This window comes from Streptomyces alanosinicus (genome assembly GCF_014650595.1).
GTDB classification, from domain to species: domain Bacteria; phylum Actinomycetota; class Actinomycetes; order Streptomycetales; family Streptomycetaceae; genus Streptomyces; species Streptomyces alanosinicus.
This window is the reverse complement of sequence record NZ_BMVG01000054.1, coordinates 1-43135: the sequence shown is the minus strand read 5'-3', so window position 1 is coordinate 43135 and position 43135 is coordinate 1. Positions and strand designations below refer to the sequence as shown.

Below are 43135 nucleotides of genomic sequence, written 5' to 3'. Positions count from 1 at the left end.
ACGGAACATGCGATCAAACGGACACGCCACCGGCGAGTGAACCTGACCAGGCCCTACTAGTAGTCCGAAGCGATGCTCTCCCACGCCGCGATCATGCTTATGCCTCGCAAGCTCATCCGGCCGTCTGTCCACCCAATGGCTGCAACTCCTCGCCCAGCTCCCGCAGTACAGTCCGCTTGATTACGCAGTGCCTGTCCGCGGTCACTGGATCAGTCGAGGGCGCTGCCGAGGCTGGCCAGCAGCACGCGCTCACACGCTCCCTGCCCGTCGACCCGGTCCACGAAATCGGCGATGAGCGCGAGTGCGCACGTCATCGTGCGGGACTCGCTGTCGGGGACCGGCCCGGCCAGGTCCCGCCAGGCCACCGGGTCGCGCCCCTCGAAAGCGTCCTTCACGACTTGGCGCACCATCGGAAAGTCGGTCGGCTCCACGAGCCCGGCCCACTTGCTGACTTTGTCCCACAGCGTCTGGGTGAACCGCTCGGCGAATTGCTCATTCCCGGGACGGCTGGCACCGATCTGGTGGAGGGCGCCATCGATCAGGAATACCGTCCCGCGCAGGAGTTCGACTCTGCCATAGAGTGCCGTGGCTGCCGCGATGCGCTCACTCAGGACAGGCCACGCCTTCTGGTCGTCCCCCGAGCGCAGGATGGTCGCCTGGTCCCACGCCGCCTGAACTGCGCCGATCTTGACCTTCGCACCAGGCTTCGTCATGACGGTCGAGCGTAGTCGGGCAGTCCGATCCAGCGGATGGCGATTACGCGATCAGACCCGAAAGGGGCGCGGCACAGGACAGCCCCCCGACAGGATTCAAGAGCCTGCCACGTTCAGCGACTCCGCAGCACTGTTGCAGACAGTGACCTTGTCTAATGACGCCGCGGCGACGACGGGCGCTGGCCGATGCGTCGCGCAATCGGCCACACGCACGCGTCTCTGGCCAGTCGGCCGACAGGACACTACGCCGGCCAGTGGCCGCTGCACATGACCGGCCGGTGGTTCTGGCCATCCGCCCACCCGGCGGCGCACACGACTGTGGCCGGTCATGGCCAGTCCTCGTGCGGCCATGACCGGTGGCCGACACGACGGGAACCGGTCACCGGCCAATGGTCGCCGCGGTCGGCTGCCGTCCCTTCCCGGGCAAGGCTCACGCGTGAGTTCCTGCTGCGCACTGCATGGATGCCCATGGCCCGACCTGCGGGTATTCGCAGCATGTGCAGTGGGTATCCAGGCGGGGCAAGGGGTTGGGTATCCGTACGGTGTCACCGTTGCGAGGACCGGATGCCCTTCATCCTGAACCGCGGCCACTGACCGACCACGATCTGGCCGCCGGTCACCGATGCGCGACCAAGGGCGAGGTGACCAGGATCGTGGGCGGTCAGGCAATCGGGAAGGGCGTATCCGTTGGCCGATGACACGGAGGGCCGGCCGCGCCGAGCACGGCATTCCAGGGTCCGGCGTACCGACTGGCCGGTCCGTACGCCACAAGCTCCGCCTGTCGGCCACGATTACTCTTCGTATCTGACTGGCTTCACGCCGGGTCGCAGGCCGCAGGTGAGAAGAGCCGACCGCCGGGCGCCAGCACACGGCCGAGTCCATGCAGTGCGGCTGCTTCGGTGTCGCGCTGATTGGAGGGCGGTGGCCCACCAAAGTTCTGGGGACGCTTGAGCCGAGCAACGGGCGCGTTGGCGCGCACCGGCTCAGGCCCAACTTGTAGAGTGCGATCCTCCTCGTACGCCACGCGCCCTTTTTGGAGCTGCCTTGTTAACGCTCGTTGCTCTCATCCGAGTAGTTGGTCATGGAGAGCTTCGCTCACGGGCTGACGTGGAGGTGACCCGTGGCGATCAGTGATTCGGATATCTCGGGCGTCCTTGGTGCCTACCTTGAGCGCTACCCGGAAGAGGCCGAGCAACTGTCCGAGCCTCTGCGGCTCTTGACTCAAGGCTGGGACTTCGCCACTCGGCGGAGCTTCCCGATACACGTGACCGTTGGCGCGCTCCTCGTCCGCGATGACACCGAGATCCTGCTCATCGAACACCTTGCCTACGGGATCACCCTGCAGCCCGGGGGCCACCTCGAGCCGACCGACACCACGCTGATCGATGCGGCAGTGCGCGAGTTGACGGAGGAGACCGGCATCGACTCCAGCCAGATCTTCCCCGTCTCGCCGACTCCCGCCTACATCGAGTACGGCAAGGTGCCGGCCAGGCCCGAGAAGGACGAGCCGGAGCACTACCACCTGGACATCGGATACTCCTTCACAACGGACCGGGCCGAGGTCGGGCGCATTCAGGAGTCCGAGGTGTCCGGCGCCGGCTGGTACCCGCTGGATCTGGCCGAGCGTCTCGTCGGGCACCGCATCGCGCGAGCGATCAGCACGCCAGCCCAGGCGGGCTGACCCGGGCCCACGGTCGAAGCGGCCCGCGAGACCGGGGCGCGCCGGTCGAGGCTCCAGCTTCGTTGTTCGTCGTCCTGCCGAACCGGCCGCGGTGTGGGTTCGCTCATTCGAAGGACGGCTTGCTGTCCCGGCTGCGCTTGAGCTCGAAGAACCCGTCCGTCGCGGCGACCATGGCCAGGCCGTCCCAGAGCTGTCCGGCAGCTTCACCGCGGGGAGCCTGTCTGAGCACGGGGCCGAACAGGGCCGTGCCTGCGATGCGGAGAACGGGTGTCCCGACGTCGAGGCCGACCTCGTTGAACGCCTCGTCGTGCGAGTCCTTGATGAGCTGGTCGTACTCCGTGCTCGTGGCGGCCGACGCCAGCGAGGCGGGGAGGCCCGTCTCGGCGAGAGCCTCGGTGATCACGGTGGGATCTTCGCGTCGCCGCTGGTTGTGCAGCCGGGTGCCGATGGCGGTGTACAGCGGCCCGAGGACGTCGCGGCCGGCGTGTTCAGCGGCGGCCACGCAGACCCGCACCGAGTCCCAGGCCTTCTCCATCAGCGTGCGGTAGTCGTCGCTGAGTCCCTTGCCCTCGCGCTGTTCGAGGTTGAGGTAGGCCAACGACATGATCCGCCAGTCGGCGCGCACCGGCCTGACCTTCTCGACTTCCAGGAGCCAGCGCGAGGTGACCCATGCCCACGGGCACAGTGGGTCGAACCAGAAGGGCACCTCGGTGAACTCCTGCTCTTGGTTCTTCACCGAATCGAGCACCGTCCTTTCTCGGATCGGTTGTATGGATGCCTGTGTGGCGGTCAGACGTCGAACAGCCCGCCCTGGACGGGTCGGTTGGCCTTGGCGGTACGCCCTGCGGTCTTGACCAGAGCCGCGAGGTCGGCGAACTGAGGGTTGTTGTCGGCGGCGCTGATGAGCTGGAGGAAGACCTTCGCGGTGACGTCGACGTCGGCGTAGGCCCGGTGGCGGTCCGGCGGTTGCGGGATGCCGAAGTGCGCCAGCAGTGTGTCGAGTTTGTAGTTCGGCAGGTTCGGGATGAGGTGCTTGGCCAGCGGGATCGTGTCGAGGAAGTCGGTTCGGGCCAGCGTCGGGCAGTGCTCGGCCTGGTGGTGGATGATGCCTGCCTCGGTGGCCGCGTGCTGGGCCACCAGCAGGTACGGGGTGCCGGCCGTGAGGCGCCGGTCCAGCGCCCCCAGCGCCCCGGCCGGGGCGGGGGCCTGCTGGAGCTGCTCGGCGGTCAGGCCGGTCTGGGCAGTGTCCGCTGGTGTCACCGGGGCGAACGCAGGCGGCCGGATCAGGGACGCGCTGCGGCCGGTCTCCTTCCACCCGCCGTCCTGGTAGCGCAGGGCGAGCGCGGCGACCTCGATGGGTTGGGCCGGGTAGCCGGTGGGAGTCGTCGTCTCGAAGTCGATGACCACGAAGGTCGTCGCCCGGAAGGCCGGGTCCTCGGTCAAGCCGCCCATCTGTTCACCGTTCTCGTAGGTTCCGTCGCGCCGTCGGCCCCGACCTGTGTCGAGGCGGGCATGCCCGAGCACCGGCCGCCGTGATGCGATGCGCCGTCACCGGCCGATGAGGCCGGCGACGGCCCGGGTCGCCGTCGGCAGATCCGGCGCGTTCCAGCGCCGCTCACCCGTCCAGGTCTCACTCAAGGACCGGTACAGGTCTGTCATCACCGGCAGGAACTCGGGCGGGAGCGCGGCGGGCCGCGGCCACCGGCTGCGGGGCACGCCGTCGACGATCAGCCTGCTGACCGGGATCTCGTTCCCGGAGCCCACGTACCAGTCCCGCAGGACCTGCTTGCCGCAGTGCACTCCGCCCAGCATCAGGCGGCTCTCGTCCGGCGTGCCGGGGCTATCGGCGAGCACCAGGTCCTGATCGCTCGTCACCAGGTACTCGGCCTTGCCATCGCAGTGCCTCAGCCCGACCTTATCCGCGTGCCCGGTCAGCACGGCATTGACCTTGACGGTGATCTCACGCAGGGCTTGGAACTGCTCGTCGTCCAGGCCGGCGAGATGTTGGGCGTCGCCGGGGGTGAGGAACCGGTTGACGTCTTCCCGGGTCGTCGCGTACTCGATGAGCGGCCGCTCCAGCTTCTGGCCGACCGCAGGGACCGCGTCGAGTCCGACGTCGGCCGGGGTGAGTTCGCCGGCGGCCAGCCGCCGGTGGACGGAGCTTCCGGGCGGGAGCTCATTGCGGAAGAGGACCTGGAGGGGGATCAGGTAGTTGCCGGAGTCCGGGGTGAGGGGGTGGGCGGCCGGGTCCGGGAGACGGGCGAGGGTGAACTCGATCCGGTTCGGGGCGATGAACCGTCGGAAGTGCGTCCGTACGCCCTCCTCCTCCAGCATCGTGAAGTTGAAGACGGCCATGCGGCAGGTCGCCTCCCCCTTGCCGGGGATCGGGTCCGGCATCCGGCCGTAGTGGAAGACGGTGTAGCGGTCGGTGTACTCGAAGACGCCGACGGCCAATGCGACGACGTTTTTGATGGCGCCGCCGAGTTCGCAGCCGATCACGTCGGTGTTCGTGTAGGGCCGGAAGTACGGGGTGTGGCAGGTGGCCTGGACGAGCGCCGCTGTGTTCTCGTCGGTGCAGGCGGCGACGCTCGCGACGGGATTCCGGGCGACGATCTCCCCGGCGAGATTGGGCCCGGATAGCACGGCGATCCGCTCGGACCCTGCGCCCGTCGTCTCGGCGATGACTTCGCTCATCGTCCTGCTGGTGCCCAGTTCTCCTTTCCGCTGTTCAAATCTGTCTCATGAGATCTGTGGTTCAGTCTCGATCCGCTGGTAGTGGTACGAGACAGGTGAGCTGACGGGAGTTCTTCCCTGGCCCCTGGTGGAGGGTGAAGGTGGATCTTGCCTTCGTGCAGTCCGGGCTGCTGGAGAGGTTCCTGGACAGTGACGTGATCTCCGCGGCGGACGTGGCTGTTCTGCTGAAGCGGCGGGGTGTACTGGATGGGACGCCGGTGTTCCTCGAGAAGGAGACGCAGATGCCGGTGCCGCCCCTGTGCGAGTACGGCAGGTACCTGTCGACGGCGTTGCTGGACGAGACCACGCTGAAGGACTACGGGCGGGCGGTCGGCCGACTGGATGATCACCTGGCCGGTCTGCCCGGTCAGGCCGCGTATGCGAGGAAGTCCCGTACCGCTGGTACGTCCTGATGGCTGCTCAGCCCTTCGCGCAGTTCGGTGAGGGTGTCGGTGGTGCGTGCGGAGTCCACTCCGCCCATGGCCCCGATGACCTGGTGTCCGACCTCCACGGCGGCGTCAACCTCACCGAGGCCGAGGTGGGCCTCGGCCTGGCGGGCCAGGTAGATAGCGGTGCCTCGGGCTTCTCGCTGGGTGTCGTAAGGGTCGGCGTGGTCGAGGGCTGCGGTGAAGTTCTCCAGCGCCCGCTTCGGCTCGCCCAGGGTCAGCGCGGAGCTGGCGGCGACCTGGTGGAGTTCGCCGTGGTTGATCCAGTACATCGACGGCAGGTCCTCGTCGGGCGGCGGCGCTGTGTCGTAGGCGGCGAACGCCTTGTCGACCTGGTGCCAGGCGGCGGTGGGCTCGCCGGCCTTGGAGTGCGCGCGGGCGGCGCGGGCGTGCAGCATGGCCACTACCCGCGGTGAGGTGATGTTGCGCCGGTCGGCCAGGGCGCCGTCGATGAGGTGGAGGGCTCCTTGGGGGTCTCCGGCGTTGTAGCGCAGGTTGGCCCAGAATGCGAGGGTGATCGCGCCGAGGGTGGGGTTGGCGGCGGAGCCGGAGGCCCGCAGCGATGTGAGGAAGTGCCGTTCGGAGGCGGCATGCCGTCCGGCGTCATAGGAGCACCATCCCGCCAGGCGCGCGGCTTCGGCCGCGCATCCGAAGAGGCGCCGGCCGGTCGTTTCGGAGTACGAGGCGTCCTTGAGCAGGTCGGTGATCAGCCGGAGTTCGAGGAGCGCGGCGTCGTAGACCTGCCCGGCGCCGACGGTGTCGTCCAGGTGCCGCAAGGCTTCGAGGCGAACGTCGAACAAGTCGGCCGCCCCAGTTCCGACGCGGCGTCCGCGGTCGCCGACGGCGACGGCTGGGGCTGCGGTGGCCCACTGGGCCAGGGAGGCCGTGAGCGCGCTGGCGGTGGCGATCAGGAAGCCGCGACGGTCCACGTGCCCTCCCTTGTCGGTCAGTACTTTCACGGTACCCGCCGGACTCCAGGGGGAGTCCAGAACGATGCGGTCGTCGTTGAGGGCGAGGAGGAGGAAGTCGGGCCAGCCGAACCGTTCGACGTCGGCGAGGTCGATGTGGTGCAGGCTGGCGATGGCTAGTTGGGCGGTGCGCTCGGGTGTGGTGCCTTCCCGTGTCCAGCGGCTCAGTTTCTCCTTCCTGAACGCCATCGCGCCGTAGCCGAGGGCCTTGTGGCGGTCGGCCACCCGCTTGAGATACGCGGCTGCCGTGAGGTTGTTGCGGGCCAGCAGCGTGTGCAGCGGGTGGAGCTGAAGGGGCGTCGTCATCGGCAGCCTCCCCGAAAAGGCCGGACGGTCCAGTGTCCCGTCGTGCCGCGCCCGCCGGGAAGGGCACCGGCACCTGGTAGGCAACGGGAGGCAACCGCACGGCAACCCGCAGCAACGGCCGCCGCCTTCACGGGTTCTCTCACCTGCGCGGATGGTGGAGGACGCCCACCCCGACCGGGCGGCGTGCTCTGCTCTCGCGAGCCGAAGGAGGCCCCGTTGCGTATCCTCGTCGACGGCTTGGACCTGTCCGGCAAGACCACCCTGGTGTCCGCGCTCACCACCGAGTTCGCCGCTCGTGGCCGCCCCGCGGCCCGCCACCGCGGCATGCTCGCCGCCCACCACCCCCTCCGGCCGCTGCTGAAGAAGCTGCCGCTGGTGAAGCAGCCCGACAGCGCCTTCATCACCACCGCGTTCCTGACGGCCGGTTACGCCCTGGACGCGCTGCTGGTGAAGGTCGACCCGCCCGTGCGGGACGGCACACTGGTGATCCAGGACGGGTACGCCGACCGCACCGCCGCCTTCGGCATGGCCGGCGGCCCCTACCTCGCGGCCGTGCTCGCCCTGCGCTGGCCCAGGCTGTTCGCCCCGTTCGACGTCGCGGTCTACCTGCACGCTCCCGCCGAGGTGAGGGCGGCCCGCCTCGCCACGCGGGAGAAGGCCGACGCGGTCGACATCCGCGGGGTCCAGGACGCGGCGTTCGCCGAGACGTTCACCGCCATGCTCATCCGCGGCATGGGCCGCCGCCACCGTGCCCTGTTCGTCTTCGACACCTCTACCGTCAGCCCCGCGCAGATGGCCGAAATGGTCGCCGACGCCGCGCTCGGTACTGGGCCGGTCGTCCTGAGCCCCGTCGACGCGGGCTTGGAGCGTGCCGCGTGAGGCCCCTGCGCGTGCCTGATCCGGCGCTGAGCGAGGCGGCCGGGCGGGCGCTCGCCGCAGCCCTGGCGGGCCGCCCGCTGGTCTCGGCCGAGCGGTTCACCAGCTCTATGCGCACCGCCTACACGGGCCCCGGCGCTATCCCGGTTCTGCGGCCGGTGGTGGCGGTCGGCTGCTACCCGGCCTGGCCGGCGGCCGCGGCGCACACGGTGCTGGCGGCCGAGGAACGCACTCGTGTGCGTGGCCCCGTCCAGCGGCACGGCTGGCAGGACGCCGTCGACAACGACGCGCGCGCCCTGCTGGCCGGCCTGCCGAAACCTCCGGTCATCGCCGCCTGGTACGCCACCGGCCGGCTCCGTGCGTGGGCCGGGCCGTCCGGCACCGTCGCGGCGGTCGACGGGCGACTGTGCCGGACGGTGGAGGACAAGGCGTCCTTCGACCAGTTACTGAAGGACGCCGGGGTGCCGGACAGGGTACGTATCCCGTGCGTCCGCGTCGACGGCCGTCTTCCCGGGCTGTTCGAGCTGCGGCGGGCGGTCGGCGCCGACCGCCTGGTGGTGCAGGCGGGCGCCGACTCCGGCGGCCGGGGCACCGTCTTCGTCGACACCGACGCGGACCTTCGGCGGGCCGCCGCGATGACGGGCCCGTACAAGGTGGCCGCGTTCGTGGATGGCTGGTCGTCGAACACCACCGTGCTGTCCGTGCCCGACGGCGCCGGCGGGATCGCCGTGTATGTCGACCGGCCCTCCCACAAGGCCGTCGGCGTCAGCGAAGCCGGGATCGGGCCTGGCAAGAGCGTGGGCAACGACTGGTCCAGGCCCTGGCCCGGGCCAGCCGCCGCCGACCTGGTGGAGGCCGCCGTGAGGATCGGCGAGCACCTGTGGCGCACCCGCCGGATGGCGGGGCTGTTCGGCCTGGACGCCCTCCTCACGCCCGACGGCCGCGTGCTGTTCAACGAGATCAACTGCCGTAACCAGGGCAGCACCGAGGTCTCCGGCACGAATCAGCAGCTGCGCGGCCTGCCGCCGTTCCTCGCCGCCCACCTCACCGTCGTCCTCGGCGGCCGGGCCGACTGGCTGCCGGACGTCGCCGAGTTCAACGCCGGCACCATCGCCGCGGCGTCGCCGCCGGGGCCCGGCCCCTTCTACCTCAAGCTCCGCCACCGGGGCGACGCCCCGGCACGGCTGACCGGCCTGAAAGGGCCCGGCATCTACCGGCTGAACGGCGACCGCCTGGTGTGGCTGCGCGAGGGCGCCCACCCGGCCGAAGCCGACGCGGACGCCGACGAGGTCCTGCTGACCGCGCTCCCGGACGAGACGACGGTCTGCCTGCCCGGCGCAGAACTGGGCACCGCCGAAGGACTCACCTCCGGCCCCGGCTCCCCATTTGCTGCACCGCACGACCTGTCCGGCCTCGGCCGCGGCGTCATCGACGCCCTCAGCCACCAGCTCGTTCCCGTCCCTGTCCCCGCCCCTTCGGCCTTCGTGAGGTGACCGCCATGACCCCCACCGTGACGACCGTGTCCGACGTGCGCGACCAGCTCGCCGCACTGCCCACCGAGGCGTTCACTCGCCTGCAGTACCTCGCCCCGGCGGTCGGCTGCTTCAACCGCTGCGCGTTCTGCTCCCAGGGCGCCGGACGGGACGTGTGGCAGCTCACCGAGGACGGACTGACCGGGCTGCTCACCGCCCTCGCGGACACCGCCGACCAGCGGGGCCTGGCCGTCGCCTCCGGACGCATCCACCGCCCGCGCGTGGTCTTCCCGTACCTGGACAACGACATCGGCTCCTACCCCCACCTCGACGCCTACGCCGCCCTCGCCCGCGAACGGCTCGGAGTGCGGCTGAGGGTGTCCACGGTCGGCTTCTCCGCCCGCTCACCGCAGCTGACGGCCATGCACCAGCGGCTGGTCGCCGACTTCGGAGACGTCTTCGACGGCATCCGCTTCTCCGTCACCCCCTACACCTGGGGCTTCGCCGACCGCGGACCGGGCATGTCACGGGCCGCGTACGTCGAGGACCTCGCCGCCGCGCTGCGGGTCTACCGGCCGCTGCTGGACCACCTCGGCCACGGCGCCGCGAGCGCGGCGTGCGAACTGCGCTTCGCCCCGCTGCTCGGGCTCAGCGAGCTGACCGACACCACCGTGGACGGCCGCCGAGTGCTGGCCTGCGGTCCGCACCTGCTCATCGCCCGGGAGCAGGGCGGCGAGGTACTGCCCGAGACCGTCATCGAGCGCCTGGACGAGCACACCCAGCCGGTCTTCTCCCGCCCCGGCACCGTGTTCTTGCACGTCGTCTCCGATCACGTCGCGCCCACCGCCGAAACGGTCCGCACGGCGCTCGCCGGCACCCTGGCCGTGCCGCACCGCAGCGAGTGGGTGCGCGTGCACCGCTTCGCTAACGCCGACGGCCCCTACTACGCGGCCGACCCCGACTTCCACCCGGACGGCACCTTCACCGCCCTGCACCTCTACCCGAAGACCGCCCTACGCAAGGCCGCCGGGTACACCGACGCCACCCGCTGGTTCCTGAACACCCTCCTCGCCCACAAACAGGCCCACGGCCTTGAGCGGCGCGCGGAGTTCCACGACGCGACCGGCCACGATGTCGACGCCGTCCTCGCCGCGCTCCTGGACGAGGCGCAGGCCCTGAAGGAGACGGACGCGACCGCCGCAGAGCACCTGCGCACCAGCGTCCACCCGCAGGTAGCCGCATACGCAAGCGCCCTGGAGCGGGCCGGCTACCCGCCCAGCACGTTCTTCAGCCGCCGCTTCACCATCGACACCGGGCAGATCGTCAACCAGGGCCGCGCCAAGGCCCTGCTGCGCGGCCTCGCCGCGACCGACGGCGAGCCGATGACCCCACGCGAGGAGCGCGGCTTCGGGCAGGTAAGCCTATCCACCGTGCGCGGACCGATCTGGCGCATCACCCCGCTGCCCCTCAGCCGGGCCGGACACCTCCCCATCAGCGTGGCGGGACTGAAGAACCCCGCGACCACCTCACCGAGCCTCCTCGTCGAGGAACTGGACCCCTGCCACCTCTCGCCGGTGATGCGCACCACCGGCTGCCGTCTGCGCCGCCACGTCCTCACCCTGCCCTCAGGGTGGATCGAGCACGTCGACCTCACAACCGGCCGCGCGGCCCACCTGCTGCCGGGACTGGCCACCGCAGCCTGACCAGCCCAAGGGATAAGGGGGGACGGCGCCGGGACGGGTGAAGTCGAAGCAAACCCGCCCGGCGCCGTCGGCGCGGCCGCAATACTGGCCGCCATGACAAGCACCCCCGCGGCCCCGACCCCGTTCTCCCGCATCAAAATCCGTACCAGCGCACTGGTGTTCTGCGGCGACGACGTGGCCCTCATCCGCCGCGACCGCGCCGACTCGGTCCACTACACGACCATCGGTGGCAACGTCGAACCCGCCGAGCCACTGCCGCACGCACTGCGTCGGGAATTGGCCGAGGAACTCGCCCTCGACGTGGACCAGGCCGAAGGTGGAGAACTGCTGTGGGTCGTCGACCAGCGTGTCTCCCGCCCAGGTGCCACACCGCCGCCCCGCAAACTGCACCTGGTCTACCGCTTTCACGTCACCCCCCAGGTCCGGCAGAAGCTGGCGCAGCAGGAGTTCGACGAACTGCCCGACGGCTCCCACGAGGCTGGCACGATCGAGTGGGTGGACTACCGCAAGACAAGCGACCTGCCGCTGTTCCCGCCGATCGGCACAGCACTGGCCGCCCTGGACTCCCCGCACGCCGCCGTCGCCGACGCCTGCCTGGAGGCAGTCACGGACGACAACTACACATGGATCTGACCCGTCCCGTGACAGCAGAACCCTCAGATAAGAAGATCCGTGTCACCGTCGATCTTCCGCGCGCCGACCATCAGGCGCTCAAACGCTGGTGCAACACCGCGGCTTTGGACCTCGACCTCACCAGAGTTTCCCTCGCCCAGGTCCTCGGTGCCCTTGCCGCGGAGTTGACCTCCGATCCCGCGGGCCGCCTCGAGGGACTCGACGGCCGCCTTCGTTCTCGACTCGGGGGCGTGGACGACCCCGAGGTCGCCTTCACCACCGCCATCCCGAAGAGCCTCCAGCAGCAGCTCAAGCTCGCGTCCGTGGTCTACAACACCACCATCAAGGCCGCTGCAACCGAGGCGGTACGCATGTGGCTCGCCCAACACCCGTTGCCCCAGCAGAACGTCCTCGATGCCGCGCAGCAGCTCGCCGCGCTCGGCCTTGGCGACGACCTCGCGGGCGAAGGCGACACGCTCGGCGATGAGGCGCCCATATGAGGAACGCCTGAGTGGGTGACGCTGTCTGGATCTTGAAGAGTGGGAGTTCAGTGGCGTGCCCGACCCACTGACCTCGTATTCCTCGACATTCGAGAGATCTCTGCTCCGGTGGTCTTGCCACGGTGAAGCTCCGTTGGCCCGCGCTCCCCGGGGAGACGGGCTGGTGGCGTCTCAGTCGAACCGGTCACCTTGTGCACCGGTTTCGTGTACCGGCGCCGGCCAGGCCGCATTGGCTACGCTGGGCCGCCGACGTGCACGTCGTACCAGCAGCGTGATCAGAGGGAGGCCGGTCGGTGACGACCCGATTCGCCGTGTTCGGCGCTGGTTCCTGGGGCACGGCGTTCGCCGTGGTCCTGGCCGACGCGGGATGCGAGGTCTCCCTGTGGGGGCGACGCTCCGAGCTGGTCGACGTCATCAACACAACTGGCACCAACCCGGAGTACTTCCCAGGTGTCGAACTCCCGACGGGGATCACGGCGACGACCGATCCGGCGAAGGCCGCGTCGGGCGCCGACTTCGTGGTGCTCGTGCCCCCCTCCCAGACGCTGCGCGCCAATCTCAGCACCTGGGCGCCTGCGATTGCCCCGACCACTGTGCTGGTCAGCCTTATGAAGGGCGTCGAACTCGGGACCGCCAAGTTGATGAGCGAGGTCATCGCCGACGTCACGGAAGCGGGCCCGGAGCGCATCGCCGTTGTGTCGGGGCCCAATCTGGCCGGTGAGATCGTCCGGCGACAGCCTGCGGCCAGCGTCGTGGCCTGCAAGGACGAATCCGTCGCGATGCGGCTCCAAGCCGCCTGTCACAGCAGCTTCTTCCGCCCGTACACCAGCAGCGACGTGATCGGCTGCGAGCTCGGCGGCGCCGTGAAGAACGTCATCGCCCTGGCCGTTGGCATTGCGGACGGCATGGGCCTCGGCGACAACACCAAGGCAACACTGATCACCCGGGGCCTCGCCGAGACCACCCGCCTCGGAGAGGCGATGGGCGCCGACCCACGCACCTTCGCGGGCCTGGCCGGCATGGGCGACCTCTTCGCCACCTGTTCCTCACCCCTGTCACGCAACAACACCTTCGGCGCCAACCTCGGCCGCGGAATGACGCTGCAGGAGACCATCGCCGCAACAAAGCAGACTGCGGAGGGCGTGAAGTCCTGTCTGTCCGTGCTTGACCTCGCGCACCGTCACGGCGTCGACATGCCCATCACCAACACAGTCGTCGACATCGTCCACGGCGGGAAACCCCCTCAGGCTGCCGTCAAGGAACTCATGTCGCGTTCAGCGAAGCCTGAGCGGCACTGACTCACTCACGCCCTTGCAGTTGCTGGCTCGCGCGGGGCGCAACTGGCTCCCGTGCTACTGGTGGGAGCCAGTACTCGCGTCTTCCTATCGCTCCGGGGGCATCGGGGTGAGGTCTATGTTGGCGACGGCGACTCCGCGGCGCAGCACCGGGACCGAAGAGCGATATTCGGGCAGGATCGGCAACGGCTCGCCAAGTGCCAGGCCAGTGCGATTGCGCGTGCTGCCGTCGGACACCGCATAGGTCTCGTCGGTTGAGAACGCGCCGCGCAGTCGCCAAGCCGCTACTGGCTCGCGGTCCTTGACCGCTACGACGCGCTCGCAGTCGCTCGCCTTGCTGACCGTGATGGCCCAAGCCCGTTCCACCCAGACCTCAAGCTGCTTCAGGTCGTAGGTGTCACGGAACGACTGGTTGACCGACACGAACAGGATCGGACACAGCATCCCGCTGCTCCTCTCAGAGCGCCTTCCGGGCGCTCAACTCTGGGCTCGCCTCTGCGTGCCCTGTGCGCCCAATCTAGACCGGGCGGCGGTGACCCGTACCCTGATCACCGAACCAGCCTGCATGGTGTCGGCCAAGACGTCTCAGCCGACATTTCGCCCACCCCCCTGGCAGGCTCTCGCCAACACCACTGATGTCCAGGCCAATCACGTGGCCGGCGCCAAGCCACATGTCTCATGAGACACGCTGAGCGCGAAGAACAGTTCGATGCCCTTCATCAGCGACACGAACACGGTGCGCGGCTCCCAGAGGGCCCGCCAGGCTTCCAGCAGCGGGCGGGCGCTCTGAGCGGAGACCGCGAGGACGACGATGTCAGCGCCGCGCGCGGCTTCGGCCGGGTCGGACGTGGCCGTCACGTTCGCCGGCAGTTTCACCTCCGGCAGGTAGTCGGGATTGCTGCGGGTCTCGTTGATCGTCTCGGTCAGGGCGGGGCGGCGGCCCCAGAGTGTGACCTCGCATCCGGCGTCGGCGAGGACGAGGGAGAAGGCGGTTCCCCAGGAGCCGGCTCCGTAGACGGCGACACGACGGGACATGCGATGGATCTCCTTGCAGGTCGGCCCGTGGAGCGGGCACTGCGCCCCGGTCACCGGGAGGTTTACTCCTCGGGGCGCCTCAATGTAACGGCGAGAGAGCAACGGTCATCGAGCGTGGCGCCCCGCGTGCGGGCCTCGATGAGCATGCTGTCGGTTGGCTCGTCGCCGAGTTGCTTGCGCAGGTCGGTCTCGTGCTCGATCCACAGCCAGTAGAGGCGCTGCCACAGCAGCGGCTCGTGGGGGCGTTCCTCTTCCGCCTCGCAGATCAGCCCGGCGTAGGCGGCCTGCTCCGGCCACGGTGGCAGGACCGGGTTCGTACGTCGGCGGCCGGAAGTGACGACGGCTCGGGCACCGGGCCGCAGGATGCGGTAGATCTCGCGCAGCGCGGCCGCCCGGTCGAGTTCGCAGCCCAGCGCATCCACGCACACAAGGCCATTGGCGTGCCGGTCCGGCAGCCCGGTCGCGCGCAGAGAGCCCACCGTGAATCTGGCGCGCTCGGCGGGGACGAATTCCCGGGCGCGGCCGGTGGCGATGCGCACGGCTGTGGCGGATATGTCGACGCCGGTGACGTGCGTGGCGAGTGCGCGGGCCAGCCACAGGCCGATGCCGCCCGTGCCGCATCCGAGGTCGACGAGCTGGTGTCCGGGTTCCAGGCGCAGGGCGCCGACGATCGTTGCGATCAGTGGCCAGTCGACCGCGCCGGCCGCGTTGATCTCGTGCGGATAGACGTCGCCCATGGCCTGGGCGTACAGGTCGCTGACGATGGTGGCGGTCTCGCGGGCCGCGTGCATTTTGTCGTACACGGCGGCGAGCTGCTGCTCCCGCTCGGTGAAGTCCGGGCTATCCACGGCGGCTCCCAGGACGCGGGATGGACCGGATGATGCGCATCTCCAGACCAGGGCTGACGACCTTGACGGCCACGTACGCGGGCGAGTTATGCAGCGGGAAGGCGATCGGCTCGTGCCCGACGGTGGCGGCAACCCCGGCGGCGATGGCGGCCAGGTTCAGGCCTAGGTCGTCGTCCGGCTCCAGGTGGTGGATCAGGTTGTTCCAGTTGCCGACCGGGAGGTCCGCCGGTGCGGGACGCTCGGGGTCGGCGGCGAAGGCGTTCTCGTGGATGTCGAGATCGTCACGGGTGCCGGCGATACACGTCAGACGGGACTGGGCGGCCTCGGCGAGCGCGCGGGAAAGCGCGATCTGCGGGGCGAAGTGGCAGCCGGACCCGGCGAAGGTGACCGGATAGTCCTCCGACCAGATGTAGGCGGCACACACCGGCACGCCGTAGGCGTTGTCGACCCATGCGATCTCCAGCCACATCCCGGCATCGAGGAATCGTCCGACCAGGTCACGGCAGTACGGGTCGGTCACGGTGGCCGGTTCGACGAGCGTCCTGAACCGGCTGCCGCTGACGTAGTCGTCGTGCAGCACGTCGCGCTCGACTGTCTCCAAAAGGGCGTGCAGCGTGGCCTCGGGCAGTGTGTTGCCGCAGGCCATTCCGTTGCTGGTGACGTGGAAGACTTCCGGTTCCGCCGCGCTGGGGTGGACCCTGCGTCGTACGACGTCGGCGGGGATGAGTACCGGTTCTCCGGTGACCAGTCCGTGGCCGGTGACCCAGTCCAGTGGGACGTCTTCGAGCGAGGGGTGGTCGATCTTCACCGGCAGCGCGTGCATCGGGTATGGCAGGTCCAGGTCGCGGTGCGTCGCGCGGATATCCGCCTTCAACGGCTGCTCGGCATGCCAGAGTTCGGCGGATTCCAAGACTGCGGAGATCTTGGCGAGCGTGTCGGTGGCACCCTTGCCCTGGGAGGTGACGAGCGTGTGGGCGTTAGGCCGTACGGCTGTCCACACGGGGATGCCGAGGTGGTCGAGGCCGGTGAGCCGGGCGACGCGGCTGATGCCGAGCCGTGCGATGTGCGGCTTCAGCGCGTCCCAGGTTTCCTCGGGGGTGCGGGCGCGGACGGTGCCAGTCAGGGTGATCGAGGTCATCGGCGGGCCGTCTCCTGATCCTTGAGAAAGCCGAGGACGAACGGCCGCGCCGCATCGACGGCTTCACGGGCGCCGTGCAGGCCGCGCACCCACGCCTCCTTTTCCAGCCCGTCCGGGCCCGTGCCCCACACTGCGGCGAGCATGTCGCGCACCACGCTCTCCTTGATCGCCTCCGGGAAGAAGCCGCGGTTCGCCTCGCGGGCCTGTTCGTTGACGGCCGAGTACCTAGCGACGTCGGTGCGGTCGGCTGGCGTCTCTCGAATCAGCAGCCGGGCCGCGGTCTGTTCGTCGGACAGGTCCACGCGGGGGTTGATCACTGCGCAGGCGACGGTCCAGGGCAGGTCGGTCGTGCCGAGGCTGATGAGGTAATCCCACCACACCTGCTTGAACCGCGGGTCGAAGATCTGCTGGAAGGTCACTCGCTCCAGCGTGCGGAGCCGGCCGTGCTCTGTGTCGAGCACGGCGAAGGAGTTGGCCCACTGCCTAAAGCAGCGCGTCGCCCACACCAGGCCCTCCACCGGTTCGGCCGGGGTCTTGGCCATCTCTCGCGCGAGGTCGAGAGCGTCAAGGGCGTCCTGCCGCTTCACGTCACCGAAGTGCACGTCGGCGGCCAGCTCCTGCGCCAGCCAGTCGGCGAAACCGGGCAGGTTCTCTCGGCGGCTTATCTGCATGACCGCATCCAGCGACCGGTGCGCGTAGTACACCTCGGCGAGAGATCCGACCAGGCGGTCGGCCCGGGCGGTGTCCACGATGCGCTTGCGGAGGGCGTGGCTGAGGACCTGGCGCACCCTGACCAACGGCCATGTGCAGGCGCGCGGGTCACCGCCCGCCGCCTGAGCGACGGTCACCTCGTCGTCGCCGTCGAGCTGACCGGTGGCGTAGTCGTGCCAGACCGACCCGATGCCGATCATGCCGCAGTCGGCCAGTTCGGCCGCCCGCAGGGCGCCGATGCTGGCAGCGCCGATGACGCGGACGCCCCGGCCGAGGGTCCAGATGATCTCCTTGTGCCGGACGGCTGGCGCATGGTGGTAGACGCCGTCGATGATGACGACGGTGTCGCCGACCATGATCGATGGATCGAACAGATCGCCGTGTCGGATCGGTGGCCGTAGCCGTAAGTCCGGGTCTTTCAGGGCTGGTTCGTCCGGGCTCAGCGTGGGCCCGGTGAAGACGTGGATCACGTGATCTCCAGAATGAGGGGACGCGCAGATGAGGCGGGCGTCCGGCCACCACCGTGGCCGAACGCCCTTCGAGCCCGGATCAGAAGGTGTAGCGCTCCTCCTGCTCGACGTCCTCGGACCGCACAACGGCCGAGGTGTCCACCAGCTCCTCGACGTCGGTGCCGTCGGCGACGACCACCGTCGACTGCGCGGCTTCCTGTGCCTTGGACATGTACCTCCCCTCCCTTCGCTGGTAGTCGGATCCGCCCGGAGGACACGTCGTCTTCCGAGTCCTGCACCCGGCGCCGGCCTTCTCGCGCGTCGGCGTCGGGGTCCTGCCCGCTCCCCGATGGCCGGCCCGTCATCGGCGAGCGGCCTGGAAGCGGTGTTCATGGCCGTCCCCCGTGGACGTCCGGTGAGTCCGGGGAACGGGATGAGTCAGTTCGTGCGGAGAGCCGCTGCCGACTCCTCCTCGAAGCGAGCGATCGCCGACGGGCTGTATCCGTAGAACTCGCCCACGGCCTGGTCGTCTTCGTTGTCCGGCGCAGCCTCGCCCCAGGCAACGGTGTGACAGGCGCTTGGGCACGCGGACCAGCGCACGCGTACATTCGGATAGCCGGGGCGCCCGGCGAGCGCGTCGCGCAGACAACGGGCAGTCCCCCGGACGCCGGTGGAGACGTACCCGCCGCGCCGCTGTCCGCCGACCGGCACCGCCAGATACCCCGCACCGTCCACAACGACCACGACCCCGACGTCAATAAGGGTGGGGTCGGACAGCCGACCGCGGAACCAGGAGGCTTCCCACTCGTCTCGCTGATCGGCCGGCCGTACCTCCACGGCCAAGCGTGCCCATGGCCGGAAGAGTGATCGAAGGGGCAACGGAACCTCCGTAGGAATCACGAACGAGGGAAGAGAGCCCCGGCGGCTGCGGCTCACCAACACGCCCCGCCAGCCGACGTTCCTGAGCCACTTAGGCCGGGCGGGTGTCTCGGCGGGTTAGGTCACCAGGCGGGCCACCACCGTGACGGCGAGGCCTCCAATCACCAGCGCGTAGGCGATGGTGACGGCCCAGGTGAGGCGCGGGTGCCGGCGACGCATGATCCGCCACGCCTCCCGGCCGGTCCGGCCATCGGCGTGCGCCCGGATTCCGAGACCGGTAAGAACGAGGGACACGTACTGAACGCGCGAAGGCGATTCCATCGGGCTCCTCATCAGGATGACGGGGTCGGTGGGCGGTTCGTGATGGCACAGGGAGGCCAGGGCGCCGGAGTCTTGGAACGTACGGCGCGCGAAATGCGCCTGGGCCTTGCGCTCTATCGCGGTCAGGCATGGCTCGCACAGCCGGAACGGGGCGCTCTCTCCGTCCCACTGGACCGGGCCCACCCATGTCACGGGCACACCCGGGGTATCGCAGCGCCAGCACTCGTCAACGGTCCATGCGACCAGCACGGGGGCTCCCTGGGTCCGCGAGGCGGGCAGCTTCCGCAGCGGCCTGGACCGCCGCGAGGTAAGGCCGGAGGAGGTCATCTCCGCAGGGCAATCTGTTGCCTGGCGGGTCGCTCGCCTCCCGTTGGGCCGGCGGTATGAGCCAGCCGCGGGCTGCCATCGTCTTTGGTGCACGGACGGTTGGAGGCGGCAGGAGAAGCAGGGCGTCACGCCGCAGGAGCAGGAAGCCCGGCGCACACCAGCCGGGTGCGGAGCCCAGACGGATGATGACCTCGGCGCCGGACGGTCCGAGGATGACCGGGCCGGGCTGAATTCCCTCCGCTCGCGCACGGTCGAGGACGTCGCAGGCCAGGGCACCGGGCACGAGCACGACGTCGAAGGACAGACCCACGGGGACTTCGGCCAACTGCCCGCGTCCCCATGCCGTCAGGACCTGTTCCCGGCGCCCGGTGGGCTCCAGCCAGTTGTAGGGCATGGACCCCATGGCTGCGGCCGTCAGCTCCTGAGCGGGAGCAGAGCGCGGCCCCGGGAGGGCCGGCGCGTCCATCACCGTATGGGTCCTCACCGGATGTCCCCTCCCGTCTGGGCGGGATAGTGTCCGTTCACGATGAGGATCACAAGCGCGCCCATCACGGCCAGGAGGGCCAGGAGATAGAGGGCCTGGGCACGGTGGGTGTGCCATATGCGCACCTCATCGGGCAGCCACCGCGGCTGCTGCTGCTCAGAGGGCTCCAATACCTCCAGGTTGGCCCAAACGCGCTTGCCCCACCCCAATGGGTCGGTCCCCCACTCCTGGGCGACTGCGGCAACGAGGGCCAGACCCCGGCCTTCTTCAGCCTCGTCGTCCATGGGACGTAGCACGGGCTCAGTGGTGCTCTTGTCAATCACGGCCAGCCGTACGCGGCCGTCGTGGCCACGCTGCACCTTCACACGGAACGCCGGGTACCGAGTGTGCTGAACGGCGTTGGCGCTCAGTTCGGAGATGATCAGCTCGGCTGCGTCCGTGAGCTGCGTCAGCTCCCACGCCTCCAGGGCCTCCCTCACGAGCCGACGGGCCTTCGGCACAGAGTCGGGCTCGCGCGGCAGCACCTCGGTGACCACCAGCGTGCCGTCGTCTGCCTCGTGCACCCGAACTGCACGGCGATGACGACTCCTGAGCACGGGATCACTCACTGAGCGTCCTCTCGCCGCGCGTGAGCTTGAAGCAGCAAGCGGGGCCCGTGGGTGCGTGTGGGGTGAATCCAGGTCGTCGGCGTGCGCTGTGCGCATGGCACGACCTCCTCTGGGGGGTTGGTGAGCGAGCGTCAGTAGACGGACCTCGCGGTGCGTGAGCACCGGTTCGGCGACGGCGGGAGGCCACGGCGTGCGCTGCCTCTCCTTGCCTCTGTGACTGCGAAGCGTGTGAACCAGCGCGACACCGAAAGCGAGGACCACGAGGCCGACCAGCGCGATCGTGATGACCGCTTCGGTGATCCGGGTCCGCCGCGGCGGCTTCGATGAGGTCATGAGCGCCGGGCTCCGTGGTCGCTGGTGACGATGCCGGGGTTCTGGCGCCACTGGGTTCTCCCTATGATCGGCTGGAGGAAAGCGATGAAGGCGTGGTGGCAGTGCAGCCAGTGCAGGTACGCCTCGTACGCCTCATCAGTGCTGGGCATGGCGTCGCGCCCCATCGCGAGGACGCCGTCGACGAAACCCGACCCGGCGCGGCGGACCGCGAGGTAGAACTGAGGACGGGCGGAGGCCGGGCAGCCCGTCGGTTCATCGGTGAACCGCTCCCGATGGACGACCCACCCACGGTCGCGCGCATGCTCCGCTAGGAGGGCGTGCGTGCCGTCGGCGTCGACTCCTCGGTCTGCGAAGACGTAGGTGGTCACCTTGATGGGCCGGCCGGGTTTGACGGCGGCGAGGGCGTCCTCGAAAACGCTGCGTCGTAGGGCGGTCAGCCTGCCGTCAGGGGTCGGACGGAACCGGGGCTCCCCGGTTCTCCACCTCAACCACGGCTCGTCGAGCTCGTCCGCCGGGACCGGCTGAAGCCTCATGACGCCCTCCCGCACAGATCGGCGCGCCGGTTCTCCTCTTCCGGCAAGCGCGCTGTGGGGGCCGGGCGTTGTACGGGGCGCACGGAGTACACAAGAGCAACGTCGGCGAGACCGAGAGGGTTGATCACGCGGGCACCTCTCCCGGCACCATGCGGGCTCGGACCGTCTTGCTACGCCCGTCCTCGGCCAGGCTCCAGGACACCTCCGCCCCGAGCAGGCGCGCCTCCAACAGGCCGCGCCCCTTCTCACCGTTGAGCGCCGCCTCACTGTCACGGAACTTGGGAGACGGGTCCTGAACATCGATGCGCAGTTCGTCGTCCTCCGTCACCGCCAAGAGCACGGTCATCTGAGCATCGGTCCCGCTGGCGGGCGTGGCGTGGACGATGGCATTGGCCGTGAGAATCGCGAGGACGCGGACCGCCGACATGATGTTCCCGGGCCAGCCCAGGACAGTGAGACGGGTGATGGCGTCCGTCCTCACCTGACGCAGGCTGGCCGGGTTCAGTGGATACGAGCGGGACAGCTGGCGGTCGACAGGCGCGCCGGCACCGGAAGGCAGCGCGACGGCTCCTGCCGTGTCAGGTGTGCGCAGGCAGGATCCGGCCTGCGGGTACACGGCGAACGCCGGGATGCCCAGCAGCCAGACACGTAAGGCGACGCGGTCTCCGGCGTACCAGGCGATCTCCTGCTCGGCGGGCGCGAGCAGGCCAGTTGCCTCGCCACGGACAAGAGCACGCTCCACCGTCCGCCAGCCCGTGCGGTGGCGACGCGCTGATTCGAGGGGCGCGAGGTCGTACACCTCATGCACGACCGTCCATCCCTGCTGGACCGCGAAGTCCTGGAGGGCCATGAGGGTATGAGACGCGATCTGCGAGGTGAAGGCGCGCGTGTAGAGCACGACGCTCGCGGTGTCGGAGAGGGTACCGACGGCCTCGTACGGTGGCCGAGCAGGCATCGGGGGCGTTGTGCCCAGACGTGGTGTGTGCGCTACACCCCTCTTGTCGTGGAGTGATGCCGACAGGCCAGCACATGGCTCAAGCTGCCCGGCGCGGCTGTCAACGGACGCGGGCGCCACCGTTGGATTCGACCGTGTGGCCTGCACAAACGGCGTCATGAGCACTTCCGATCTTCCGACGGCTGTGATCAACAGAACGCGATCGAGTCGCTACCTGTTGTGTCCAACTGCCAATAGAGTGACGCCATGCGCACTGTCTGCGCAAGTGCGCAGCACATTCCTAGCAAGTTAAGAACGTGCGTGCGGAATATTCAGAGAGGGGTGACCTGCTATGTGTGCAGCTCGCAAGGACCGTGCGGCAAACTATGAGCAGGCAAGTGCGCAAGCGCAGGGCAAGCGACGAAAGGGAGGGAGGCGGCGCGTGGCTACTCCGCCAAGGACGCCTACAGTCAACCGGCGCCAACTCGGTGCCGAGCTCCGGCGCCTTCGAAAGGCCCGTGGGCTCCTCGCCGCAGACGTAGCGACGCACCTGCAGTGCTCCGAGACCCGGATCAGCCGCATGGAGACCGGCAGAGGCCGCGTCACCCCAAAGCCCGACGAGATCACAAAACTCTGCGACCTCTACGGCGTGACCGACGAACGCCAGGTCCAAGCGCTCCTCAGCATGCTCACCGACTCGGAACAGCCCGGCTGGTGGGACGCCCACAGAGAAGTGCTACCGAGTGGCCTCGAAGTGCTGCTGGGTCTGGAAACCGACGCCCGTGCCGAACGTGCCTGGGAGCCCGTACTGATCCACGGACTCCTGCAGACTCCCGCGTACGCTCGTGCGGTTCTGACGGCCTACCCGGGAAACCGACCGCACGACATCGAGGATCTGGTGTCGGTACGGGCAAGGCGGCAAGAACTCCTGTCGTCCGCTCCCCAGGATCGCGAACCGCTCGAGCTGTGGGCGATCCTCGACGAACAGGTAATCCGCTGGCCTGTCGGCGGACCGGAGGTGATGCACGAGCAGATCCGGCACCTGGTTGAGGTTGCTGCCAGGCCGAACGTGACGCTGCAAATCGTGCCCATCGCCAAGGGAGCGCATTCCGGCCTGGGCGGGGCGTTCTCCCTCCTGGAATTCGAGGAGTCCGACCCGGTCGTGTACGTGGACAGCCCCGCCGGAAACCTCTACTTGGAGAAGAAGCCCGACGTGCGGCGCTTTACAACGATGTTCGACCTGCTCAAGGCCAAGGCTCTTGATCCCGACGAGTCCGCGGCGCTGCTCCAAGACGCCGCAGAGGAGACACAATGACCAGCAACACCGGACGCCCGGCACCGGACTTCCTGCCAGGCCTCGACTGGTTCAAAGCCTCGGCGTCCTCCGGCAGTGGTGGTTGCCTCGAGGTGGCCTTCCTGCCCGACGGACGCGTTGCCCTACGCGATAATGAGGACTTGAACAACCCGCCGTTTGTGGTGACCGGCCACGTTTGGGAGTGCTTCCTCGACGGCGCCAACAAGGGGGAGTTCAACATCCCTAGCTCCACCACATGATGTGAGGCACGCTCGGCCCATTCTCCAGCAATAGGAGGACGGGCCCCTTGCCTTTGCTACGCCTCTCGGGATACTCGTCAAACCACTGCGCCAACAGCGGTACTCGCCAGCCTCTCCGTGCCGACCCACCAGAAGCGATACCGTCGCCGTGAGCAAACCGGAGAAATGATCATGACCCATCCTGCCCAGACTGCGCACGACGCCGGCACCTTGGCCTGGTGGAAGAGCTCGTACAGCTCCGAGCAAGGCGCCTGCGTCGAAGTCGCGCACGCACCGCAGGGTCGGATGGCAGTGCGGGACTCCAAGATGCATACAGGCCCACACCTGGTCATAGATACACATGCCTTCACCGCGCTCGTCGCCGGGCTGGTCACCGGGACTGTCTGAAACGAACATGCAAGGGGCTGCCCCATCGGGGCAGCCCCTTTGCCGTGCGCAGATGCCAAGTCGGTGCATGACGAACGGTGCTGTCTGACCGGGTCTCGGAAATTTCTCGGTTCGGCTGTCACATCTGCACCGCGGCGCCTCCCCTTCTGTGGGTGAGGGTGGCGAAGGGCCACCCTTCCTGAGGAGGGAGAGGCTCATGGTCGGTGATGTGGTGCCGCAAGCGCCGGAGGTGGTCCACGGCCTCGTAGTCGTGATCGGGTCCGCTGTGGAGCATGCCGGCTGGCTAGCCGGGGCAGCCGGGGCAGCGCTGATCACCTGGACTGCGTCGGCGGCCTGGTGGCGGCGCCGGGCCGTGCGGGAGCTGGGGCGCCGGGCTCGGTTCGAGTTGGTTCCGGCGGTGACGTTCGATCCGCAGCTGGGGGACATCGGGCAGGCCGCGGCGCGGCTGGACGGGGCGCGGGCTGCTGCCAGCGGTGTGCCCCGGCGGGCTGCTGCAGTGCGGATCCGTGTCTGGGCTGGGCCGGAGCGGCAGCTGCACTACGGGTGGGAAGGCCCTCAGCAGGCAGCGAGCCTGCTGCGGATGCCGAGCTACCGGCAAGTGGATGTACGTCCCGCCGACACCGCCCGGGAAACGTCGGCGCGGGTGCGGTTCGAGGGCGTGTCACCGCAGGCAGGTGGCTGGTGAGCACGGTCGTTCTGTCCAAGCAGGACCAGCCAACCGCCGATCCTCAGACCGCCCCGGCAGCTGCCGGCTCGCGCGGCGTGTATGTCGCGCGGGCGGAGCTGGTGCTGGCGCGGGCGGATCACTGGCCGTTGGGCAAGCCGGTGCTGGATCCGGATCCGCTGGAGCAGGTGGCTGCGGCGTTCGCCGAGGTGCGCACCGAGGACGGGGAGGAGGCGGAACTCGTTGTCGACTTGCTGCCCGTGCCAGGGCCGGCGGTAGCGCGGCGGCGTCGGCGTTTGCTGGTGCGGGCGTCGCGCCGGGGGCCGACGGCGTTCGGGGAACAGCTCGCGTCTGGCGGGCGCGGTGGTGGGCCGCTCTCCCAGGTGTGGGACGTGCTCAGCGGGCCGGGCGGCAAGCGGACGGGCGGTGCCGGTGGATCGCGGCTGCCGCGGCAGAGTGATCTCACGGACGGGGTCGGCAAGTTCGCTCCGGGGGCGCAGGTGTTCGCGCTGCAGGTGCTGGTGCGGTGTACGGCGCGGCATCCGGCACGGGCGCGGGCACGGCTGCATCAGGTGATGGCCGCTCTGCAGGCGTTGCGTGGGCAGAACGCCCTCGTTCCGGTGGGCCCGCGTGTGGGCGGGTGGCGGCCGTACTCGGATGTGTGGTGGCGCCGCCGTTCCTTCGACCGGCGTTTTGCGCGTGGGGACTTCGCGCCGGCCCGGCGTAGGCAGTGGGTGACCTGGCAGGAGGTGGCCGTGCTGCTGAAGCCGCCCACGGTGCACTGCACGGCGCAGAACATCCAGCGCACCGGTGGTGTGGTTCCGCCTGCCCCGGCCGGATTGCCCACGTGGACGGGGCAGAAGGAGGTCCTGCCGCTCGGGTACGTGACCGGTGCGGACGGCCGGCGCCGGCTGGCGGGTGCGTATGCGCAGGACCTGCTGTTCGGTTCGTCCTTGGGTAAGTCCGGGTTCGGCAAGACGGAGTTGGCGTTGGTGCAGTTCGCTGCTCGGGCCTATGCCGGGGACGGTGGGCTGTTGTTCGACCCGCACCGGACGGCCTGGCTGCGGATCAAGCCGTATCTGGCGCATCCCGCGCTCGCGGACCGGATCTGGGAGGTCGATCTGTCCCGGATGCGGGATGGGGATCTGATGGCCTGCTGGAACCCGCTGTCCATGGAGGGACGGCGCCTGGACGAGGTCCAGGAGATCGTCGGCGCTGTGGTCGGGGCGATCTCCTCCGCGCACAGCTGGGGTGAGCGTGCCACACGGGCTCGCACGATCCTGTCGAACGCGGTGCGGACCCTGGCCGAGCTGTCCCACTTGCTGATCCAGGACGGCCATCCCGAGCTGCAGCCGACCGTGTTCCAGATCGGCACCCTGCTTGAGGACGAGGACTGGCGCAAGGCCGTACTCGCCCACCTGCCGCAGTCCACCAGCCGCTATTGGACACGGTCATTCGCCAATGTCGAGCCGGCAGCTATGAACACCGTCACCAACGTGCTCTACCGCTTCAGCAGCTCCCGCTCGCTGAGGGCGTTCCTCGGATCGCCCCGCTCCGGCTACGACCTGCGCCGGGCCTTGGCCATCTCCGCGGTGGTCGGGCTGTGCCCGTCCGGGACCGGCGAGAGCGACGAGTTGATCTGCGCGCTACTGCTCTTCGACCTGTTCCGTGAGGGCATGGCCCGCGCCTCGCTGCCCGCCGACCAGATGCTGCCCACCATGTGGTCCTGGGTGGACGAGCTGACCTCGGTCGACGGCGCCTCGCACGGCTACGTCGCCAAGATCCTCGAACAGCTGCGGAAGTACGAGCTCAGGTTCGTGGGGATGACGCAGATGGTCATGCGGCTGTCGGACAGCACCCGCCAGGCCCTGATGCAGAACCAGAGCTGGCTGTCGGCGACCGGCGCGGACGCGGACGAGGCCTCCTTCGTCGCCAAGCGCATGCCCGGCATCGACCCGGCGACCATCCAGCAGATCGACCGCTACTGCTACATCCAGTCCGTCCAGCTGCACGGCAAGCGCACCGCCCCGTTCCGGGTCGAGGGCGTCGCGGTCTCCGACGTGTTCGCCGACTACCACAACCCCGAGGGCCTCAAGGCGCTCGACCAGGCGATCGACGCCAACGTCCAGCGGCGCCCGGTGACCGACATCCTCGACGGTCTCGACCGGCTGGACGACGCGATCCTCGCCCACCTCACCCGCCGCGCCTCCGACGGCGCGCACCGCCCCGCAGGCTCCGGCGACGTCGTGCACCGCCTCCCTCGCCCCACACACCCGACGCAGAAGGGCTGAACCGTATGTCCACACCCGCCCTGACCCGGCCGAGCGGCCTGTCTCGCCTCGCCCAGGAGCTGCTGCCCGTCCTCTACCAGCATCGGCTGCTGACCGCCGAGCAACTCACCCGATTGCTGCGCCCCACCGCTGCGACCAGTCGGTACGTGCGCAAGCAGCTGCTGCAGCTCCAGACCCACGATCTCGCCCACGCCACCTGTCGCCGTCACAGCCGCGCCGGCGAACTGCTGTGGTACATCACTCCGCTCGGCGCCGACGCCGTCGAAGCCGGCCGTGAACTCCCCACGCGCCCCTACCAGATGACTAGTCAGGCCGCCGCGAGCGCCGTGCAGGAGCACACCCTCGCTGTCAACGACACCGCGCTGGCTTTCGTCGCACACGCCCGCCGGCTCGGGGACGGATGCGGGCCGCTGTCCTGGGACATGGAGGTCGCCCACCGCGTCCGCGACGGCAACACCCGCTCTGGTGACGAGGCCTGGCTCACCCCTGACGCCGTCCTCCACTACACCCATACCACCCCCGGCGGCGAGCGGATGCTGCTCGACTTCTTCGTCGAGGTCGACCGCGCCACGATGCCTGTGGCCCGCCTGGCCGCCAAGCTCCACGCCTACGCCCGCTACGCCACCTACATCCCCCAGCCCGCCCCCGGCGCCCGGCACAGCACAACCGCCAGCGCTCTGGTGCAGGAGGCCTGGCGCGAGCGCTACCGCGCCTTCCCTCGGCTCCTGCTCGTCCTCACCGGCGCCCCGCCCCACACCCTCGCCACCCGCGCCCTGGACCTGCGCGCACTCGCCGCCGCCGACCCCCGCCTTCAGCGCGCCGCCGCCCAACTCCGTGCGGGCGTCACCAGCCTGGACCTCCTCACCTGCCACGGCCCGTTCGCCGACATCGTCACCCCCCTCCTCGGCCCGGACACCCCCACCACCGTCCTCCTTCCGGCCCCGGCGGTGTCCGCATGACCGCCCCCGTCTCCCCCGCTCCGCACACGGCTGCCCCCACGACGAAGGGTTCCTCGATGCTGCTCGGCATACGCAGACGCCGCCGGCCCGCCGCCAGCACCACGCCCGCGCAGGAGAGGCCGTATGCGGCACCACATGCGTGCTCGGCCGTACTCGACGGCCTCCCCCAGCTGGACTCACCGCTCATTACCGAACTCATCGCCCTGCAGGCCCACACCCGTCACCTCGGGTGGCTCAGCACCAGAGAACAGCGCCCCGACGAGTACCGCCACCTCGTCCGCCTCGTCCTCCAGCACGTTCTGGAGGGCTGGCACGCCCAGACCGGCGGTCACGGCCGGCTCGACGACCTCCTCGCCTATCCGGATCCCACCGGTCCCCTCCGCACCGGCTGTCAGGATTCTCGTGACCACACGACGACATACGGGGGTTGAGCATGCTTTCCCATCAGCGCACTGCTGCTGCGCTTGTCCTGGCGGCAGCAGTCCTCCTCACCGGCTGCGGCCATTCCAAGGAGAACGCGGGCTCGGACAAGCCCTCCCGTGCTGCCCGGCCCACTGCCAGCGCGAAGCCTGCGCAGGCGAACGAGTTGCCGACGGGGATGATCCAGCTCGGGGCAAAGCTCCCGCACGATGACGACGAGACCTGGGCAATTGCTACTGGCTCGTTGAAGACCGTCCAGGCCACGTCGAAGGCGAAAGGCCTGCCCCCCGGCTGGCTCGCCCTCGCGACCACGTTCACCTTTACCAACACCAGCGACCAGATCCAGCAGGTGCCCACCGACCTGGTCCAGATCGCTCGCTACGGCCCTGCCGGACGCACCGCCAGCACCTACACCGACACCGGCATCGACGGGCTGCCGCTCGACACCCTCACCAACGACCCCGACCCGATCCGCGTCTCACCCGGCGCCACCTACACCACGCGCCTCGGCTACGCCGTCCCTCAGGCCGCCAAGGGCCAACCACTCACCCTCACCTACGCCGACGGTCAAAACACCCGCTACCTCGAAGACACCGTCCCCGGTGCCCATGCAGCCCCACCGGTCGCCGCAGCTATCCACCCTGCCAGCGCAGACAAGAAGACACTCGCTTTCGGCGACTGGCACGCCGGCGACGAGACCACCTACCTACGCGTCTCCCCCGTGAAGGTGACCGGCACCGACACCTCCGGCCAGCGCACCTGCGAGATCGACCTGACCTTCTTCAACCCGGACAAAGAAGTCAGCCCACTCTCCCAGACACCGCTGGAAGCGAACGTCCACGTCTACTACGGCACGAGCCTCACCGAGGCCGACACGGTCAAGGAATACACCGGGCTCGGCGGCGCGTTCATCGCACCGCAGCGCACGGCGACCGTCACCGCCCACTTCACCCTGCCACCTAAAGCCGTACCCGGCCCGGTCAGCATCGAGATCGGCAACAGCGACGGGCACCGCGCCACCTACGCGGGCGACGTGGGGAACTAGCCCGGGGAACGGGAGCGTCCGCATGCATATCGAGTGTTGCATCCGGTGATGCGGGATTTGCGACGTCACGATCCCGTGAACTGGGATATCGGACTGGGCCGGTGAGGCCAAAGTGCTTAACGTGTGCATGTGCACGGCACCTTCCGGAACCGGTTACCACCCGACCACCCATCGCACCGAACCGCAGGTAGCCGCCACGGCGGCAACGACGTACGGGGAGCCTCAATTGACGCGAACAGCTCGACAGGAACCGGGAGCACTTCGCACCCGAAATCGATTCATTGGTTTGATGCTCGCCGGGTGTGCAGCTCTTGCCCTGTCTGCGTGCAGCTCCTCTTCGGACGGTGAGGGCAAGGGGGATGCGTCCACGCCATCCACCTCGACGCCCGTCCCTACGGCCTCCTCGGCGGACCCCGAAACGGCCGAGAAGCAGGCTGTTTTGGATGCTTACAGCCACTACTGGGAAGAACAGGCAAAGGCGTACAAGGCGGGCGCCATCGAGGGGACCGACCTGAAGAAGTACGCGGTGGGTGATGCCCTCGCTCGGGTCGAGAGCGACCTGATGACGATGAAGAAGAACGGCGTCATCGCGTCCGGTGCTCCGCGGAGCAACGCCCGTGTGTCCGTTCTGGATCTGCAGTCCAAGCCATCCAGGGCAACGCTCTCGGACTGTCTCGACATCTCTCCATGGAAGCGGCTGTACCGCAAGACCGGCAAAGAGGTGCCTACGCCACAGGGACGCATCAATCACTACGTGACCGTGGCCAAGGCCGAGAAGTGGGGGAAGCAGTGGAAGATCCTCAGCGCAACACCGCAGCAGAGGACCTGCCAGTCCGCCTGACGAGGGCTGCTTTCGTGATCGTCTCTGCTTCTGTGCTGGTTGCTTCTGGGGTTCTACCTGCGATCGCCGCGCCGTCCGGTGGTGGCGGTGTATGTGGTCAGAATTCCGACACGTGGGTGTCTGTGTGTGCCAACGACAGCACCCAGCAACCGGGATCGTTCGAGCACCGTGGTCGGTCCGGAAAGAAGTCCGGCGCGCCGACAGTTCCCTCGCCGTGTGTCGTACAGAAGATGTCGCCACAACCACCGCCCGGCAGCGACCTGTGGCAGGGGCACAAGCCTGGTGACGGGGCTGTGTACACGCGGATCTGCCCGACTGGCCTCGCAGGCTCGAATGCGCTCGGCGTTGGTCAGCTGCCGTTCCAGACGTTCTGGGCAGCCACCGCTCCGACCGTGGCAGTCGACCCGCGGGTCGTCGCCCAGCAGGCCGTGGACAAAATGCTGCTGGCAGGTCCGCGCATCGACATCAACCCGAAGCCTGGCGGCAAGGGCTTGGTGGGGATGCCGGTGTGGATGGCCGCCGACACCGCGAAGACCACCTGGGGTCCGAACAGTGCGAGCGCGTCGGCTGGCGGGGTCACGGTAACGGCGACGGCCACTGTGTCGAGGGTCGTATGGGACATGGGCGACGGTACGTCCGTCACGTGCACGACTCCGGGCACGGTCTACAAGAAGTCGTTCGGGCTGAAGGCTTCGCCGGACTGCGGCCACGTCTACGCGCAGCCATCCGACCAGCAGCAGGGCGGCACGTACCCGGTCACGGCGACGTCGACGTGGACCGTCGACTGGCAGGTGAACGGGGGCGGGGAGAACGGGACGCTCACCGCGGTCCGCCAGTCCGGTGTCCAGCTGACCATCGTCGAGTCCCAGGCCGTTAACTCCTAGCCCGTCTCTGCCTATCCCCCGCAAGGAACCACAAGGATTATGGACACGACATCGTTCGCGCCGAATGTGGCTTCACCCCGGCAGCCTGAACTGGCCCCGAGCACCGGCACCAAGGCCCGTTCCAAGCGCAAGTGGTCGCTGGCCGCGGTGCTCGTGCTCGCCGCGCTCCTCGGATCCCTGGCCGGGGCCGTGCTGGTGGCGCGGGCCGGTGACCGTGTCAGCGTGCTGGGGATCGCCCACGATGTGCAAGCCGGGCAGAAGATCACTGACCAGGACCTGGTCACGGTCTCTTTCGCCGAGGACCCTGGCCTGTCGCCCGTGCCGGCCGCCGATCGCAACTCCGTGGTGGGGCAGATCGCGGCCGTGGACCTGCGCAGCGGCGGACTTCTCACCCGCTCGCAGCTGACGGGCGGCGGGGGCCTCGGCGACACCAAGGAGATCGTGGGCATCGAGGTCAAGCGGGGCTTCGCGCCGCGCGGGGAACTGCGTCCCGGTGACAAGGCCGCTGCGGTCCTGCTGCCCGCGCAGGGTGCGGGAAGCAGCACGTCCTCGTCGAAGGGCACCCAGAGTTCGGACAACCAGGTCGTCGAGGTGACGGTGAAGTCGCTGTCCGCGCCGGATGCCTCTGGGTCGATGGTCGTGAACGTCGCTGTCGACCCGGCGGACGGCCCGCGGTTGGCGACGCTGGCGGCCGCCAACCAGGTGGCGCTGGTCCGTGAGCCGCGCGGGGGGAACTGAGCATGGCTGTGATTGCGTTGGTGTCCGCGAAGTCGGACGGGGTCACGACGTCTGCGTGCGCGATGGCGTTGCAGAGCACCCGGCCCGTGCTCCTGGCTGAGCTGGACATGGCCGGGGGGAGTCTGAGGCACCGGCTCCTGAAGGACATCCGGCGGGGTCAGGAGCCGCTGACGGGGCACATCGGGCTGCACAAGCTCCCGCAGGCCGAGCTGCAGCGCACCAGCCCCGATCAGGACCTCACCCCGCAGGTGTCGCACCACCTGTGGCCGATGGACGACAGCGAGTTCCGCGTTGCGCTGCCGGGGCTGACCGACCCTCGCCAGGCCGCGTCGCTGACGACGGTGTGGCCGACGCTGGTGAACGTTCTGCAGCTGACCGATCAGCAGTTGAAGTGGGATGTGATCGTGGACGGCGGCCGGATGGTCCTCGACGGCGGTCGCCTGCACCCGGTGCTGACGCCCGCTGCAGTGCTGCACCAGGCCGACGTGGTGCTGCTGGTGGTCCGTACCACCGAGGAGGCGCAGAACCTGGCCTACCCGATGGTGAGGGCATTGCAGGCCGAGCTGGAGGCGCACGCGTCGGGATCACAGGCGCTGGGACTGCTGCTGCTGGGTGACGAGTACAGCGCTGCGGACGTGTCGCGGGGGCTGGAGGTCCCGGTGCTGGGCCAGTTGCCGTGGGACGAGGCCGCTGCCGCCTATCTGCAGGGCGGGGGCCGGATGCCGCGCGGGGTGTCGAGGTCGCGACTGATGCGTGCCGCCCGGGACGTGATGGGCCCGCTGCGTCAGCACGCGGACCGGCGCCAGCTGCACCGGCAGATGCAGGTGCACGCCTCTTCCCCGGCGGTCGCACGGATCATGCAGCAGATTCAGCAGGGGGTCCGCCATGGCTGACGCCAACGGAAACGGGCAGGTGAACGGCCACACGATGCTGGGCGGCCTGCTGACCCAGCACGCCGCCAACCGCAGCGCCCAGCCGCCGACCGTGCAACCGCCTGCAGTTGACGTTTCCGCGAGCGCCGGACCGGTGCCTCCAACGGTTCCCGCGCCGACGGCCGCAGTGGATGCGGCAGGACCGGCGAGCACCTCTGGAGTGGCCGAGCTGCCCGGGGCGGTGCCAGCGCCGTGGGAGGAGATCATCAAGCTGCGTCAGCTCGTCGCTGACGACGTCGACATGGTCAAGAAGGAACGCCGGCGCGGCGGCCAGGAGCTGGAGGAACGGCACCTGGCCGAGGTGACGCGCTCGTGCGTGCGTAACCGGGTCGCCGAGTGGGCGACCCGGTGGGTGCTGTCCCACCCTCCGCTGTCGGAGGCGGAGTTGGATCGGGTGCGCACCGAGGTGTTCAACCTGATCCACCTGGCCGGCGAGATGCAGCAGGTGCTGGACCGGCCCGAGGTCGAGGACGTTCTGATCGACGGGGAGTGGATGTGCATCGACTCCCACGGCCGGCCGCAGGAGTGGGTGCGCTCGCCGTTCTCCGGCCGTCGGCAGGCCATTGAGTGGGTCAACCAGATGGCTTCGGGCAGCGGGCACGGCGAGCGGCTGCTGTCGTACACCACGGGTGCGGTCGACTTCGAGCTGCCGGACGGGTCGCGTGTGGCGGCAACCGTTTTGACGCAGCGGGTGACGATCGCGATCCGCCGGCACACCCTGGAGCAGGCCACGCTCAGGGATCTGCATCAGCGGGGCATGGTCGACTCGGTGCTGGCCTCGTTCCTGTCCTGCGCGGTGAAGGCGGGGCTGACGATCCTGATCGCCGGGAACATGGCGACCGGCAAGACGACGTTGATGCGCGCGCTGGGGCGGGAGATTCCGGCTCACGAGCGGGTGGCGACGTTGGAGAGCGACCGGGAGCTGAACCTGGACGGCCCGGACACGCCGGCGCACGTACTGGCGTTCCAGGCCCGTGAGGGCAACGGCGAGCGGGATCCTTCCGGCCGGGCGATCGGTGAGATCACGCTCAGCGACCTGGTGCGTATCTCGCTGCGGTACAAGGCGACACGGGTCATGGTGGGCGAGGTCCGCGGCGAGGAGGCCGTGGCAATGCTCGAGGCGATGGTCGGCGCGGGCGTCGGCGGCATGTGCACCGTCCACTCCAAGGTCCCGGAAACGGTCATCGAGCGGCTGATCGTGCCGCTGGCCCGCGCGGGTCTGTCCGGTGATGCAGCCACCCGGTTGATCGCCGCGGCGGTCGACCTGATCGTGTACGTCGACAAGGTCGACGAGACACACCTGGGCGGCCGGGTCCACCGGCACGTGACCCATGTATGGGAGAGCGCGGGCCGCGGGGACGGCGGCGGTGTCGCCCTGGCCAAGATCTTCGGCCCGCACGAGAGCGTGGACGGCCCTGTGCTGGAGGAGCGTGCGGTGCCTACGGGTACACCGGTGAGCGAGCGGCGCATGCGCCAGCTGGAGCGGTACGGCTTCGACCGGCGCTGGCTGGCCCAGTTCAAGGGCCGTGGCGACTGGCCAGTGCTTGATCTGGTGAGCCGCAAGGGGGCGGCTGCCTGATGAGTTCCTCATATCTGTCGGGGCTCGGCGCGCTGTGCGGTGCGCTGGTCGCGCTGTGCCTGGTCGCGGTGGTCGCCGTGTTGCGCGGCTGGCAGCCGGCTTCCTCCGCGTCGAACCCGCTGTCGCGGCTGGCGGCCCGGGGCCGGCGGGCGGTGGCCGAGCTACCGGAGGGCTGGCGTACCAATTACCGGTTCATTGTGGCCGGTTCCGGGGTGCTCGGGGTGCTGGTGTGGGCTGTGACCGGCTGGCCGGTGCACGGGCTGCTCGCCGCGCTGGCGCTGGCCGGGCTGCCGTTCGTGCTGTATCCAGGCGGTTCGGAGCAGGCCGAGGTGGCACGGCTGGAGGCGATCGCGGAGTGGCTGCATCAGCTGGCCAGTGTCCGCGCGGGCGGCAAGCCCCTGGAGGAGATCCTCAAGACATTGGACACGGTGCCTGCGGCGCTGCGGTATGAGACCGGGATGCTGGCCTCGCGTCTGTCCTCGGGAATGCCCGCGCGGTGGGCATATCTGATGCTCGGGGACGATCTCGGCAGCCGGATCGGGGACGACCTCGTGCGCCTGTTCCGAGACCACACCACAAGCCGCGGCCCGGGCCTTGCCGCCGCTTTGTCCGCGCAGGCGGCCCTGGTCAGCCGGCAGGCTTCCGATCTGCACGACATCGAGGCGGAGCGGCGCAAGGCCCGCAGCGAGGCGCGACGGGTGTCGCTGTTCGCGCTGGCCGTGGTGACGGTGATCCTGGCCAGCCCCTCGTATTCGGCTCCGTTCGCCACCCCGCTGGGGCAGGTGGGCCTGATCGTCCTGGGTGCGCTGTTCGTCGCGTCGTTGCTGTGGCTGCGGCGCATGGCCCGTCTGGAGCCGGAGCCGCGCACCCTGCCCACCGCCCGTGAGCGCGCTGCCGCGGAGACCTCGAGGGAGGCGGCGTCGTGATCTCTGTACCCGGCATGGTGATCGGCGCTCTCGTCTCGGTGTGCCTCGTTCTGGCGGTGCGCGCGCTGCTGCCGCAGCGCACTCCGCTGGCTGAGGTGCTGCGTCGCACCCATCAGCCCGACACCTACGCCCCGGCCCGCGCTGTCGAGCTGGAGGGGCGGGGAGCGGCGGTCTGGGCGGACCGGGTCGGCACCCGGCTGATGGAGACCGACACGTTCGTCTCGCGGCTGCCCGCGCGCGACCTGGCGCTGCTGGAACTGTCGCCGGCCTCGCTTCTGGGAAGGTGCGCCCTGTACGCCCTGGTGGGGATGCTGCTGCCGCAGTGGTTCTTGTTCATCGCCTCCCTGATGGGGGTGAGCTGGCCGCTGCTGGTGTCTCTCTTGGCCGGGTGCGCGTTCGCGGCGTTCATGGTCTTCAAGTGCCTGGCCGACGTGCGGGACAAGGCGAAGAAGGCGCGCCGCGCCTACCGGTACTACGCGGCATCCCTGCTGGAGCGGGTCGGGCTGGCGCGTGTATCGGATGCCGGGGCCACCGAGGCTCTGATGCGGGCGGTGGCTGCTGGCGAGGGTGTGGTGGAGGCCCGGATCAGGGACACCGTGGAGCATGCCCAGCTCGCCGGCATCAGCGTGTGGAGTGCCCTGCGCACGCTCGGTGAGGAGATCGGTGTGCCTGAACTGTCCCGCCCTGCCGCCGCGCTGGCGCTGGCCGGTGAGGAACAGGCGCCCGTGTTCGACCAGTTGGAAGCCCAGGCCGTCGCTGTGCGGCGGGCACTGCTGGCTGACCGGAAGGGACAGGCGAACGAGGCCACCGAGAAGATGAGCCTGCCGTCGCTGGCCATCGTGTTCTTGATGGCGACGTTCCTGCTGGCCCCCGCCGTAGTCCGGATCATGGCGTTCTGATCGGCCCCTGTCTCCCTGGCAGTGGACCGAAAGTTCAATCGAGAGGAAAGTTCCGTGCACCGCACGCGTAAGCGCATCGCTCACCTGCTGAGCCCGATCCGGCGGCACGTCGCCCGCGTCCGCGTCGAGGCGAGATCGGATGCCGGGTTCACCGCGTTCGAGTGGGCCGTCGGCCTGGCGCTGACCGGCTCTCTGATCCTGGTGGTCTACGGCGCGGCGAACACCAAGATCGCGGAGAAGGTCGCCCAGATCGCCGGATTCTGATGAAACTACCCCGACGCTTTCCAATGCCACGGCCCGCCTGGCGAGCCCGGATACGTGAGCGGCTGCGTGACGATCGCGGAGCGATGGCACTCGAGCTGTCGATGGTGGTCCCGCTGGCCTTCCTCATGCTGTTCGCGCTGATCCAGGGCGGCGTCTACTTCCACGGCCGGTCCGTCGCGCACCATGCCGCGCAGCAGGCCCTGGACGCCCAGCGCGCCTACAACGCGGCTCCCGGCGCGGGGCAGACAGCTGCCCGCGACTTCCTCGCCCGCATGGGCGGCTCCCTGTCCGGCGCGCAGGTCCAGGTCGAGGACGACGGCAACCAGGTCAGCGTCGAGGTCCAGGGCAGCGTCATCAACCTGGTGCCCGGCTGGGACGGGCACGTCGACCAGCGCGTCCAGGCTCCGAAGGAGAAATTCCGGCCATGAGCCGCCACAGCACATCGCGCTCCCACTGGGAAGGGGGAGACCGCGGCGGGGCGTCCCTGACCACGGCGATCTTCGTGCCCGTGGTGCTTGTCCTGCTCGGTCTGCTCATCGCGTGCGGCCGCATCGTCAACGCGCAGAGCGCGGCGGACGCTGCCGCCCGGGACGCCGCCCGCACCGCCTCCATCTCCGCCGACCCGGCCAGCGGCGAATCCGCCGCCCGCGACGCGGCACAGGCGAGTCTGGCGCGCTCCGGACTGCACTGCGCCAGCATCAGCGTCGTCCTGGACACCCGCGGCCTGTCCGCTCCTGTCGGTCAGGCCGCGACCGTGACGGCGACCGTATCGTGCACGGCACCGCTGTCCGAGCTGGCGGTCCCGGGGCTCGGCGGCTCCAAGACGCTGACGGGGTCGATGACATCCGCAGTGGACACCTGGGCGACCCGGGGCAATTCGTGATCGCCCGTTGGCGGCGCGCTGCCGCGCTCCGGACCGAGCAGGACGACCGGGGCCAGTTGGAGCTGTTCTATGCGGGGATCGTCATCATCGCCTTCCTCGTCATCGGTCTCGTCATCGACGGCGGGGCCGCCCTGGACGCCGACTCGCGCGCCGACTACCTCGCCCAGGAGGCCGCGCGGGCCGGTGCCCAGCAGATCGATGCGGGCCAGGCCATCACCGGCGAGGCGATCGTGGTCGACCCCGACGCCGCCCAGGCGGCCGCCCGCTCCTACCTCGCCGCCCGCGGAGTGGACGGCGAGGTGAGCGTCGCTGCCGACGGCCAGACGTTGAGCGTCACTGTCCACGACACCTACCGCCCCTACTTCGCGTCCCTCGTCGGATTCGCGCACATCCCCGTGACCGGACACGGCACCGCTACCCTCCTTCACCAGGCCGGAGGCTGAACTCCCATGCCCCACACCCAAAACCGCCCACACCGGACGCTGGCATGGCCGCTCGCCGTGGTGCGGGGCCTGTGTGCACTCGCCGTCCTCGCCCTCCTCCTCGTCGGCGTGCCCTGGATGCTGTTGGCGCTCGGCACCCTGCCCGACGCGCTGCCCTCCTGGGACACCGTGCACCAGGCGCTGATGCGCCCGGACGACGGCAGCGGTCTGATGACCACGCTCACCATCGCGGCCTGGATCACCTGGCTGTGGCTGGTGATCCCCGTCCTCCTGGAGATCGGGGCGGTGGTCGTCCGCCGGACCACACCGCGATTGCCCGGCATGGCCACCGGACAGCGCCTGGCCGGCTTCCTCCTCGGCAGCATCCTGCTCGCCTCCCCCGCCGCCGCGGCCAGCGCCGCCACCCCCGCCGCCGCCGTTACCGCCCCCCATACTCCCCACACCGCGGCAGCCACCCCGGCCGGTGGGAACACGGGCAGGCAGGACGCCTCCCCGACTCACAGCACCGCTCCGGCAGGCCGGACAACCTCTTCCGACCAGCACCACGAGCGGGCAACAGAGCTCGCCGAACACACTGTTGGGCAAGGCGGCACCACCTGGTGGGATCTGGCCGAGCAGTACCTCGGCGACGGACTGCGCTATCCGGAACTGCAGCACCTCAACCCGCGGCTACCGACCGAGAAGATCCTTCCCGAGGGAACCACCGTCCTCGTCCCCGCCACCGCCTCGCCCACGTCGGCCGAGAGCACGGCCGCGCAGGCCGGCGTGCACACCCAGCTCACCGCCGACGAGCACGCCCAGCCCTCTCACGACGCCGACACAGCCCCGCGCGAATACACGGCCAAGTCCGGCGACAACCTCACCTACATTGCCCAGAAGCAGCTCGGTAACGCCGACGAATGGCCCCGGCTGTTCGAGGCGAACAAGGGCGAAGAGCAGCCGTACGGTCACCACTTCACCAACCCCGACCTGATCTATCCGGGACAGCGCCTCACCCTGCCCGCCGACAGCACCAGCCCGGAGCAGAGCACCACCCCTGACCAACAGCGGGACCCATACGCCCAACACAAAAACGACCATGCCAGGGGCGGGTCGGCTGCCCAGGGCAAGAAGAGTGCTGCGACACCAGAAAAGAAGCAGACCACCAGCCCATCCGAGGCCGCCTCCGCCACCCCGCAGACCGCCACACCGGAGCCGAGCGCCACCACGACGCCTTCTCCGTCTGCCACTGCTTCCCCTACGCCGGATGGCCGGTCCGCTGCACCGCACTCCGCCACGACCTCGGCGTCCAGCACCCCCAGCACACCCGACTCGCCCACCCCGGCCGCATCGTCAGCTTCACCCTCAGCCGGTACAGACCATGGGCGGCAGGTGGGGGTTATCGGGTTGATGGCCACTGGCGTCCTGGCGACCGGGTTCCTGTCCTTCCTCGCCTACCGCCGCCTCACCCAGCTTCGCCGGCGCCGCCGCGGTCACCACATCCCCCTCCCCCAGGGCGACGCAGCCCGTGTCGAGCACGCGCTGCGCGTCACCGAGGCCGTCATCGACACCGCGGTACTTGAGCCGGTCCTGCTTACCATGGCCGTCCATCTCGCCGATGCGGACCGTGAGCTGCCCGACATCGAGGCCATCGTCCTCGGCGACCGCGACATCACGCTGCACCTGTCCGAACCAGCTGCACCTGTCCCGCCGTTCACCACCGCCCCGGACCAGCTCGCCCGCTGGTCCTGCCCCACCAACACCAGCGAACTCCTCCCGGCCGACGAGACCGGCGACATCGACGAGCCTTATCCAGCCCTGGTCAGCCTCGGCTGGGACAACAACGGCCGCCTGGTCCTCATCGACCTCGAGCACGTCGGCCACCTCCACCTGACCGGGCCGGCAGCCGTCCCGGTTCTGCGCACGCTCGCCCTGGAACTGGCCACCAGCGAGTTCACCCATCACCTCGACCTGACCCTGGCCGACGACACCGTCGCCCCTCACCTTGCCGAGGAACTCGGCGAACGGGTCACCGAGCGCCCCAACCTCACGGAGGCCGCAGCTGCGCTTCGCGCCCACCACCGCGAACAGCAGCGTGCCCTGGCCCTGCTCGGCACGGCCACGGTGCGCGATGCCCGTACCGGCGTCGACACCGCCGCAGCCTGGACACCCGCCATGGTCATCGCGAGTGTTCCCGAGACCGGTGACACGGACGGGCTGGAGGACCTGCTCCAAGTCATCGCCGACGAGCCGCGCACAGCCACCGCCGTCCTCACCACCGGTCCCCTCCCGCCCGGGACCCCCGTGGACAACTCCTGGACGCTGCACGCCGAGGAGGCCGGCTCCGTCCAGCTGCCACTCGACGGCGTGGAGATCGACTGCACATTGCAGGCCCTGTCTGACGAGCACTACAGCTACGCGCTGGAGACCCTCGCTGTTAGCCGCGCCGAGGACAGCCCCGCTCCCGAACCAGAACCCGCTGCCGCGCACGCACCCCTCGTCGAGGTCGAGACTGACGAAGACACCGACGACAGTGATAGCCCTGCTGCCGCACCCTCTGAACCCCACGCGACAGCCACGTCCGGTCCCGGACGTGTGCCGAACCTGCTCGCCCAGTTCGCCGTTCTCGACGACGAAGAAGACGAAGACCACGACAATAACGACACCCGCGCAGATCAGCAGGACGACGCGGACCGCCAGACCGACCGAACGCCCACCCCGCCTCAGCGCACCTCAGATCCAGGCGTCGCCCTGGACAAGCCCGACAGAGATTCCCTGGCTCCCCCAAACCCGGTACCCGCCCAGCAGGCGCCGGCCAGGACCGTGAGTATCCGTCTACCCGAGGACGTCTTCGCCGCACCCGCGCAGCCAGAGACCGTGGCCGCCGCACCGGATTCGGAGCCGGAGCCGGGGGAGGCGGAAACACCCAACCCGGTAGTACGCGTGCTGGGACCGGTCGACGTCGTCGGCGCCCGCGGAACCCTCACCGAGAAGAAGCGCCAGCGCACCTACATCGAACTCGCTGTCTGGCTCATCCTCCATCCCGGCCACCATGCCGCAACCCTGGACCACCGAGCCCTGGACGAGGCCCTGTGGCCCGACCGCGACGAAGTCAGCATCAAGTACCGCAACGGGGTGGTCTCAAGGACGCGGACCTGGCTCGGCCGTGACGCCGACGGCCAGCCGTACATCCCGCTGCTGAAGACCGCGAACAACCGCTACAGCATCGCCGCCTCGGTCGGCTGCGACTGGCACGACTTCCAACGCCTCACCCAGGCCGGAAAGGACCACAACACAGCCAACGCGGACTTGGCGCTGCGACGCGCCCTGGAACTCGTACGCGGCCGGCCGTTCTCCTCTACCGACCGACGCCGCTACAAATGGGCCGAACACCTCGCCCTAGTGATGACCATGGAGATCGTGGACGCGGCAGAGATCCTGGCCGAGCGCCGCCTGGCCGCCCACGACCCACGCGGCGCTCTCTGGGCGGCCACCAAGGGCCTGGAGGTTGCCCCCGCCGTCGAGTCCCTGCACCGTATCGCCTTCCAGGCCTACGCCGCGATCGGCGACTACGAAGCGCTGGAGCGCGCCGCCACCTGGCTGGAGGAGTTCACCGAGAACAACGAACTCGAACTCGACGACGAGACCCTCGCCGTCCTCGACCAACTCCGCGCCAGGATCTGACCCGCCCCCGCAGCGACAGCCGAGAGGCTCCGCAACCCCGTGAACTCAACCGGCCACGGCACCGATGACTCGCCCCGGCGCCGTGGCCGATTGTTCGTCGGCCGTGGCCGCTGGACGTGGCCACACCGGCCACGCCGTCCCGCCCGGCCATCCGCCGGATGCCACCCCGGCGCGGGCGTCGCAGCTCCCGATCGGGCCACGCGCCTCGGATACGGTCACCGACCGTGGGTTCTCGCGCCGCGGGTATCCGCTCGGAGCACGACCGGATAACCCCGGTTTGCTGGCTACCCAACCCCTTGCCCCACCAGCCACCCGCGGTGGCTGGCCTCTCGTCGTGCCTGGTCACGGCGGCGCGGGAGGGGTGGCCGTTTCGGGTTGTCCGGCCACTGGCCGGTGACCGATGGAGCCAGGATCGGCCACCGGCCACCGACTGGCGGCCACAGCATCGGGCCTGGCCGGCCACGTGGCCGATCGGTGGCCGGTGGCCGGTCATAGCCCGAGTCGGCCACCCGGCCACTCGTCCGGCCATGAGGTCGAGGCGTGGCCGCTGTACTCACACCGGTGGCATCGGCCACGGCCCAGGGTCGGTTATCGGTCGGTGACCGACCGCAGGTGTGACCGGGCCTGCTGGCGTCGCTGCTCCGACAGATACTTCTCGGCCTCCGTCAACCGTCGCCGGCCTGTCCGCTCGGCCACGCCCAGCCGCCGGCCCACCTCGGACCCGGAAAGCTTCACACCGGCCTCCTCAGCCTCGGCCAGCCATCCGGCCACCTGAGCGACCTGCTGCTGGATCGGGTCCAGATCCTGTTCCCGTGCCGCTTGTTCCGGCAGCCGGGCGGTGGCCTCACTGCCCGCGGACACGCTCGCCGACGAGCTGGCGAGATCGCGCACGGTCTGCGGCTGTGCCCGGTCGACGGGCTGAAGTACCTCAGCTGCCGACGCTGTGGGCGTCGCCACCGGCTCCTCAGCGCGCGCCGACGTCCCGAGCGACTCGTCGGCGTACGAAGATCCCGCCCGCGCAGAACCCAGGTGCACCGGACCGACCTCCGTGCTGCTGGTGTCCTCGTTCACCGACACGCTCCCGAGCGTGCGCTCCCTGAATCGGGTAACGAATGCCTCCAGGTCCTCACCCGTGATGGGGCTCCCGGCCGAGTTGGTGATGCCGTCGCGCTCGTACACGTACGCGGCGAGCGTGGCCGCGCTGGGCTGACCGCCGTGTTCCTGCGTGTACGCGGCCCAGGCGCTGTGGAAGTAGTCCTCCCACGAAAAATCATCAGCGACCTGCTGCTGGCCATCCGCTGGGGTCTCGGCATCATCCGGCATCTCGGCCTTGTAGCGCTCCTTCAGGACCTGGAGTAGCGGCCGCACCTGTTCGTCCGACAGAGGCCCGCCGGCGCCCGTGCCGATCCCCAGGTTGTCGTGGATCCACAGCGCGAACTGGGTGGTGGTTGGTTCGGCCTGGAAGGTAGACAGCCACGCCCGATAGGCCTCGCCGAGCGCCTCGGTCTCCTTCGGTATCACCGCAGCCGGCACTGGCGGATTCAGCCCTTCAGCCGCGGGCCTGGCTGTGGCCGTCTCGAGTGCCGACTCGGCCGGGTGCGCGTCTGCCGCTCCATCGCGTTCACCGATCTCCAGCACGGCGGTCGGTGCGGCCACGAGGGCTGGGGCCCGTTCGCTGGTGAATGCGATCGGCGGCTCGTCGATGCCCGCGGCGGCCAGCCCTGCAGGCGCGGTCTCAGCGAGGGGAACCCCGTAGCGGGCCAGGCGCAGGGGCATCAGGGATTCCACCGGGGCCTTGCGCCGCCAGGCGCGGCCGAAGCGGGAGCGGAGGCGGGCCTGGTAGACGAGACGTTCCTGC

General features: G+C 69.5%; 43 protein-coding genes and 3 pseudogenes. 28 read left to right on the top strand and 18 right to left on the bottom strand.

Going from position 1 to position 43135, the window contains the following annotated elements:
* Positions 1-209: 209 nt before the first annotated feature.
* Positions 210-713, bottom strand: coding sequence for a hypothetical protein (locus IE277_RS42690; RefSeq protein ID WP_189959093.1), 504 nt, complete (start codon positions 711-713; stop codon positions 210-212).
* Between the two features lie 1120 nt (positions 714-1833).
* On the opposite strand from IE277_RS42690, the gene IE277_RS42685 reads away from it, so the two are divergent.
* The gene (locus tag IE277_RS42685; protein ID WP_189959092.1) at positions 1834-2394 is read left to right on the top strand and encodes an NUDIX hydrolase; all 561 of its coding nucleotides are present in this window, start codon (positions 1834-1836) and stop codon (positions 2392-2394) included.
* A gap of 103 nt (positions 2395-2497) precedes the next feature.
* On the opposite strand, the gene IE277_RS42680 is transcribed toward IE277_RS42685, so the two are convergent.
* The 4 genes and pseudogenes from IE277_RS42680 to IE277_RS49940 form a co-directional block, all read right to left on the bottom strand.
* Positions 2498-3130 (bottom strand): mycothiol-dependent nitroreductase Rv2466c family protein, encoded by a 633-nt coding sequence (locus IE277_RS42680; protein ID WP_189959091.1) that lies wholly within the window; start codon positions 3128-3130, stop codon positions 2498-2500.
* 53 nt (positions 3131-3183) lie between these two features.
* Entirely contained in the window at positions 3184-3846 is a 663-nt protein-coding gene (locus IE277_RS42675; RefSeq protein ID WP_189959090.1) for a 3'-5' exonuclease, read from the bottom strand.
* 96 nt (positions 3847-3942) lie between these two features.
* Complete coding sequence (locus tag IE277_RS42670) at positions 3943-4848, bottom strand: phosphoribosylaminoimidazolesuccinocarboxamide synthase (RefSeq protein WP_373310998.1); 906 nt, start codon at positions 4846-4848, stop codon at positions 3943-3945.
* Positions 4834-5109 (bottom strand): annotated as a pseudogene (locus tag IE277_RS49940) (NAD(P)H-dependent glycerol-3-phosphate dehydrogenase); the annotation flags it as partial. The gene IE277_RS42670 and the pseudogene IE277_RS49940, both read right to left, overlap by 15 nt.
* A gap of 119 nt (positions 5110-5228) precedes the next feature.
* On the opposite strand from IE277_RS49940, the gene IE277_RS42660 reads away from it, so the two are divergent.
* Positions 5229-5540: a hypothetical protein gene (locus tag IE277_RS42660; RefSeq protein WP_189959089.1), complete on the top strand. Its 312-nt coding sequence runs from the start codon at positions 5229-5231 to the stop codon at positions 5538-5540.
* Here IE277_RS42660 and IE277_RS42655 read toward each other — a convergent pair.
* Entirely contained in the window at positions 5495-6847 is a 1353-nt protein-coding gene (locus IE277_RS42655) for an NsdA family TPR-like regulatory protein (RefSeq protein ID WP_229882446.1), read from the bottom strand. The two genes, IE277_RS42660 and IE277_RS42655, sit on opposite strands and share 46 nt — an antisense overlap.
* 216 nt (positions 6848-7063) lie before the next feature.
* Between IE277_RS42655 and IE277_RS42650 the strand changes: the two genes are divergently transcribed.
* The 6 genes from IE277_RS42650 to IE277_RS42625 all read left to right on the top strand — a co-directional run bounded on the left by IE277_RS42650 (position 7064) and on the right by IE277_RS42625 (position 13308).
* Positions 7064-7726 (top strand): nucleoside/nucleotide kinase family protein, encoded by a 663-nt coding sequence (locus tag IE277_RS42650; protein ID WP_189959088.1) that lies wholly within the window; start codon positions 7064-7066, stop codon positions 7724-7726.
* Positions 7723-9216, top strand: coding sequence for an ATP-grasp domain-containing protein (locus IE277_RS42645; RefSeq protein WP_189959087.1), 1494 nt, complete (start codon positions 7723-7725; stop codon positions 9214-9216). Before IE277_RS42650 ends, IE277_RS42645 begins: the two co-directional genes overlap by 4 nt.
* Before the next feature lie 5 nt (positions 9217-9221).
* Positions 9222-10898 carry a hypothetical protein gene (locus IE277_RS42640; protein WP_189959086.1) on the top strand — a complete coding sequence of 559 codons (1677 nt, stop codon included), beginning with the start codon at positions 9222-9224 and terminating at the stop codon, positions 10896-10898.
* A 93-nt stretch (positions 10899-10991) separates the two neighbouring features.
* Positions 10992-11531, top strand: a complete 540-nt coding sequence (locus IE277_RS42635; protein ID WP_189959085.1) for an NUDIX hydrolase — start codon at positions 10992-10994, stop codon at positions 11529-11531.
* Positions 11522-12010, top strand: coding sequence for a hypothetical protein (locus IE277_RS42630; protein WP_189959103.1), 489 nt, complete (start codon positions 11522-11524; stop codon positions 12008-12010). Before IE277_RS42635 ends, IE277_RS42630 begins: the two co-directional genes overlap by 10 nt.
* Positions 12011-12303: 293 nt before the next feature.
* Positions 12304-13308 (top strand): NAD(P)H-dependent glycerol-3-phosphate dehydrogenase, encoded by a 1005-nt coding sequence (locus tag IE277_RS42625; protein ID WP_189959084.1) that lies wholly within the window; start codon positions 12304-12306, stop codon positions 13306-13308.
* Between the two features lie 84 nt (positions 13309-13392).
* On the opposite strand, the gene IE277_RS42620 is transcribed toward IE277_RS42625, so the two are convergent.
* The 11 genes and pseudogenes from IE277_RS42620 to IE277_RS42575 all read right to left on the bottom strand — a co-directional run bounded on the left by IE277_RS42620 (position 13393) and on the right by IE277_RS42575 (position 21926).
* Entirely contained in the window at positions 13393-13749 is a 357-nt protein-coding gene (locus IE277_RS42620) for a hypothetical protein (protein ID WP_189959083.1), read from the bottom strand.
* A 237-nt stretch (positions 13750-13986) separates the two neighbouring features.
* A pseudogene (locus IE277_RS42615) lies at positions 13987-14340 on the bottom strand (2-dehydropantoate 2-reductase N-terminal domain-containing protein); the annotation flags it as partial.
* A gap of 62 nt (positions 14341-14402) precedes the next feature.
* Complete coding sequence (locus IE277_RS42610; protein WP_229882445.1) at positions 14403-15188, bottom strand: class I SAM-dependent methyltransferase; 786 nt, start codon at positions 15186-15188, stop codon at positions 14403-14405.
* The gene (locus tag IE277_RS42605) at positions 15181-16326 is read right to left on the bottom strand and encodes a YcaO-like family protein (RefSeq protein ID WP_189959081.1); all 1146 of its coding nucleotides are present in this window, start codon (positions 16324-16326) and stop codon (positions 15181-15183) included. The genes IE277_RS42610 and IE277_RS42605 overlap by 8 nt, the downstream gene beginning before the upstream one ends.
* Positions 16323-17507, bottom strand: a complete 1185-nt coding sequence (locus IE277_RS42600; RefSeq protein ID WP_189959080.1) for a TfuA-like protein — start codon at positions 17505-17507, stop codon at positions 16323-16325. The genes IE277_RS42605 and IE277_RS42600 overlap by 4 nt, the downstream gene beginning before the upstream one ends.
* A gap of 79 nt (positions 17508-17586) precedes the next feature.
* A complete protein-coding gene (locus tag IE277_RS49065; protein WP_268252729.1) occupies positions 17587-17718 on the bottom strand; it encodes a hypothetical protein in 132 nt (43 codons plus the stop codon).
* 206 nt (positions 17719-17924) lie between these two features.
* Positions 17925-18323 (bottom strand): DUF6302 family protein, encoded by a 399-nt coding sequence (locus tag IE277_RS42595; RefSeq protein ID WP_268252730.1) that lies wholly within the window; start codon positions 18321-18323, stop codon positions 17925-17927.
* Positions 18324-18482: 159 nt separating this feature from the next.
* Positions 18483-18878 carry a hypothetical protein gene (locus IE277_RS42590; protein ID WP_189959102.1) on the bottom strand — a complete coding sequence of 132 codons (396 nt, stop codon included), beginning with the start codon at positions 18876-18878 and terminating at the stop codon, positions 18483-18485.
* Positions 18879-19493: 615 nt separating this feature from the next.
* Positions 19494-20060, bottom strand: a complete 567-nt coding sequence (locus IE277_RS42585; protein ID WP_229882444.1) for an ATP-binding protein — start codon at positions 20058-20060, stop codon at positions 19494-19496.
* 374 nt (positions 20061-20434) lie between these two features.
* The gene (locus IE277_RS42580) at positions 20435-20971 is read right to left on the bottom strand and encodes a hypothetical protein (protein ID WP_189959078.1); all 537 of its coding nucleotides are present in this window, start codon (positions 20969-20971) and stop codon (positions 20435-20437) included.
* Positions 20972-21095: 124 nt separating this feature from the next.
* On the bottom strand, positions 21096-21926 hold the full coding sequence (locus IE277_RS42575; protein ID WP_189959077.1) for an ATP-binding protein: 831 nt from the start codon (positions 21924-21926) through the stop codon (positions 21096-21098).
* Between the two features lie 421 nt (positions 21927-22347).
* Here IE277_RS42575 and IE277_RS42570 point away from each other — a divergent pair, with 421 nt between their 5' ends.
* From IE277_RS42570 to IE277_RS42475, 20 genes are all read left to right on the top strand, one after another.
* Positions 22348-23220, top strand: a complete 873-nt coding sequence (locus IE277_RS42570; RefSeq protein WP_229882443.1) for a helix-turn-helix domain-containing protein — start codon at positions 22348-22350, stop codon at positions 23218-23220.
* On the top strand, positions 23217-23459 hold the full coding sequence (locus tag IE277_RS42565) for a DUF397 domain-containing protein (RefSeq protein ID WP_189959075.1): 243 nt from the start codon (positions 23217-23219) through the stop codon (positions 23457-23459). The genes IE277_RS42570 and IE277_RS42565 overlap by 4 nt, the downstream gene beginning before the upstream one ends.
* A 165-nt stretch (positions 23460-23624) precedes the next feature.
* Complete coding sequence (locus IE277_RS42560; protein ID WP_308433477.1) at positions 23625-23846, top strand: DUF397 domain-containing protein; 222 nt, start codon at positions 23625-23627, stop codon at positions 23844-23846.
* A 196-nt stretch (positions 23847-24042) separates the two neighbouring features.
* Positions 24043-24531, top strand: a complete 489-nt coding sequence (locus IE277_RS42555; protein ID WP_189959074.1) for a hypothetical protein — start codon at positions 24043-24045, stop codon at positions 24529-24531.
* On the top strand, positions 24528-26801 hold the full coding sequence (locus IE277_RS42550) for a type IV secretory system conjugative DNA transfer family protein (protein ID WP_189959073.1): 2274 nt from the start codon (positions 24528-24530) through the stop codon (positions 26799-26801). The genes IE277_RS42555 and IE277_RS42550 overlap by 4 nt, the downstream gene beginning before the upstream one ends.
* Positions 26802-26806: 5 nt before the next feature.
* The gene (locus IE277_RS49060; protein WP_189959072.1) at positions 26807-27760 is read left to right on the top strand and encodes a replication-relaxation family protein; all 954 of its coding nucleotides are present in this window, start codon (positions 26807-26809) and stop codon (positions 27758-27760) included.
* Positions 27757-28191 carry a hypothetical protein gene (locus IE277_RS42540; RefSeq protein WP_189959071.1) on the top strand — a complete coding sequence of 145 codons (435 nt, stop codon included), beginning with the start codon at positions 27757-27759 and terminating at the stop codon, positions 28189-28191. The genes IE277_RS49060 and IE277_RS42540 overlap by 4 nt, the downstream gene beginning before the upstream one ends.
* Positions 28192-28193: 2 nt before the next feature.
* Positions 28194-29225, top strand: a complete 1032-nt coding sequence (locus IE277_RS42535) for a hypothetical protein (RefSeq protein ID WP_189959070.1) — start codon at positions 28194-28196, stop codon at positions 29223-29225.
* Between the two features lie 439 nt (positions 29226-29664).
* The gene (locus tag IE277_RS42530; RefSeq protein WP_189959069.1) at positions 29665-30066 is read left to right on the top strand and encodes a hypothetical protein; all 402 of its coding nucleotides are present in this window, start codon (positions 29665-29667) and stop codon (positions 30064-30066) included.
* A 392-nt stretch (positions 30067-30458) separates the two neighbouring features.
* Positions 30459-30950, top strand: coding sequence for an ATP/GTP-binding protein (locus IE277_RS42525; protein WP_229882442.1), 492 nt, complete (start codon positions 30459-30461; stop codon positions 30948-30950).
* Between the two features lie 39 nt (positions 30951-30989).
* A complete protein-coding gene (locus IE277_RS42520) occupies positions 30990-31688 on the top strand; it encodes an SAF domain-containing protein (protein ID WP_189959068.1) in 699 nt (232 codons plus the stop codon).
* A gap of 2 nt (positions 31689-31690) precedes the next feature.
* Positions 31691-32581: a P-loop NTPase family protein gene (locus tag IE277_RS42515; protein WP_189959067.1), complete on the top strand. Its 891-nt coding sequence runs from the start codon at positions 31691-31693 to the stop codon at positions 32579-32581.
* Positions 32574-34199 (top strand): TadA family conjugal transfer-associated ATPase, encoded by a 1626-nt coding sequence (locus IE277_RS42510; RefSeq protein ID WP_189959066.1) that lies wholly within the window; start codon positions 32574-32576, stop codon positions 34197-34199. Before IE277_RS42515 ends, IE277_RS42510 begins: the two co-directional genes overlap by 8 nt.
* Positions 34199-35125: a type II secretion system F family protein gene (locus tag IE277_RS42505; protein WP_189959065.1), complete on the top strand. Its 927-nt coding sequence runs from the start codon at positions 34199-34201 to the stop codon at positions 35123-35125. Before IE277_RS42510 ends, IE277_RS42505 begins: the two co-directional genes overlap by 1 nt.
* The gene (locus IE277_RS42500) at positions 35122-36024 is read left to right on the top strand and encodes a hypothetical protein (RefSeq protein ID WP_189959064.1); all 903 of its coding nucleotides are present in this window, start codon (positions 35122-35124) and stop codon (positions 36022-36024) included. The genes IE277_RS42505 and IE277_RS42500 overlap by 4 nt, the downstream gene beginning before the upstream one ends.
* A gap of 54 nt (positions 36025-36078) precedes the next feature.
* A complete protein-coding gene (locus tag IE277_RS42495) occupies positions 36079-36288 on the top strand; it encodes a hypothetical protein (RefSeq protein ID WP_189959063.1) in 210 nt (69 codons plus the stop codon).
* Positions 36289-36371: 83 nt separating this feature from the next.
* A complete protein-coding gene (locus IE277_RS42490; protein ID WP_189959062.1) occupies positions 36372-36716 on the top strand; it encodes a TadE family protein in 345 nt (114 codons plus the stop codon).
* Positions 36713-37171, top strand: coding sequence for a TadE/TadG family type IV pilus assembly protein (locus tag IE277_RS42485; RefSeq protein WP_189959061.1), 459 nt, complete (start codon positions 36713-36715; stop codon positions 37169-37171). The genes IE277_RS42490 and IE277_RS42485 overlap by 4 nt, the downstream gene beginning before the upstream one ends.
* Positions 37168-37614: a pilus assembly protein TadG-related protein gene (locus tag IE277_RS42480; protein WP_229882441.1), complete on the top strand. Its 447-nt coding sequence runs from the start codon at positions 37168-37170 to the stop codon at positions 37612-37614. The genes IE277_RS42485 and IE277_RS42480 overlap by 4 nt, the downstream gene beginning before the upstream one ends.
* A 6-nt stretch (positions 37615-37620) precedes the next feature.
* Positions 37621-41277, top strand: coding sequence for a LysM peptidoglycan-binding domain-containing protein (locus IE277_RS42475; protein WP_189959060.1), 3657 nt, complete (start codon positions 37621-37623; stop codon positions 41275-41277).
* A 1698-nt stretch (positions 41278-42975) separates the two neighbouring features.
* Here IE277_RS42475 and IE277_RS50225 read toward each other — a convergent pair.
* A pseudogene (locus IE277_RS50225) lies at positions 42976-43135 on the bottom strand (DUF2637 domain-containing protein); the annotation flags it as partial.

Coding starts and splice junctions, on each gene's coding strand:
- IE277_RS49065 (WP_268252729.1), bottom strand. CDS start 17,718: ATGTCCAAGGCACAGGAAGCCGCGCAGTCGACGGTGGTCGTCGCCGAC.
- IE277_RS42505 (WP_189959065.1), top strand. CDS start 34,199: ATGAGTTCCTCATATCTGTCGGGGCTCGGCGCGCTGTGCGGTGCGCTG.
- IE277_RS42490 (WP_189959062.1), top strand. CDS start 36,372: ATGGCACTCGAGCTGTCGATGGTGGTCCCGCTGGCCTTCCTCATGCTG.
- IE277_RS42620 (WP_189959083.1), bottom strand. CDS start 13,749: ATGCTGTGTCCGATCCTGTTCGTGTCGGTCAACCAGTCGTTCCGTGAC.
- IE277_RS42630 (WP_189959103.1), top strand. CDS start 11,522: ATGGATCTGACCCGTCCCGTGACAGCAGAACCCTCAGATAAGAAGATC.
- IE277_RS49060 (WP_189959072.1), top strand. CDS start 26,807: ATGTCCACACCCGCCCTGACCCGGCCGAGCGGCCTGTCTCGCCTCGCC.
- IE277_RS42640 (WP_189959086.1), top strand. CDS start 9,222: ATGACCCCCACCGTGACGACCGTGTCCGACGTGCGCGACCAGCTCGCC.
- IE277_RS42605 (WP_189959081.1), bottom strand. CDS start 16,326: ATGACCTCGATCACCCTGACTGGCACCGTCCGCGCCCGCACCCCCGAG.
- IE277_RS42560 (WP_308433477.1), top strand. CDS start 23,625: ATGATCATGACCCATCCTGCCCAGACTGCGCACGACGCCGGCACCTTG.
- IE277_RS42520 (WP_189959068.1), top strand. CDS start 30,990: ATGGACACGACATCGTTCGCGCCGAATGTGGCTTCACCCCGGCAGCCT.
- IE277_RS42655 (WP_229882446.1), bottom strand. CDS start 6,847: ATGACGACGCCCCTTCAGCTCCACCCGCTGCACACGCTGCTGGCCCGC.
- IE277_RS42565 (WP_189959075.1), top strand. CDS start 23,217: ATGACCAGCAACACCGGACGCCCGGCACCGGACTTCCTGCCAGGCCTC.
- IE277_RS42575 (WP_189959077.1), bottom strand. CDS start 21,926: ATGCCTGCTCGGCCACCGTACGAGGCCGTCGGTACCCTCTCCGACACC.
- IE277_RS42690 (WP_189959093.1), bottom strand. CDS start 713: ATGACGAAGCCTGGTGCGAAGGTCAAGATCGGCGCAGTTCAGGCGGCG.
- IE277_RS42635 (WP_189959085.1), top strand. CDS start 10,992: ATGACAAGCACCCCCGCGGCCCCGACCCCGTTCTCCCGCATCAAAATC.
- IE277_RS42555 (WP_189959074.1), top strand. CDS start 24,043: ATGGTCGGTGATGTGGTGCCGCAAGCGCCGGAGGTGGTCCACGGCCTC.
- IE277_RS42485 (WP_189959061.1), top strand. CDS start 36,713: ATGAGCCGCCACAGCACATCGCGCTCCCACTGGGAAGGGGGAGACCGC.
- IE277_RS42535 (WP_189959070.1), top strand. CDS start 28,194: ATGCTTTCCCATCAGCGCACTGCTGCTGCGCTTGTCCTGGCGGCAGCA.
- IE277_RS42475 (WP_189959060.1), top strand. CDS start 37,621: ATGCCCCACACCCAAAACCGCCCACACCGGACGCTGGCATGGCCGCTC.
- IE277_RS42510 (WP_189959066.1), top strand. CDS start 32,574: ATGGCTGACGCCAACGGAAACGGGCAGGTGAACGGCCACACGATGCTG.
- IE277_RS42675 (WP_189959090.1), bottom strand. CDS start 3,846: ATGGGCGGCTTGACCGAGGACCCGGCCTTCCGGGCGACGACCTTCGTG.
- IE277_RS42580 (WP_189959078.1), bottom strand. CDS start 20,971: ATGAGGCTTCAGCCGGTCCCGGCGGACGAGCTCGACGAGCCGTGGTTG.
- IE277_RS42540 (WP_189959071.1), top strand. CDS start 27,757: ATGACCGCCCCCGTCTCCCCCGCTCCGCACACGGCTGCCCCCACGACG.
- IE277_RS42515 (WP_189959067.1), top strand. CDS start 31,691: ATGGCTGTGATTGCGTTGGTGTCCGCGAAGTCGGACGGGGTCACGACG.